The sequence below is a fragment of the Pseudomonas frederiksbergensis genome (assembly GCF_003732275.1).
In the GTDB taxonomy this organism is placed as follows: Bacteria; Pseudomonadota; Gammaproteobacteria; order Pseudomonadales; family Pseudomonadaceae; genus Aquipseudomonas; species Aquipseudomonas frederiksbergensis_H.
Genome location: NZ_MOBM01000021.1, coordinates 170858 through 212398, shown reverse-complemented (window position 1 = coordinate 212398; position 41541 = coordinate 170858). Strand labels below are relative to the sequence as shown.

At 58.9% G+C, this 41541-nt stretch carries 42 protein-coding genes and 1 pseudogene (1 of these 43 running past the window's edge); 20 read left to right on the top strand and 23 right to left on the bottom strand.

The window, feature by feature from the left end:
• The coding region (locus tag BK662_RS17935; RefSeq protein WP_123359149.1) for a carbon starvation CstA family protein at positions 1-1436 on the bottom strand (1436 nt) is incomplete at its 3' end.
• A gap of 156 nt (positions 1437-1592) precedes the next feature.
• Between BK662_RS17935 and BK662_RS17930 the strand changes: the two genes are divergently transcribed.
• Positions 1593-1961, top strand: a complete 369-nt coding sequence (locus BK662_RS17930) for a PilZ domain-containing protein (RefSeq protein ID WP_123359148.1) — start codon at positions 1593-1595, stop codon at positions 1959-1961.
• A 130-nt stretch (positions 1962-2091) separates the two neighbouring features.
• On the opposite strand, the gene radA is transcribed toward BK662_RS17930, so the two are convergent.
• The 3 genes from radA to katB are packed head-to-tail and all read right to left on the bottom strand — an operon-like array spanning position 2092 to position 5658.
• The gene (radA, locus tag BK662_RS17925; protein ID WP_007937264.1) at positions 2092-3459 is read right to left on the bottom strand and encodes a DNA repair protein RadA; all 1368 of its coding nucleotides are present in this window, start codon (positions 3457-3459) and stop codon (positions 2092-2094) included.
• A gap of 45 nt (positions 3460-3504) precedes the next feature.
• The gene (locus BK662_RS17920; RefSeq protein WP_123359147.1) at positions 3505-4059 is read right to left on the bottom strand and encodes an ankyrin repeat domain-containing protein; all 555 of its coding nucleotides are present in this window, start codon (positions 4057-4059) and stop codon (positions 3505-3507) included.
• 57 nt (positions 4060-4116) lie between these two features.
• The gene (katB, locus tag BK662_RS17915; protein ID WP_123359146.1) at positions 4117-5658 is read right to left on the bottom strand and encodes a catalase KatB; all 1542 of its coding nucleotides are present in this window, start codon (positions 5656-5658) and stop codon (positions 4117-4119) included.
• Between the two features lie 286 nt (positions 5659-5944).
• Between katB and mscL the strand changes: the two genes are divergently transcribed.
• Positions 5945-6358, top strand: coding sequence for a large-conductance mechanosensitive channel protein MscL (gene mscL, locus BK662_RS17910; RefSeq protein ID WP_007895273.1), 414 nt, complete (start codon positions 5945-5947; stop codon positions 6356-6358).
• A gap of 42 nt (positions 6359-6400) precedes the next feature.
• Here mscL and BK662_RS17905 read toward each other — a convergent pair whose 3' ends face one another.
• Positions 6401-7177, bottom strand: a complete 777-nt coding sequence (locus tag BK662_RS17905; RefSeq protein WP_123359145.1) for a ferredoxin--NADP reductase — start codon at positions 7175-7177, stop codon at positions 6401-6403.
• Between the two features lie 293 nt (positions 7178-7470).
• On the opposite strand from BK662_RS17905, the gene BK662_RS17900 reads away from it, so the two are divergent.
• On the top strand, positions 7471-8178 hold the full coding sequence (locus BK662_RS17900; RefSeq protein WP_123359144.1) for an autoinducer binding domain-containing protein: 708 nt from the start codon (positions 7471-7473) through the stop codon (positions 8176-8178).
• Between the two features lie 188 nt (positions 8179-8366).
• A complete protein-coding gene (locus tag BK662_RS17895) occupies positions 8367-9491 on the top strand; it encodes a methyltransferase (RefSeq protein ID WP_123359143.1) in 1125 nt (374 codons plus the stop codon).
• Between the two features lie 71 nt (positions 9492-9562).
• Here the strand turns inward: BK662_RS17895 and BK662_RS17890 are convergent, their stop codons facing one another.
• From BK662_RS17890 to BK662_RS17880, 3 genes are all read right to left on the bottom strand, one after another.
• Positions 9563-9730 (bottom strand): DUF2474 domain-containing protein, encoded by a 168-nt coding sequence (locus tag BK662_RS17890; protein ID WP_123359151.1) that lies wholly within the window; start codon positions 9728-9730, stop codon positions 9563-9565.
• Between the two features lie 325 nt (positions 9731-10055).
• Positions 10056-11063: a cytochrome d ubiquinol oxidase subunit II gene (gene cydB / locus BK662_RS17885; protein WP_123359142.1), complete on the bottom strand. Its 1008-nt coding sequence runs from the start codon at positions 11061-11063 to the stop codon at positions 10056-10058.
• Between the two features lie 3 nt (positions 11064-11066).
• The gene (locus BK662_RS17880) at positions 11067-12509 is read right to left on the bottom strand and encodes a cytochrome ubiquinol oxidase subunit I (RefSeq protein WP_123359141.1); all 1443 of its coding nucleotides are present in this window, start codon (positions 12507-12509) and stop codon (positions 11067-11069) included.
• Between the two features lie 543 nt (positions 12510-13052).
• Between BK662_RS17880 and BK662_RS17875 the strand changes: the two genes are divergently transcribed.
• The 3 genes and pseudogenes from BK662_RS17875 (at position 13053) to BK662_RS17865 (ending at position 15003) form a co-directional block, all read left to right on the top strand.
• Positions 13053-14291, top strand: coding sequence for an MFS transporter (locus BK662_RS17875; RefSeq protein WP_123359140.1), 1239 nt, complete (start codon positions 13053-13055; stop codon positions 14289-14291).
• Positions 14292-14422: 131 nt separating this feature from the next.
• Positions 14423-14701 (top strand): annotated as a pseudogene (locus tag BK662_RS17870) (type II toxin-antitoxin system RelE/ParE family toxin).
• A 14-nt stretch (positions 14702-14715) separates the two neighbouring features.
• Positions 14716-15003, top strand: coding sequence for a HigA family addiction module antitoxin (locus BK662_RS17865; RefSeq protein ID WP_038981447.1), 288 nt, complete (start codon positions 14716-14718; stop codon positions 15001-15003).
• A 6-nt stretch (positions 15004-15009) separates the two neighbouring features.
• Here the strand turns inward: BK662_RS17865 and BK662_RS17860 are convergent, their stop codons facing one another.
• Together BK662_RS17860 and BK662_RS17855 are read right to left on the bottom strand one after the other, a co-directional pair.
• Positions 15010-15561, bottom strand: a complete 552-nt coding sequence (locus BK662_RS17860) for a DJ-1 family glyoxalase III (RefSeq protein WP_123359139.1) — start codon at positions 15559-15561, stop codon at positions 15010-15012.
• Between the two features lie 67 nt (positions 15562-15628).
• A complete protein-coding gene (locus BK662_RS17855) occupies positions 15629-16084 on the bottom strand; it encodes a DUF4879 domain-containing protein (RefSeq protein ID WP_123359138.1) in 456 nt (151 codons plus the stop codon).
• 225 nt (positions 16085-16309) lie between these two features.
• On the opposite strand from BK662_RS17855, the gene BK662_RS17850 reads away from it, so the two are divergent.
• The 5 genes from BK662_RS17850 to BK662_RS17830 all read left to right on the top strand — a co-directional run bounded on the left by BK662_RS17850 (position 16310) and on the right by BK662_RS17830 (position 21205).
• Complete coding sequence (locus BK662_RS17850; protein WP_123359137.1) at positions 16310-17605, top strand: NCS2 family permease; 1296 nt, start codon at positions 16310-16312, stop codon at positions 17603-17605.
• Entirely contained in the window at positions 17602-18681 is a 1080-nt protein-coding gene (gene trmA / locus BK662_RS17845) for a tRNA (uridine(54)-C5)-methyltransferase TrmA (RefSeq protein WP_123359136.1), read from the top strand. Before BK662_RS17850 ends, trmA begins: the two co-directional genes overlap by 4 nt.
• A 134-nt stretch (positions 18682-18815) precedes the next feature.
• Positions 18816-19727: a LysR family transcriptional regulator gene (locus tag BK662_RS17840; protein WP_123359135.1), complete on the top strand. Its 912-nt coding sequence runs from the start codon at positions 18816-18818 to the stop codon at positions 19725-19727.
• 177 nt (positions 19728-19904) lie between these two features.
• Positions 19905-20345 (top strand): type II 3-dehydroquinate dehydratase, encoded by a 441-nt coding sequence (gene aroQ / locus BK662_RS17835; protein WP_030129491.1) that lies wholly within the window; start codon positions 19905-19907, stop codon positions 20343-20345.
• A gap of 5 nt (positions 20346-20350) precedes the next feature.
• Positions 20351-21205 carry a shikimate dehydrogenase gene (locus BK662_RS17830; protein WP_123359134.1) on the top strand — a complete coding sequence of 285 codons (855 nt, stop codon included), beginning with the start codon at positions 20351-20353 and terminating at the stop codon, positions 21203-21205.
• Positions 21206-21308: 103 nt separating this feature from the next.
• Here BK662_RS17830 and BK662_RS17825 read toward each other — a convergent pair whose 3' ends face one another.
• From BK662_RS17825 to BK662_RS17815, 3 genes are all read right to left on the bottom strand, one after another.
• Positions 21309-21986 carry a TetR/AcrR family transcriptional regulator gene (locus BK662_RS17825; protein ID WP_123359133.1) on the bottom strand — a complete coding sequence of 226 codons (678 nt, stop codon included), beginning with the start codon at positions 21984-21986 and terminating at the stop codon, positions 21309-21311.
• 103 nt (positions 21987-22089) lie between these two features.
• Positions 22090-23991: a 3-dehydroshikimate dehydratase QuiC gene (quiC, locus tag BK662_RS17820; RefSeq protein ID WP_123359132.1), complete on the bottom strand. Its 1902-nt coding sequence runs from the start codon at positions 23989-23991 to the stop codon at positions 22090-22092.
• A gap of 211 nt (positions 23992-24202) precedes the next feature.
• A complete protein-coding gene (locus BK662_RS17815; RefSeq protein ID WP_123359131.1) occupies positions 24203-24430 on the bottom strand; it encodes a hypothetical protein in 228 nt (75 codons plus the stop codon).
• Between the two features lie 177 nt (positions 24431-24607).
• Between BK662_RS17815 and BK662_RS17810 the strand changes: the two genes are divergently transcribed.
• The gene (locus BK662_RS17810; protein ID WP_123359130.1) at positions 24608-25945 is read left to right on the top strand and encodes an MFS transporter; all 1338 of its coding nucleotides are present in this window, start codon (positions 24608-24610) and stop codon (positions 25943-25945) included.
• Between the two features lie 37 nt (positions 25946-25982).
• Here the strand turns inward: BK662_RS17810 and BK662_RS17805 are convergent, their stop codons facing one another.
• Entirely contained in the window at positions 25983-26870 is an 888-nt protein-coding gene (locus BK662_RS17805; protein WP_123359129.1) for a DMT family transporter, read from the bottom strand.
• A gap of 373 nt (positions 26871-27243) precedes the next feature.
• Positions 27244-28020 (bottom strand): IclR family transcriptional regulator, encoded by a 777-nt coding sequence (locus BK662_RS17800; RefSeq protein ID WP_123359128.1) that lies wholly within the window; start codon positions 28018-28020, stop codon positions 27244-27246.
• Positions 28021-28298: 278 nt separating this feature from the next.
• Here BK662_RS17800 and ypfJ point away from each other — a divergent pair, with 278 nt between their 5' ends.
• Both ypfJ and BK662_RS17790 read left to right on the top strand, forming a co-directional pair.
• The gene (gene ypfJ / locus BK662_RS17795; RefSeq protein ID WP_123359127.1) at positions 28299-29192 is read left to right on the top strand and encodes a KPN_02809 family neutral zinc metallopeptidase; all 894 of its coding nucleotides are present in this window, start codon (positions 28299-28301) and stop codon (positions 29190-29192) included.
• Positions 29192-30151 (top strand): alpha/beta fold hydrolase, encoded by a 960-nt coding sequence (locus BK662_RS17790; protein ID WP_123359126.1) that lies wholly within the window; start codon positions 29192-29194, stop codon positions 30149-30151. The genes ypfJ and BK662_RS17790 overlap by 1 nt, the downstream gene beginning before the upstream one ends.
• Before the next feature lie 126 nt (positions 30152-30277).
• On the opposite strand, the gene BK662_RS17785 is transcribed toward BK662_RS17790, so the two are convergent.
• The 3 genes from BK662_RS17785 to BK662_RS17775 all read right to left on the bottom strand — a co-directional run bounded on the left by BK662_RS17785 (position 30278) and on the right by BK662_RS17775 (position 32413).
• Positions 30278-30871 (bottom strand): HAD family hydrolase, encoded by a 594-nt coding sequence (locus tag BK662_RS17785; RefSeq protein ID WP_123359125.1) that lies wholly within the window; start codon positions 30869-30871, stop codon positions 30278-30280.
• Positions 30868-31737 (bottom strand): acyl-CoA thioesterase II, encoded by an 870-nt coding sequence (tesB, locus tag BK662_RS17780; RefSeq protein WP_123359124.1) that lies wholly within the window; start codon positions 31735-31737, stop codon positions 30868-30870. The genes BK662_RS17785 and tesB overlap by 4 nt, the downstream gene beginning before the upstream one ends.
• A 106-nt stretch (positions 31738-31843) precedes the next feature.
• Positions 31844-32413: a GNAT family N-acetyltransferase gene (locus BK662_RS17775; protein WP_123359123.1), complete on the bottom strand. Its 570-nt coding sequence runs from the start codon at positions 32411-32413 to the stop codon at positions 31844-31846.
• An 85-nt stretch (positions 32414-32498) separates the two neighbouring features.
• Here BK662_RS17775 and BK662_RS17770 point away from each other — a divergent pair, with 85 nt between their 5' ends.
• Together BK662_RS17770 and BK662_RS17760 are read left to right on the top strand one after the other, a co-directional pair.
• A complete protein-coding gene (locus BK662_RS17770; RefSeq protein ID WP_038981422.1) occupies positions 32499-33419 on the top strand; it encodes a histone deacetylase family protein in 921 nt (306 codons plus the stop codon).
• 280 nt (positions 33420-33699) lie between these two features.
• Positions 33700-34941, top strand: coding sequence for a TIGR03862 family flavoprotein (locus BK662_RS17760; protein WP_185047151.1), 1242 nt, complete (start codon positions 33700-33702; stop codon positions 34939-34941).
• A 138-nt stretch (positions 34942-35079) separates the two neighbouring features.
• Here the strand turns inward: BK662_RS17760 and rhlE1 are convergent, their stop codons facing one another.
• Both rhlE1 and yedA read right to left on the bottom strand, forming a co-directional pair.
• Positions 35080-36414, bottom strand: a complete 1335-nt coding sequence (rhlE1, locus tag BK662_RS17755) for an RNA helicase RhlE1 (protein WP_038981420.1) — start codon at positions 36412-36414, stop codon at positions 35080-35082.
• A gap of 65 nt (positions 36415-36479) precedes the next feature.
• Positions 36480-37406 (bottom strand): drug/metabolite exporter YedA, encoded by a 927-nt coding sequence (gene yedA / locus BK662_RS17750; RefSeq protein ID WP_123359121.1) that lies wholly within the window; start codon positions 37404-37406, stop codon positions 36480-36482.
• A 162-nt stretch (positions 37407-37568) separates the two neighbouring features.
• Between yedA and BK662_RS17745 the strand changes: the two genes are divergently transcribed.
• Positions 37569-38021, top strand: a complete 453-nt coding sequence (locus BK662_RS17745) for an Lrp/AsnC family transcriptional regulator (RefSeq protein ID WP_123359120.1) — start codon at positions 37569-37571, stop codon at positions 38019-38021.
• A 120-nt stretch (positions 38022-38141) separates the two neighbouring features.
• Here the strand turns inward: BK662_RS17745 and BK662_RS17740 are convergent, their stop codons facing one another.
• The 3 genes from BK662_RS17740 to BK662_RS17730 all read right to left on the bottom strand — a co-directional run bounded on the left by BK662_RS17740 (position 38142) and on the right by BK662_RS17730 (position 40176).
• Positions 38142-38753 carry a 3'-5' exonuclease gene (locus BK662_RS17740; protein WP_123359119.1) on the bottom strand — a complete coding sequence of 204 codons (612 nt, stop codon included), beginning with the start codon at positions 38751-38753 and terminating at the stop codon, positions 38142-38144.
• Positions 38754-38775: 22 nt separating this feature from the next.
• The gene (locus BK662_RS17735; protein WP_030129509.1) at positions 38776-39255 is read right to left on the bottom strand and encodes a LabA-like NYN domain-containing protein; all 480 of its coding nucleotides are present in this window, start codon (positions 39253-39255) and stop codon (positions 38776-38778) included.
• A 141-nt stretch (positions 39256-39396) separates the two neighbouring features.
• Positions 39397-40176 (bottom strand): DUF2076 domain-containing protein, encoded by a 780-nt coding sequence (locus BK662_RS17730; RefSeq protein ID WP_123359118.1) that lies wholly within the window; start codon positions 40174-40176, stop codon positions 39397-39399.
• A gap of 177 nt (positions 40177-40353) precedes the next feature.
• Here BK662_RS17730 and BK662_RS17725 point away from each other — a divergent pair, with 177 nt between their 5' ends.
• Both BK662_RS17725 and BK662_RS17720 read left to right on the top strand, forming a co-directional pair.
• Positions 40354-41028 carry a YciC family protein gene (locus BK662_RS17725; protein ID WP_123359117.1) on the top strand — a complete coding sequence of 225 codons (675 nt, stop codon included), beginning with the start codon at positions 40354-40356 and terminating at the stop codon, positions 41026-41028.
• 74 nt (positions 41029-41102) lie between these two features.
• Positions 41103-41541, top strand: partial view of an endonuclease/exonuclease/phosphatase family protein gene (locus tag BK662_RS17720; protein WP_123359116.1) — the 5' end (the start) only. It continues 644 nt past the right edge of the window; 439 of the gene's 1083 nt are visible here — the first part of the coding sequence; it begins with the start codon at positions 41103-41105; its stop codon lies beyond the right edge, outside the window.

Here is a 41541-nt window from a genome sequence, read left to right as displayed (position 1 = left end):
AGCGCTTCGAACAGGATTGCGAAGTGGTACCAGAACGCCATGGTGTTTTCACCCGGCAGCACACTGTGCAGGATCTGCGCGATACCGACCGCCAGGGTCGGCGCACCACCGGCACGAGCCAGGATGGTGGTTTCACCAATGTCCTTGGCCACCGCTTGCAGCGCTTCCGGGGTTATTGCGAAACCCCAGCCGCTGACAGCTTGTGCGACAGCCACCACGTCACCGCCGACGACCGCCGCCGGGCTGTTCATGGCGAAGTACACGCCTGGCTCGATCACCGAAGCGGCAACCATCGCCATGATCGCCACGAAGGACTCCATCAGCATGCCGCCGTAACCGATGTAACGGGCGTTCACCTCGTTATCCAGCAACTTCGGCGTGGTGCCGGAGGCAATCAGTGCGTGGAAACCCGACACCGCGCCACAGGCAATGGTGATGAACAGGAACGGGAACAACCCACCCTTCCACACCGGCCCGGTGCCGTCGATGAACTGGGTCAATGCCGGCATTTTCAGCTCGGGCATGGTGATCAGAATGCCGATCGCCAGCGCAACGATGGTGCCGATTTTAAGGAAGGTCGACAGGTAGTCACGCGGCGCCAGGATCAGCCACACCGGCAGGACTGCCGCGACAAAACCGTAGCCGATCAGCATCCAGGTGATCTGGAGCCCGGTGAAGCTGAACGCCTTGGCCCAGAATGGATCAGCGGCAATCTGCCCGCCCAGCCAGATCGAACCCAGCAGCAACGCCACGCCGATCACCGAGATTTCACCGATGCGACCCGGGCGGATGTAGCGCATGTAAATGCCCATGAACATCGCGATCGGGATGGTTGCCATCACCGTGAAAATGCCCCAAGGGCTTTCGGCCAGGGCCTTGACCACGATCAGCGCCAGCACCGCGAGGATGATGATCATGATCAGGAAGCAGCCAAACAGCGCGATGGTCCCCGGGATGCGGCCCATTTCTTCACGGACCATATCGCCCAGGGAACGACCGTTGCGGCGGGTGGACATGAACAGGACCATGAAGTCCTGAACCGCACCGGCCAGCACCACGCCGGCAATCAGCCACAGCGTACCAGGCAGATAGCCCATCTGCGCCGCCAAGACCGGACCGACCAGAGGCCCTGCGCCAGCGATGGCTGCGAAGTGGTGGCCGAAGAGAATGTGTTTGTTGGTCGGCACATAGTCCAGACCGTCATTGTTGAGCACGGCAGGTGTAGCCCGACGCGGATCGAGTTGCATCACATTGTTAGCGATGAACAGGCTGTAGTAGCGGTACGCGACCAGATAAATGGCCACGGCGGCGACCACAATCCACAAGGCGTTGATCGCCTCGCCTCGGCGCAATGCCACTACCCCCAGGGCGCACGCTCCCAGGATTGCCAGCAGCAGCCAGGGTAAGTGGCGTAGCAGGCTATTATTATTTTTCATTTTATGATTCCAGCCAGAGTGGACAAGAAAGACAGCCATCCCGAGTTTAGCGCTACTGGCCTCAAAGACCACCCCCAACATTGATCTGGCCCCTGTCTTGCTGGCAGACTTTAACAATGCGGGTCTATAGTCAGCGGACATTCAGAGGATTGCGCCATGAGTGACTACCCTGCTGATCGTCGCCGCTTCAAACGTATTGCGTTCGATGCCCGAACCGAGCTGTGCCAAGGGGAATTCATCTGGCCGGTGAAGTTGATTGACCTGTCACTCAAGGGCCTGCTTATCGAGAAGCCCGAGCCGTGGCTGGGTAATCCAGACTGGCATTTCCTGGTTGATATCCACCTTAACGAAGACGTCGAGATCAAGATGGATGTGATGTTGACCCACGATGACCATGGTCAACTCGGGTTTGTCTGCAAACACATCAGCCTGGAATCGATTGAACGCCTGCGGCGGTTGATCGAGTTCAACCTGGGCGATCCGCAAGAGCTGGAGCGTGAACTGGGCGCACTCATCGAAATCTGAAGGCCAATCCCATTCTAATGTGGGAGCGAGCCTGCTCGCGAATGCGGTCTAACATTCAACATTTAAGTCGACTGACATACCGCTATCGCGAGCAGGCTCGCTCCCACAGGGTTCGTGTCTGGTTTACCAGTTATTCAAACAGTGCGTCGAGCGCCTGTTCCAGACGCGTCACAGCAATAATCTGCAATCCCGGCGGCGCCTCTTTCGGCGCGTTACCCTTGGGCACGATTGCGCGCTTGAAGCCGTGCTTGGCCGCCTCTTTCAAGCGTTCCTGCCCACTCGGCACCGGGCGCACTTCACCCGACAAACCGACTTCGCCGAACACCAGCAGATCATGGGGCAGCGGTCGGTTGCGCAAACTGGACATGACCGCCGCCATCAGGGCCAGGTCAGATGCTGTTTCCAGCACCTTCACCCCACCGACCACGTTGAGGAACACGTCCTGATCGTGAGTCGGAATACCGCCATGGCGATGCAAAACCGCCAACAACATGGCCAAACGATTCTGATCCAGACCGAGCGTTACCCGGCGTGGATTGGCCAGATGGCTGTCGTCCACCAACGCCTGGACTTCCACCAGCATCGGCCGGGTACCTTCCCACGTGGCCATGACCACACTGCCCGGGACTTCTTCCTGGGCGCGGGTCAGAAAAATCGCCGAAGGGTTAGAGACTTCTTTCAGGCCCTTGTCGGTCATGCCGAACACGCCCAACTCATTCACCGCGCCAAAACGGTTTTTCACCGCCCGCAACAGACGCAGGCGCCCATCGGATTCGCCTTCGAAGTACAGAACGGTGTCGACCATATGTTCCAGTACTCGAGGGCCAGCCAGCGCGCCTTCTTTGGTGACATGGCCCACGAGGAAAATCGCCGTGCCGCTTTGTTTGGCGTAACGCACCAGCAACGCTGCACTTTCGCGCACCTGGGAGACGCCACCCGGTGCCGATTGCAGTTGCTCGGTGAAAATAGTCTGAATCGAGTCGATCACCATTACCTTGGGCTTTTCCTGCCGGGCGGTGGCGATGATGGTTTCGATGCAGGTTTCGGTCATCACCCGCAGCTGATCCTGAGGCAAGCCCAAGCGCCGGGCGCGCATGGCCACTTGTTGCTGGGACTCTTCGCCGGTGACATACAGCGCCGGCATGCTCTTGGCGAGGTTGCACAAGGTTTGCAACAAAATGGTCGACTTGCCGATGCCGGGATCACCACCGATCAACACCACTGAGCCATCCACCAAGCCGCCGCCCAGAACGCGATCCAGCTCGCTGGACGCCGTGGAGAAACGCGGAATCTCTTCAACGCTGACTTCGGCCAGGGTCTTGATCTGCGCCTGCTGGCCGGTCCAACCGGTGCGACCACTGGGGGCTGCGGCGCCGCCGCTCTCGACCATGGTTTCGGTCAGCGTGTTCCAGGCCCCGCATTCACCGCACTGGCCGGCCCACTTGGGGAAGGTTGAACCACACTCGGTGCAGCCGTACATGCGCTTGGCCTTGGCCATCTGAACTCCCGGCAAAAACCGCGATGATAGCTCAGCTGGCGCGGATCAGCGCGGCGCCGCTGTGCGGATTTCTCCGCTGGCCAGACGCGCGGCACTGTTGCCCAGCGGATCTTCGGCGTTCATGTCCGCCCCTTGGGCTTTGAGTGCATCCAGCAACTCGACGCGCTTGAACAAGCCGGCGTACATCGCGGCAGTCTGCCCCGCGCCATTGCGTTGGTCGGGACTGCAATGGGCGGCCAGCAAGGTCGTGGCGATTTGTACTTCGCCTTTGAAAATCGCGCCCATCAACGCCGTGTTGCCACGTTGATCCTGAGCACAGGCGTCTGCCCCGGCAGCAAGCAAGCGCTCCACTGCGGCGCTCTGGCCGTGATAGGCGGCCAGAATCAGTGCGGTATAACCCTTGCTGTCGCGGGTATCGAGGGAATAGCCGGCCTCGATGAAGGTATCGAGCATGGGCACATCACCGCGTCGAGCGGCATCGAAATAGTAATCCTGCAATTGGGCTTTCAGCGCCTGGGGGTTCTTCGAAGCTTGCACATCAGGCCCCGCGAACACACTGAGCGACCAGCACGCCAGAAACACAGAAAGATAAAAACGCATGGCGGAACTCCTTGATCAGACGGGACCTCACATGAGGCCCCGCTTCAGGCGGATGGATCAGTCGACCAGTTTGGCCGCCAGCGCCTTGACCCGAGCCAGATCACCCTTGGCTACTTTGGCCACCCCGGTCCCGTATTCCGGATCGGCCTTGTAAAGGAAGGACAGGATGATGTGCTTGCTCTCATCATCGGTGGTGGCCAGGGAGCCACCGAAGCTGTCGATCAGGTCCTGACGTTCCTTTTGGTTGAACGAGCGATACAGATCGCCGGCCTGCTTGAAGTTCTGCTCACGTTGAATCTTCACCTGCTGCGTGCTGCCCGACAGGGCCGACTGGCTGTAACGCGCGGTTTGCGGCTCTTCACGTGGCAGCAGACGACTCGGCTGGTAATTCACGCCCGTATTGCTGGCGCCGGTATTCATTGCGCCATCCTGATTACCGTTGTTCACGGCAACCTTCGGTGCGTTGATCGGCAACTGCAAAGCGTTGGCCCCCAGGCGATACAGTTGAGTATCGGCATACGAGAACACTCGTCCTTGCAATAAGCGATCTTCCGAAGGTTCGATACCCGGCACTAAATTGGCCGGAGCCATGGCCACTTGTTCGGTTTCCTGGAAAACATTCGCCGGATTACGGTTCAACACCATTTGTCCAACTTTCCGCTCTGGCACACCTGGCCAGATTTTGGTCGCGTCCAATGGATCGAAATCAAACTTGGACAAGTCTTGTGGATTTAGAACCTGGATGTACAAGTCCCATTTCGGAAAGTCACCCTTGTTAATATGTGAAACCAAGTCGTTAGTCATGTGACTGTAGTCTTGACCTTGAACACGAGTAACTTCTTTGGGCTCGAGATTCTTTACCCCCTGCAAACTTTTCCAGTGAAACTTTACATAATGCACATCGCCGTTGGCGTTAACTAACTTGTAGGCATGCACACCATTGCCATCCATCTCCCGATAACTGGCTGGCGTACCGGAGTTGGAATACAACTCGGTCAAAGTACGAATGGCTTCCGGAACATGGGAGAAAAAGTCGAAGCGACGGGAATCGTCGTCAAGGTTGGTGCGCGGGTCCGGCTTGAAGGCGTGGACCATGTCTGGAAACTTGATCGCGTCACGGATGAAGAAGGTCGGAAAATTATTGCCGACCAGGTCCCAGTTGCCGTCTGCGGTGTAGAACTTGGTGGCGAACCCCCGCGGATCACGCAAGGTTTCCGGCGAATGGTTGCCATGGACCACAGCGGAAAAACGCACAAATACCGGCGTGCTCTGGCCGCCGGCAAATACCTTGGCCTTGGTCAGGTCACTGAGGTCGTCGGTCACGGTGAACGTGCCATGGGCGCCGGTGCCACGGGCATGCACCACGCGTTCGGGGATGCGTTCACGGTCAAAACGCTGGAGTTTCTGGATCAGTTGTACGTCTTGCAACAGCACCGGCCCGGTCGCGCCAGCGGTTTGCGAGTTCTGGTTGTCGCCGACGGCGGCGCCGTTATCGCGGGTCAACATCGCCGCGCTGACGGAGAAGGACAGCAGGCTGGCGGTCAGAACGCCAAACGTACGACGAAAGGGAAAAGCCCCGAGGCCGAGGGGAGTTGTCATGGAAGTTTCCTCTGATTTTATAAGGCGCATCCAGGTGCGCCCCTCAGAGGCTAGTGACCCAACGGCCAAAACATAAATAGAAATCCCGTACCGAGCCGATAGCGAAAAGGTTCTGGAAAGCCCGGTCTAGAGCGGGTAATCGCGCGCGACTGGTGGCACTTGGCAAACTAATTGCCGGAAGATGTGTCGATAAGAGCGAGCATTGTAAGGACGGTGTTTCGAGCATGAGCCGTTTTGCTGATTTACACTGCGTTCACCAACCTCATCTGTAACAAGGAAATAACCTATGGGCGTGATAAGTGAGTTCAAGGCCTTCGCGGTCAAAGGTAATGTGGTCGACATGGCCGTGGGTATCATCATCGGCGCGGCCTTCGGCAAAATCGTTTCGTCGTTTGTCGGCGACGTGGTGATGCCGCCAATCGGCTTGCTGATCGGAGGGGTGGACTTCAGTGACCTGGCCATTACGCTCAAGGCTGCCAACGGTGATGTCCCCGCGGTGATGCTGGCCTACGGTAAGTTCATCCAGAGCTTGATCGACTTCATCATCGTCGCCTTCGCGATCTTCATGGGCGTCAAGGCCATCAACCGTTTGAAACGCGAAGAGGCCGTTGCGCCAACCCTGCCGCCGGTTCCGACCAAGGAAGAAGAGCTGCTGGAAGAGATTCGCGATCTGCTCAAGGCTCAGAACAACCAGCCCTGATAACTGATTGCCCCAAGAAACGGCGCCTTTGGCGCCGTTTGTTTACCAGTAGTTTTCCACTGCCACCTGGCCGGGTCGTCGACTGAGGCTCAGGTGCATGTCCCGTTGTTTGAGCAACTTGCGCGTGTCATCGATCATCTGTGGATTACCGCAGAGCATTACCCGCGAATGCTCGGCTGTCAGCGCTACACCGGCCGTCCGCTCCAGCTCGCCACTTTCCATGAGTGTCGTGATCCGCCCATTCAGGGCACCCGGATGCTGCTCGCGGGTGACGGTGGCGATGAACTGCAGCTTGTGCGCGTACTCAGCCAGATAATCGCGCTGTGCCAGCCCTGCAATCAGCTCCTGATACGCCAGCTCCTGCGCTTCGCGCACGCTGTAGACCAGGAGGATTCGTTCGAATTTTTCCCAAACCTCGAAGTCCTGCAAGATCGACAGAAACGGCGCCAGCCCCGTGCCTGTGGATAACAACCAGAGGTCACGGCCATCGACGAAGCGATCCAGCGTCAGATAGCCAAAGGCCTGCCGGTCGACCAGCAAGGTATCGCCGACTTCCAGCCGACTCAGTTCACTGGTGAACTCCCCTCCCGGCACGACAATGGAGAAGAACTCAAGGAACTCGTCATAGGGTGACGAGACCATGGAATAAGCCCGCCACACTGTACTGCCGTCCGCCTTGGTCACGCCTAGGCGGGCGAATTGCCCTGCGCGAAAACGAAAGCCCGGATCCCTGGTGGTTCGCAGGGTGAACAGGTTTGGAGTCAACGTCTGGACGTCAAGCAGCGTCTGGCGCGTGAATTTCTCTGCACTGGCAGTCATGGGTCGCTCCATTCAACAGATAACGCCAGTGTCCCGCAAAGCAGGCGGCGTAAACACCGGTGATTTGTAATGGCTTTCGTTCCGACTCACTAACAATGCAAATACAAATATTACAATGCAGCCATTGATCCTGCTGTCCTGTGGCAGAAGATCTAAGAACCGGTTATTCAGTTAGAGGCTATTTCAAGAACGAAAAAATCCAGCATGCAAGTAAGAATTCTCCTACACTCGTGGCGTGCCGGGTCTTGGATCCAATCGACGCCAACTCAAGTAAGTCCGCATGGAGTTACCCAATGAAAGTGTGGAAGGAGTCACAGTTAACGCAGCTTTCTTACGCTCAGAAAATAGAGACCGCGTATGAGATTTCTCTTAATCTCGTTAAAAATCTTGGCTTTAATTTCTGTGCATTTTCAATAACATCCCAAACAAGGGGAATACACCGCCATACGATCAATCTGAATAATTACCCCACCGAATGGAACACGAAATATGAGCAGGAATACTTCAGTGAAGTCGACCCGATACTAGCCCATTGCAATCATTCCGAATTACCGATTCTTTGGCAGGAAGAGGTCTTCTCCAAGACACCGATGCTGTGGCAAGCACAAAAAAAGCAAGGCTTGCACTATGGCTGGTCTCAATCCGTTCATGATCAGAACGGGCTTTGCAGCATACTGAGCCTGGCCAGAAGCCACTGCCCGATTACTACGCATGATCTGTATAAGAATCTGGGCTATGCAATGTTCATCAGCCGTCACCTGCACCAGCTTGTCGCGAAGGATCTACCTGCGCCCTCTAAACCGGGCACAGTGCATTTATCATCCCGAGAAATAGAGGTGTTGAAATATTCAGCCGACGGCAAGACGGCAGGCGAGATCGCGATCATCCTCAGCCTGAGTGAAAGCACGGTACAGTTCCATATCCGCGGCGCCATCCGAAAACTCGGCGTAAACAACAAGATTGCGGCGGTGATCAGAGCCGCGAGAGTGGGTGTCATCTGAATCTGTTTGAATCCGGTAATCCCTGCGAGTAATCCAGACGAAAAAACCGTACCATCTGCGATCCATCCTGAGTGATGCCGTGTGAAATTCCACGACGCAGTCCATTCGGATGGTTCGCCCGCTACAAGCCCCTGAGCGGCGGGCCACTCGTTGATTATCCTCCGTTGACTACCCAGAGCCCCCGCCTCATGCCTCTGCTCGAAACCCCCTTCGCTCAACTCGATCTGATCCGCCAGCCAGAACAGCAGAATGAACCGTTGCAAGCATTTGATGCCGCAGACGAATACCTGCTCAACCATCTGGCCGAGCAACAACCAGCAGCCGATACCCGGGTGCTGGTGCTCAACGACAGCTTCGGTGCTTTGGCCGCCAGCCTGGTGGGCAAGGTTCAGGTGATCAGCAGCGGCGATTCGTTTCTGGCTTTTCAGGGGTTGGAAAAAAACTTGATACGCAACGGCCAGGCGTTTGATGCCGTGCCAAAGGTGCCTGCCAGCGAAGCGTTCATCGGGCCGTTCGACCGGGTATTGATCCGGGTACCGAAAACCCTGGCCCTGCTGGAAGAGCAACTGATCCGGCTGCAAGGGCAACTGGTTCCCGGCGCTCAAGTGGTTGCAGCCGCGATGGTGAAGCATTTGCCACGCGCTGCGGGCGATCTGCTGGAGCGTTACATCGGCCCGGTGCAAGCCTCGCTGGCGGTGAAGAAGGCTCGATTGCTGATCGCCACAGCCGAAGCCAAAGCCCCGGCTGTCTCCCCCTACCCGACCCGCTATCGACTCGACGCCCCTGCAATCGAACTGCTCAATCACGCCAACGTGTTCTGCCGCGAAGGGCTGGACATCGGTACGCGGGCCTTTTTGCCGCACTTGCCGAAGAACCTCGGCGCAGCGCGGGTTGCCGACCTCGGATGTGGCAACGGCGTATTGGCGATTGCCAGTGCCCTGCAAAACCCTGAGGCCCACTACACCTTGGTGGACGAATCGTTCATGGCCGTACAATCGGCTGCTGAAAACTGGCGCGCGGCGCTGGGTGATCGTGACGTGATCGTGCGGGCCGGCGATGGTCTGGCTGAGCAGGAACCTCAATCCCTGGATGTAGTGCTGTGCAATCCGCCGTTTCACCAACAGCAAGTAGTCGGCGATTTCCTGGCCTGGCGGATGTTCCAGCAGGCGCGTGAATCGTTGGTGGTGGGCGGCGCGCTGTACATCGTCGGCAACCGTCATCTGGGCTATCACAGCAAGCTGGCGCGGTTGTTCCGTGGCGTCGAACAAGTAGCAGCCACCCCCAAGTTCGTCATTCTCAAAGCACGCAAATAAACACGGGTAAAAAAAACCCTCCATCGCGGGAGGGTTATAAGTCCGTGCCGCAAGGCAACGGGATGGGAATTTCAGTGGGTGCTCAAACCGGCGGCATTCATGAACATGCGCATCAGCGAAGCCACAATGAACAGTGCCACGACACTGCCGGTCCAGATCATCGCCAGCCAGCCGATTCGCTGCCAAAGCGGCTTTTTTTCGGCAGCTTCGATTTCCTGCAACGTAGGTTTGCCAGCCATCATCGCTTTCTCCTCTGGAATGGCGCCGGTATCAATCCAGCGCCGTAGTCGTGTGGCTAGGGGGCGTTCTCAGTTAATTTTCCCCGCCGCGTTGTCGCCTTAAAGCGGGCCAGGCAAGGCGCAGGCCGCTGGGAATGGTTGTTCCCTTTCCAAGGCCTGCAACGCAGCCTGGCCCGCTTTAAGGCACAACCCGAAGGGCCGGGCCTGCTGTTGTGCAGGGCTGCGTTGCTCGAAGCTTATTTGGAATGACCAAACCACGCTTCTCGCGCCTTGCCCTGCACAACAGCAGACCCGGCGCGGCGGGGAAATTAATTGAGAACGCCCCCTAGTGGTAACCATCTTCGTGGGTGACCTTGCCGCGGAATACGTAGTAGCTCCAGAAGGTGTAACCCAGGATGAACGGGATGATGAACAACGTGCCCACCAGCATGAAGCCCTGGCTTTGCGGCGGTGCGGCGGCGTCCCAGATCGAGATCGACGGCGGCACGATGTTCGGCCACAGGCTGATACCCAGACCGCTGTAGCCGAGGAAGATCAGCACCAGGGTCAGCAGGAATGGCGTGTAATGCGCATTGCGGGCCACCGCGCGAATCAGACCGTACATGGTCACCAGCACCAGAATCGGCACTGGCAAGAACCAGAACAGGTTCGGCAAGGTAAACCAGCGTGCGGCGATCTCGGCGTGGGCCAAGGGTGTCCAGATGCTGACGATGCCAATCACCGCCAGCACCACGAAAGCCAATGGCCGCGCCAAATCATGCATCTGTTCCTGCAGCTTGCCTTCGGTCTTCATGATCAACCAGGTGCAACCGAGCAGCGCGTAAGCCACCACCAGCGCCGCGCCGCAGAACATCGTGAACGGTGTCAGCCAGTCAAGTGAACCGCCGGCAAACTGACGATTGACTACCGGTAGCCCATCGATGAAGGCACCCAATGCCACGCCCTGGAAGAAGGTAGCGGCGATCGAGCCACCGATGAATGCCTTGTCCCAGAGGTGGCGCTTGTCGTCCTTGGCCTTGAAGCGGAACTCGAAGGCCACACCGCGGAAAATCAGCCCGATCAGCATAAAAATCAACGGCAGGTACAACGCCGAGAGCACCACCGAATAGGCCAGCGGGAAGGCGCCGAACAAGGCCGCGCCGCCCAATACCAGCCAGGTTTCGTTGCCATCCCAGACCGGGGCGACGGTGTTCATCATGACGTCACGGTCGCTCTTGCCCTTGATGAACGGGAAGAGAATTCCGATTCCCAGGTCGAAGCCGTCCATGACCACGTACATCATGATGCCGAAGATGATGATCACGGCCCAGATCAGCGGAAGATCAATACCCATGATTCAAATCTCCTTGTTCAGGCTGCGGCTGTGTTCGCCTTCACCATTGTCGTCGTCAGCTGCGGACAGCGGACGGGCCGGTGTGCGTTGCTGGCCAGGACCACCTTCGTTGGTTTCCTTGCCTTCATCGATCTTCGGCCCTTTGCGCACCAGACGCATCATGTAGCCAAGACCGGCACCGAACAGCGCGAAATACACCACAACGAACATGATCAAGGTGATGCTCATTTGCACGAAGCTGTGCCCGGAGGACGCGTCCGCCGTGCGCATCAAGCCGTAGACCACCCATGGCTGACGGCCGACTTCAGTGGTGAACCAGCCAGCCAGGATCGCGATCAGGCCGGACGGACCCATCCACAGCGCCAGGTACAGGAATGGACGTGAGGTATACAGCCTGTCGCGCTTGCGCAGCCACAGACTCCACAATCCAGTGAAGATCATCAGCACGCCCAGGCCGACCATCGTCCGGAACGACCAGAAGACGATGGTCGAATTCGGCCGGTCTTCAGGCGCGAACTCCTTGAGTGCCGGTACTTGCTTGTCCAGGGTGTGGGTCAGGATCAGGCTGCCCAGGTAGGGAATTTCCACGGCGAATCTGGTTTTCTCGGCTTTCATGTCCGGCCAGCCGAACAGGATCAACGGGGTCGGCTCATCGCCGACGTTTTCCCAGTGGCCTTCGATCGCGGCGATTTTCGCCGGTTGATGCTTGAGCGTATTAACGCCGTGGAAGTCGCCGATAACCGCCTGAATCGGAGCAACGATCAGCGCCATCCACATCGCCATCGAGAGCATGGTGCGGATCGCCGGGTTGTCCTTGCCGCGCAGCAAGTGCCAGGCCGCCGACGAACCGACGAAGAAGGCGGTCGCAACGAATGCCGCCGTGGCCATGTGCATCAGGCGGTAGGGGAACGACGGGTTGAAAATAATCGCCAGCCAGTCCACCGGAATGACCTGGCCGTTGACGATTTCGTAACCTTGCGGGGTCTGCATCCAGCTGTTGGAGGCCAGAATCCAGAAGGTCGAAATAAGCGTGCCGATGGCCACCATGACGGTAGCGAAGAAGTGCAGCTTGCGCCCGACCTTGTTCCAGCCGAACAGCATGACGCCGAGGAAACCGGCCTCGAGGAAGAAGGCAGTGAGCACTTCATAGGTCAGCAATGGCCCGGTCACCGAACCGGCGAAGTCCGAGAAACGGCTCCAGTTGGTGCCGAACTGATAGGCCATGACCAAACCGGAAACCACGCCCATGCCGAAGTTGACGGCAAAGATCTTCGACCAAAAATGGTACAGATCGCGGTAAGTGTCGTTGTGCGTCTTCAGCCACAGGCCTTCGAGCACCGCCAGGTAACTCGCCAGGCCAATGGTGATGGCCGGGAACAGGATGTGGAACGAAATGGTGAATGCGAACTGAATCCGGGCGAGATCAAGTGCCTCCAAACCGAACATAAGTCTTCCTCTGTCAGGTAATACCGGCTGAAGGCTTGCGGCCTACACCCACTGCCCCCACGGATATGGAGTGTGGCGAATTCGAATTCGTTCTTTTTGTACCATCATCACAAACGTAGGGAGTCTGGCCATCTGGCCGCCGGATCATTTCCACGAAGGGTCTTGATCTGGATCAAGCAACGTTGAAAGAGTAGTCGCATTTTTGCCGATGGACGGTGTGGTCTTTTGCCGCGTGACAGGTTGCCTCATGGGTTTGGTCATGGGCTGCAATACATTTTTATGGGTGGACTAACTGTGGCGAGGGGGCTTGCCCCCGTTCGGCTGCGCAGCAGTCGTAAATCCGGTTACTGCGGTGTACTTGGCAGAAATGAGTTGCCTAGGTCTGGGGCCGCTTCGCAGCCCAACGGGGGCAAGCCCCCACGCCACAGGGATTTCGTATATTCCATAGATCGGTGTCTAGCTAACTAAATGTCCTAGCCTTGCAACTTCTGGTTACGGGTTGGTGATAATCTCGCCCTTCCCCTCGCCCAGACCTGCCTTCAGATGCCCAACCAAGCGCCCCTGCTGTTACGTCATCACCGCCCGTTTATCGCGTTCTGGCTGGCTCGGGTGTTCACCGCCAGCGGTTTTCAGATGTTGACCGTGGCCATTGGCTGGAATCTGTATCAACTGACGGGCAATGTGCTCGATCTGGGCCTGGTGGGGCTGGTGGAATTTGCCCCTCGAGTGTTGTTCATGTTGCACACCGGGCATGTCGCGGACCGCTATGACCGGCGCAAGGTCGCGGCGATCTGTCAGTCCCTGCAAGCGCTGATCGCCTTGTCACTGGCCATCGGCAGCGCAACCGATCATGTCACCCGAGAGATGATCTTCATCCTCGCGTTCCTGCTCGGCGCCGCCCGCTCCTTCGAAATGCCGACCACCCAGGCCTTGCTGCCGAGCATCGTGCCCAGCGCGTTATTCCCCCGTGCCGTTGCCGCCGCGCAATCTGCGCAACAATCAGCAACCATCGTCGCCCCGGCGCTGGGCGGTTTGCTCTACGCCTTCGGCAGCGTCTGGGTGTATGGCCCGACGGTGATCCTCTACCTCATCGCCTGTGCGCTGATGCTCAACCTTCCAGCCCGGCAAACGCCGCTGAACAAGGGCAAGGCGACCCTGGACTCGCTGCTGGCGGGCATCCGCTTCATTCGCAGCCGTCCGGATATTCTCGGGGCGATTTCCCTGGATCTGTTTGCTGTCCTGCTGGGTGGCGCGACCGCGCTGCTGCCGGTGTTCGCCAAAGATATTCTGCTGACCGGCCCGTGGGGTCTGGGCCTGCTGCGTTCGGCCCCTGCGGTCGGTGCGCTGCTGATGTCGCTGTTTCTGGCGCGATTTGCCGTGGAGCGCAACGTCGGGCGGGTCATGTTCACGGCCGTGGGTGTATTCGGCGTGGCGACCATCGCTTTCGGCCTGTCGACTTCGTTCTGGTTCTCTCTCGCCGTGCTGGTGGTATTGGGCGCCGCGGACATGATCAGCATGGTGATCCGCGCCTCATTCGTGCAACTGGAAACCCCCGACGAAATGCGCGGTCGGGTCAGCGCGGTGAATGGCTTGTTCATCGGCGCTTCGAATCAGCTCGGCGAGTTCGAGTCCGGCCTGACGGCCCACTGGTTCGGCACCGTGCCGGCAGTAGTCATGGGCGGCGTCGGCACGCTGATGGTGACCGGGGCCTGGATCAAACTGTTCCCGACCCTGGCCAACCGCGACCGTATGCATGTGCCGGTGGAAGAGGTAAGAGCCTGACGTAGCTCAGGATACGGAGGTCCCGTACCTGCTTCCATAAGACTGGAAATCAGCACAAAGCATAAATTCTCCGACCAAGTGCAATACATGGATAGTGCATCAAGTGTAATGTATCGCCTTACACTTCGAGCATGATCAAATCCTTTTAGCACAAAGGCCTTCGTGGCTTCTACGAAACAGGTTCGACTCGTGGGATTCGAGCAGATCATGCGAAACGTCTGGCTCGCATGCTGCAGTTCATGGATCGCGCAGTGGCCCCCGACGACCTCGACCTTCCGGGATGGCGATTACACCCGCTCAAGGGTGATCTGATCGAATATTGGTCACTCAGCGTCTCGGGGAACTGGCGGGTTATTTTTCGTTTTATTGGTTCGGATATCGAACTGGTCGACTATCTGGATTACCACTGACAGGAGGCAGGACCATGCCCATGCACAACCCGCCACACCCTGGCGAAACACTCTTGATGGATGTACTGCCCGAGCTTGGTATCAGCGTCACCGAACTGGCCAGGCACCTTGGATTCGCCCGCCCGCATCTTTCGCGAGTGCTGCACGGCCATGCGCCCATCAGTCCGGACCTGGCGGTACGTCTGGAGCGGGCTGGAATCGGTAAGGCCCGGATGTGGTTAGGGGTTCAGACCGACTACGATCTCTGGCAAGCGGAGCAGCGTGAGCAACCCTTCATCGAACCGATTGCTATCCACGCCTGATATTCACTAAACCACCAACTCCCCCGCCACCGTCGACCGCGTGGCTTTGCCGCAGAGTTGCTCCACCAGCGTCAGGGCAAACTCCAACGCGGCGCCTGAACCCTGGGCGGTGATGCAGTTGCCATCGACCACCACTGGTTGATCGACGAAGTTACAGCCCGACAGTTGATTGCTGACCGTGGGCAGGCAAGTCATGCGTCGCTGACGCAAAACGCCAAAGGTTTGCAGCGCCAGCGCCGGAGATTCGGCAATACCGGCGAACTGGCGCCCGGCGGCGGACTGGTCCTTGATCAATTGTTGCAGGGGTTGGTGGGCCGCCAAATGCTGCGCCCCTACGGCACCGCCAGGCAGCACGATCAAGTCAAAGGGTTGAGCAAGCAAATCCACCAACATCGCATCGGCGGTCAAGCGGGTGCCGCGAGCGCAGGTGAGCATGCGCCGTGCCTCGATGCTGGCCACCACCACTTCAACCTTGGCGCGGCGCAGCACATCGATCAGGGTCACGGTTTGCAGGTCGTCGATGCCCTCGGCGAGGGTAATCAGGGCTCTAAAGGTCATGGGCGCGATCCACAGGATGATCCTTAAAGCGTAGTCAGCTTTCCTGACCCTTGTTCGAGCCCAGCCGTTACTTGATGTAAAGCTGCGTCGACATCGTATTGCCGGGTGCGTTGATCGAGGTGTTGCTGAACGTGAAGGTGCCGTCCTGCTTGCCTGCCAGGTTAAAGATATACAGATAGCCGACGGTTTTTTTCCCGGCGGAGCACTCGGTCAGATTGCCGGTATCAAAAGCACAGACAGGGGTTCGAGAGCCGTCCACTTCGAAACCGTCCAGTGCGACATGGGCTGCACGGCCGTAGCCGACTTCCAGCACGTACACCTTGATGTTTGGCCCTTTGTGGTCGCAACGGGTTTGCGCTTGGCCGTCCGCGATATTTTCAAAGCCGCAGCCTGGCGATTCGACCTTGAGCACCTTTACCTGGCTCAACGGTGGCGCCATGGCCGCAGAGGCTGTTTGCGCGCCGATGAAACAGGTGAGCAGCAACCCAAATGCCGCCATCACACGCTTATTAATGCAATACATAGCTACCCCCTCCCTCCCCCAAAAAAACAGCGCGCAGTATGGCGCAGTTCCCTTTTTTGCAAAACATCGACGACGATCGCAGCCATAAGCAGCCATAGCCCCACGCTGCTGGTATGATGCGCGGCTTTTTCCGACCCACAGAAATACCCAGGCGCCTGCAGCGGTCTGTGCTTTGCTGTTGAGGTCGATACATTCACGGCGCCGGGCGCGCCACGGGGAGCAGACATGCTGGAAAGGCTGTTTCAACTCAAGGCACACAACACCAACGTGCAGACCGAGATTCTGGCGGGCGTCACGACCTTTTTGGCCATGGCCTACATTCTGTTCGTCAACCCGAGCATCCTCGGCGAGACCGGCATGGACAAGGGCGCGGTGTTTGTCGCCACCTGTCTGGCAGCCGCCATCGGCTCGACGACCATGGGCCTGATCGCCAACTACCCGATCGCCCTCGCGCCGGGCATGGGCCTGAACGCCTTCTTCACTTACACCGTGGTCCTGCACATGGGCCACACCTGGCAAGTGGCGCTGGGCGCGGTGTTCATCTCGGCGGTGATGTTTTTCCTGCTGTCGATCTTCCGCATCCGCGAATGGATCATCAACAGCATCCCGCTGGCGCTACGCTCGGCGATTGCCGCCGGTATCGGCCTGTTCCTGGCCCTGATCGCCCTGCACAACGCCGGCATCGTGGTCAGCAACCCGGCGACCATGGTCGGCCTCGGCGACTTGAAGCAACCGGCGCCGATTCTCGCGACCCTCGGTTTCGCCCTGATCGTTGCTCTCGAAGCCCTGAAAGTACGCGGTGCAGTCCTGATCGGTATTCTGGCAGTGACCATCGTTTCGATCCTGATGGGCTTCACCCCGTTCGGCGGCGTGATGTCGATGCCGCCGTCGCTGGCACCGACCTTCCTGCAACTGGACATCAAAGGCGCACTGGACATCGGTCTGGTCAGCGTGATCTTCGCGTTCCTGTTCGTCGACCTGTTCGACAACTCCGGCACGCTGATCGGCGTCGCCAAGCGCGCCGGCCTGATGGGCAAGGACGGCCACATGCCGAAAATGGGCCGCGCCCTGATCGCCGACAGCACCGCGGCCATGGCCGGTTCTTTGCTGGGCACCTCGACCACCACCAGCTACATCGAATCCGCAGCCGGCGTGAGTGCCGGTGGTCGCACCGGCCTGACTGCCGTCGTGGTCGCGATTCTGTTCCTGCTGGCGCTATTCTTCTCGCCATTGGCGGCCAGCGTTCCAGCCTTTGCCACCGCGCCTGCATTGCTGTTCGTCGCCGTACTGATGACATCCGGCCTGGCCGAAATAGACTGGGATGACATCACCGTCGCCGCACCGGTCGTGGTCACCGCCCTGGCCATGCCATTCACTTATTCCATCGCCAACGGCATCGCCTTCGGTTTCATCTCCTGGACTGCCATCAAGTTGTTGTCCGGTCGCGGCCGTGAGTTGAATTCGGCGCTGGTGATTCTGTCGATTCTGTTCGTGATCAAGTTGGGTTGGTTCAACGCATGACTTTTGATTCCCAGGCTTACGCCGTTCAGCTCGAAGAAAAGGTCACGCGCCTGCGTGATCTACTGGCCCCGTTCGGTGCGCCCGAACCTGCAGTATTCGATTCGCCGCTGAAAAACTTCCGCCTGCGTGCCGAATTCCGCCTGTGGCGCGAAGCCGGCGAGCGCCACTACGCGATGTTTTCCCAGGAAGACAAACGCACGCCGATCCTGATCGAAGAGTTCCCGATCGCAAGCAGGCGCATCAACCAATTGATGCCGCAGCTCAAGGCGGCGTGGCAAGCGAGTGCGGCGCTGAGCCACAAGCTGTTTCAGGTAGAGTTCCTCACCACCCTGGCTGGCGATGCGATGATCACCCTGTGCTATCACCTCCCGCTGGACGAGCACTGGCACACGGCCGCGTCGAAACTGGCAGCCGACCTGAACGTCAGCATCATCGGTCGCTCGAAGGGCAAACGCGAAGTGATCGGTCACGATTACGTGGTCGAGAAGCTCGAAGTTGGCGGCCGCACCTTCAGCTATCGCCAGCCGGAAGGCGCGTTCACCCAACCCAACGGCACGGTGAACCAGAAGATGCTCAACTGGGCGTATGACGCCCTCGGCGATCGTTCCGACGATTTGCTGGAGCTGTATTGCGGCAACGGCAACTTCACCCTGCCGCTTGCGACCCGCGTGCGCAAAGTGCTGGCCACCGAAATCAGCAAGACCTCGGTCAATGCAGCGCTCAGCAACCTGAGTGAAAACGCGGTGGATAACGTCACGCTGGTGCGTTTGTCTGCCGAAGAACTGACCGAAGCCCTGAACGAAGTTCGCCCGTTCCGCCGCCTGCACGGTATCGACCTCAAGAGCTACGAATTCGGTAGCGTGTTCGTCGACCCGCCGCGCGCCGGCATGGACCCGGACACTTGCGAACTGACCCGGCGCTTCGACAACATCCTCTACATTTCCTGCAACCCGGAAACCCTCGCGGCCAACATCGCCCAACTGCACGATACCCACCGCATTACTCAATGCGCGATGTTCGACCAGTTTCCGTGGACCCATCACATGGAATCCGGGGTGTTGTTGACCCGTCGTTGATCGCAGGCTCCACCTAAAAATCAGCCGTCCACTGGACGGCTTTTTTGTGGGCGATTGAAACGCCCTGTATTTGTGCGCTCTTATTTGATAAATACAGACTCAGACACTTCATTTGATTCCCGGTGTAATCAATCATGCAGCGACATTTCGATGATCTTCAGCTGGGCAGCATCGAACTGTTTTGCCTGGCCGCCGAAGCCGGCAGCTTTACCGCAGCAGCACTTGTAGCGGGCGTAACCCCGGCCGCCGTCAGCCGCTCGGTGTCGCGGATGGAAGAACGTTTGGGTGTACGGCTTTTTGCGCGCACCACTCGTAGCGTCAAGCTGACCGACAGTGGCCGGCGTTATTTCGAAGAGTGTCGTGAGGCTCTCGCGCAACTGGTCGAGGCCCAGCGCGAGGTGATGGGGCAGCAGCAAGAACCCTCCGGCACGTTGCGCATCAGCATTCCCACGACCTATGCCCATCATCGAATCCTGCCCTTGCTGCCTGCGTTTCGGGCGCGCTTTCCCTCCGTGAAAGTCGAGGCCCACATCAGCAATCGCAACATCGATTTCGTCGGCGAAGGCTATGACATGGCAATCCGCGTGCGGGCCATTCCCGACTCCGGGCTGATTGCACGGCCGTTGGAGGATGCCGAGCTGGTGATGATTGCCAGCCCTGATTACCTGAAGCGTGCCGGCACTCCGCAGACCCTGGATGACGTGGCTCAGCACGAATGCATTCAGTACGAACTGCCCAGCAGCGGCCGGCGGATTGCCTGGCTGTTCAACGACAACGGTGTGCCGCTGGAGATTCTTGCCGAGGGCAACTACTGCTGCTCCGATGACGTATTGGGCGGCGTGACGCTGGCGAAACACGGCGCAGGGCTGTTTCAAACCTATCGCTTCATCGTCGAAAACGAATTGGCGGACGGTTCGCTGGTGGAGGTGCTCAAGCCTTATGGCGGACGCTCTCGCCCTTTCACTCTGCTGTACCCGCAAAGCCGCCATGTGCCGTTGCGGTTAAGAGCGTTTATCGATTTTCTGGTTGAGCATCTGCCGCGCTGAAAAGATCGCACCTGTAAGCGCTGCCGAAGGCTGCGATCTTTTGCATCTGTCCGATCACCGCACAAATAATCCAGACCTGACGCCCTCTTCAATTGACCTTATTAACCAGTTAGTACAATTTCTCCCCACAGGCTGAAACCCTCGGCCAATGCCAAAAATAATATGTGGAGAGACCCGATGTCCCCTATCGTTCTGGTGCTCAACGGCCCGAACCTGAACCTGCTGGGCACCCGTGAACCGGCGACTTACGGCCATGAAACCCTGGCGGACATTTCAGCGCTGTGCGGTCGCGCTGCCGAAGAGTTCGGCCTGACCGTAGAATTTCGCCAGACCAACCATGAAGGCGAATTGCTCGACTGGATTCACGCCGCCCGTGGCCGTTGCGCCGGGATAGTCATCAACCCGGCCGCGTGGACTCACACCTCGGTCGCCATTCGCGATGCCTTGGTCGCCAGCGAACTGCCAGTGATTGAAGTCCATCTGTCCAACGTCCATGCCCGCGAACCCTTCCGGCATCACTCCTTTGTTTCGTCCATCGCCACCGCGGTCATGTGCGGTTTCGGCAGCCACGGCTATCGTTTGGCGCTGGAGCATTTCAGCCAACGTTTGGAAGGTTAAGCGTCATGACACAGAACACCGTGGTATTGGCCGGGCTGATCGGTGCCGGCATTCAAGCTTCCCGGACCCCCGCGCTGCACGAGCATGAAGGCGATGCGCAGGGTTTGCGATACCTGTATCGGCTGATCGATCTGGATCAATTGAAACTCGACAGCAGTGCCCTGCCCGACCTGCTGATGGCCGCCGAACGGATGAATTTCACCGGGCTGAACATCACCTTCCCGTGCAAACAGACGATCATCCCGTTGCTTGACGAATTGTCGCCGGAGGCCAGTGGCATTGGCGCGGTGAATACGGTGGTGCTCAAGGACGGCAAACGCATCGGCCACAACACCGATTGCCTGGGTTTTGCCGAAGGGTTTCGCCGTGGCTTGCAGGGCGTTGCCCTTGAGCGCGTCGTACAAATGGGCGCCGGTGGCGCAGGCGCGGCAGTGGCCCACGCGCTATTGAGCGAAGGCGTACAGCTGCTGAGCATTTTCGATGTGGATCAAAGTCGCGCGCAGTCGTTGGCGAACAATCTCAATCAGCATTTTGGTTTCGGTCGAGCTGTGGCCGGGCATGATTTGCCAGGCACGTTAGGCCAGGCTGACGGGCTGGTGAATACCACGCCGATGGGCATGAAAAAACTGCCGGGCATGCCAGTGCCGGTGGAGTTGCTTCGGGCGCAGTTATGGGTCGCGGAGATCGTTTACTTCCCGCTGGAAACCGAACTGCTGCGCAACGCTCGCGCGCTGGGTTGCCGAACCCTGGATGGCGGCAACATGGCGGTATTTCAGGCGGTGAAGGCGTTTGAACTGTTCAGCGGCGTGGTGCCGGATGCTCAGCGGATGCTGGCGCATTTTCAAAGCATGAATGGTTGAAGATCAAAAGATCGCAGCCTGCGGCAGCTCCTACAGGATCGATTAAACGCCGATTACTCTGTAGGAGCTGCCGCAGGCTGCGATCTTTTAAGGGACCTACACATCAGGCCTGCAGATATCGCAAAACCGACTCGCAAATCATCTCCCGATGACGCTGCTTGATGCTTTCGTCCGGCAAGTCGATCTGAAAGATCTCACCGAAGGTATGACGGTTCGACACGCGATAGAAGCAAAACGAGCTGATCAACAAATGCACATCCAGCGGATCGAGGTCGGTGCGGAATACACCCTCTGCAGCCCCGCGCCGCAAGATCTCGCCCAGTGAATCGAGGATGGTGTTGTTCATCGCCTTGATCGCATCGGAGCGCTTCACATACTCGGCGTTGTGAATGTTCTCGATGCTGACGATACGCACGAAATCGACGTTGCGATCATGGTGATCGAAGGTGAATTCCACCAACCGCCGAATCGCTTCCACCGGCGCCAGTTCGGCCAGGTGCAGACGGTTCTCGGTGCTGCGGATATCCCCGTAGAGTTTTTCCAGCACCTCGACATAGAGCTGTTCCTTACTGCCGAAGTAGTAATAGATCATGCGTTTGGAGGTGTGGATGCGTTCGGCGATTGCATCGACGCGCGCACCGGAAAGCCCCTGCTGAACGAACTCGACAATGGCCTCTTGAAGGATGTTCTCGCGGGTCTTTTCCGGATTGTTCTTGCGACTCTTGCGAGGCTCGGCAATTGGCTTTTCGGGCGCTACGGAGAGTTCTGTAATTATTGTCATTGCGGGCTCACGGCCATCACTGCACAAGCAGGCGATTATGGGCTGCCGCGCGCAGTGAAGGAAGCCGCGCGGCAGCGGTTTTGTACCCGTGTTTACGATTTTCCTACAACTTTGCCTGACGTACGCCACCACTTCGCGATTTAGCCATGGCCGCCAGTCGCACTGCCACGTTGGCCGCGCCGTAACCCGCGTAGCCGTTTTTGCGCTGGATGATTTCAAAGAAGAACCGCCCTTCGAACGGCTCGGTGTACACATGAAACAGCTCGCCGCCCTGAGCATCGCGATCGTAGAGCACGTTGAAATAGGCCAGCTCGCTAAGGAACTCATCGTCGAAATCGAACCGCGCGGCGAGGTCATCGTAGTAGTTGAGCGGGATATCCAGCAGCGGCACGCCCGCTTCCTTGGCTCGGCTGACTTCGGCAAAGATGTCGTCGCAATCGAAAGCGATGTGGTGCACGCCGGAACCGCGATAACTCGACAGTGCGTGTGAGATGGCGGTGTTGCGGTTCTCGGAAATATTCAGCGGCAGGCGGATCGAACTGCATCGGCTGCGCAATGCGCGGCTCTTCACCAAACCATACGGGTCGGGTAGCACCACTTCATCGTCGGCTTCGAAATCCAGCAGGCTTTTATAGAACAGCACCCAACTGTCGAGGCTGTCGGCCGGCAGCGCCATCGCCATGTGGTCGATACGCTTGAGGCCACCGCTGGCCACGGCCGTCGGTTGCAGATTGAAGTCGGTGCCGTAGACATCGGCGTTCTTGTCCACCAGGTAAATCAGGCTGCCGTCCGGCGCACGCACCGCTGCCAGTTCAAGCTCATTGGGGCCAACGAGTCCGCGATAGGGCTGGCCCTTGTACGCAACGGCGCGGGCCAGCGCACTGGCGCTGTCCTTGACCCGCACGGCGGTGGCGCACAGCGATGGGCCGTGCGCCTCGAAAAAACTGTGGGCGAAGGAATAAGGTTCAGAGTTGAGGATCAGGTTGATATCACCCTGACGCAACAGGCTGACACTCTTGGAACGGTGTTGTCCGGCCTTGACGAAACCCAGCCGCTCCAGCCAATGAGACAGCTTGGCACCGAGGCTTTCGTCCACTGCGAATTCAAGAAACTCGATGCCGTTGTATTCGCTGGCGCTAGGGGTGTCGAACAGAATGTCGCGATTGGCTGCGGGCGTGGCTTCCTGTTCCAGACGTTGACGGGTTTTCTCTTCCAGATACAGCAACGAACGCAAACCATCGGCGGCGTTGGCCCGTGGCGGTGCGGCGCGGAAGCCGTCGTTGAAGATCTCCAGCGACAGCGGCCCGGTGTAGCCACTCTTGATGATCGGTGCAAGAAAGCCCGGCAGATCAAATTCGCCCTGGCCCGGGAAACAGCGGAAGTGTCGGCTCCACTCCAGCACATCCATGGCCAGGATCGGTGCGTCGGCCATTTGCACGAAGAAAATCTTGTCGCCGGGAATCTCGGCGATGGCGCTCGGGTCGCCCTTGAGCGACAGCGTATGAAAACTGTCCAGCAATACGCCGAGGTTTGGATGATCGGCCTGGCGAACGATGTTCCACACCTGTTGATACGTGTTCACATGCCGGCCCCAGGCCAGCGCTTCATAGCCGATCCGCAGGCCACGAATGCGGGCCCGCTCTGCGAGCTGGTGCAAATCATCAATCAGAATCTGTTCATCACCGATCGAATCGGCCGAGGCGTTGCTGCACACCAGCACCAGGTCGGTGCCCAGTTCCTGCATCAAATCGAACTTGCGCTCGGCCCGTTCCAGATTGCGTGGCAGACGATCGCGGCGGCAACCTTCGAAATCCCGAAAGGGTTGAAACAGCGTGATGGAGATCCCGAGATCGGCGCACATCTGTCTGATTTCCCGCGGGCTGCCGTCGTAGTAGAGCAGGTCATTCTCGAAAATCTCCACCCCGTCAAAACCGGCGGCGGCGATGGCTTCGAGTTTTTCCGGCAGGGTGCCGCTCAAGGAAACGGTGGCAATGGAACGCTGCATGTATGGACTCCCGGTGGTAGGGAAATTTCTTGTCAGGGCGTAGGAGCTGCCGAAGGCTGCGATCTTTTGACTTTGCCTTCAGCAATAGGTCAGGCGTCAGAATCAAGATCAAAAGATCGCAGCCTTCGGCAGCTCCTACAGGGGTAGCGTTTGTCTTGGGCAAATTATTGGCTTGACGAATCCACACAGCAATTCAAAGTGTACTACCCGGTTAGTTTTGCGGGCGATTATCGAACACAATGGCGGTTGGCGAATTGACGATTTTTCGTCCACTGCGCAACATCGACACCACATTGAGTCCGGTCACGACCCCCATGGACTCGGTTACCAAAGACCCTGAACACCACATAAAAATTTCAAAAAACGGGTACACGCTCATGCACTCATTCAACGCCTTGTTTGCTTGCTCCACCGCCCTCACGCCGTGCCTGGCGTCCATCCGAACCTTGCGCCCTCTCGGCCGAACCGTGCCGCTCGCTGAATAACCCGTTGTCGTCAGTCCGACGAAAACACCTCAGCCGATCAATCACACCCGCGCCTGGCGCCGTCGATTGATCACGCGCCCTTGAAGTCCCGACAAGCCTCGCTTGTCAGTCATTGAACGGATGGCACATACATGTTTCCTTCTCAAAGCTCTCGCGTGGCTCCGGCCATGGGCGTCGCCACTGGCGGTATCGGCGACAAAATCCGCGGCGCCATGGCGGTTGGCAAAACCCGTTGGGGGATGCTGGCGCTGGTGTTTTTCGCCACCACTCTGAACTACATCGACCGCGCCGCTCTGGGCGTCATGCAGCCGATCCTGGCCAAGGAAATGAGCTGGACGGCGATGGACTACGCCAACATCAACTTCTGGTTTCAGGTCGGCTACGCCATCGGCTTCGTGTTGCAGGGCCGGTTGATCGACCGGGTCGGCGTTAAACGCGTGTTCTTCTGCGCGGTGCTGCTCTGGAGCCTGGCCACCGGTGCTCACGGCCTGGCCACTTCGGCGGTGGGCTTCATGGTCTGCCGGTTCATTCTCGGTTTGACCGAAGCGGCGAATTATCCGGCCTGTGTGAAAACCACCCGGTTGTGGTTCCCCGCCGGCGAGCGTGCCGTGGCCACCGGCATCTTCAACGCCGGGACCAACGTCGGCGCGATGTTCACCCCGATGCTGTTGCCGCTGATCCTCCACGTCTGGGGCTGGCAAGCCGCGTTCCTGTGCATGTCGGCACTGGGTGGCATCTGGTTGCTGTTCTGGGGTCTGAAGTACTTCAACCCGGAAGATCACCCGAGCGTCAAACAATCGGAACTGGACTACATCCAGAAGGAAGTCGAGCCGGAACAGACCCGCGTACCGTTCTCGCGAATCCTGCGCATGCGTGGCACCTGGGCTTTCGCCCTGGCCTACTCGATGACCGCGCCGGTGTTCTGGTTCTACCTGTACTGGCTGCCGCCGTTCCTCAATCAGCAATACAACCTGGGGATCAACGTGACCCAGATGGGTATCCCGCTGATCATCATCTACCTGACGGCTGACTTCGGCAGTGTCGGCGGCGGCATCCTGTCCTCGTTCCTGATCGGTCGCGGGATCAACCCGATCAAGGCGCGACTGATGTCCATGTTCCTGTTCGCCTGCTGCATCATCGGCGTGATCATGGCGGCCGGCTCGAGCAGCCTGTGGGTCGCGGTGTTTGCCATCTCCCTGGCCATCGGTGCTCACCAGGCCTGGACCGCGAACATCTGGAGCCTGGTGATGGACTACACGCCCAAGCACATGATGAGTACGGTGTTCGGTTTCGGCGGGATGTGCGCGGCAATCGGCGGGATGTTCATGACCCAGTTGGTCGGCCACATTCTGACGATCACCAACAACAACTACACCGTGCTGTTCACCATGATTCCGGCGATGTACTTCATCGCGCTGACCTGGATGTACTTCATGGCGCCGCGCAAGATTCCTACCGTCACCGAGTAAACCCCCTTCCTCCGGCAGGCCTGATTCCAGGCCTGCCTCACCCTTCTTGTCGACGCCGTTGTTGCCACGCCGCTGCCAGTCCGCTGCAACAAATCACCGCGATCCCGACCACTGTGGTCAGGGTCGGCGTGTGAGAAAACAGCAACCAGCCCAGCAAACCGGCAAAGACAATCTGGCAATAGCCGAACGGCGCCAACAACGCGGGCGCGGCGTGACGGAAGGCCTGAGTCAGAAACAGATGCGCCGTCATCCCGCACGCCCCCAGCGCCACCATCAAAAACCCATGCCCCAGGCTGGGCACCTGCCAGAAGAACGGCACCAGGGCACTCATCACCAACGTATTGCAGAGCCCGGCGAAAAAATTACTGGTGGTCGGGCTGTCGATTTCGCTGAGCTTGCGGGTGAGCAGCTGATAGAAGCAGAAAAACAGCGCCGAGCAGAACGGCAGCAACACCGCAGGCGTGAACAGTTCGCCGCCGGGATGGACGATGACCAACACCCCGATGAACCCGCAAATTACCGCCAGCCATTGGCCGCGCGTCACCTGTTCACCGAGCAGTGGCACCGACAGCGCCGTCACCAATACCGGTGCGAGAAAATTGACCGCCGTGGCTTCGGCCAACGGAATAAACAGCAAACCGGTCGTGAACAGCAAACTGGTCCCCAGCAGGCACAACGCCCGCAACAGTTGCAGCAATGGCCGTTTGGTCCGTAGGACACGCAACCCGGACTGCGGCAGAAAAATCCCCGCCATCAGTAACGTGTGAACCACATAGCGGGCCCAGACCACCATGATCACCGGATAGAACCCCGAGAGGTATTTCGACAAAGCGTCGTGACTGGAAAACAGAAAGGTGGCAACGACGATCAGCAGAATCCCTTTGAAGGGCTGATTGACACCGGAAAGCGGAGTGCTGAGGGTCATGGGGTATCCCTTGGTGTCTTGAGATCAGAAGCGGCGATAACTCCAGCACCGTCAGCCATGGATTGCAGATGCTGGTAATGCTGCTGGCCCATTGTTGTCAGCACCGATCAGGGCAATGCGAAGGGACTGAAGTCAAGGCGCGGTCTCTTGTGATTTATTGTTGCCGGGATGGGTTCAAATAATTTAGAACCTGGTTCCAGATTCTCACAGGAGTAACGGCAAATTGTGTTCGATCAGCGCACAGATTCGCATAGTTCACACCAGTGGGAGCGAGCCTGCTCGCGATAACGGGCTGACATTCAACATCTGTATTGGCTGAAAGTTCGCTATCGCGAGCAGGCTCGCTCCCACACTGTTTTTCTGTGCAGGCTGATTAGACGAACAACTCCGACGCCAGACTCGCCGCCGACAGCTCCTCGGCAAACTTCAGCAACAGCGGCGCCAGTTCATGCAACCGCGCGCCCGGCATCCGCGCACTCGGCCCGGCAATGCTGAGTACGCCGATTACCCGACCGTGCCCAGGATGGCGCACCACCGCTGCAATCGCCGATGTGCCTACCGCCGAACTTTCCTCGACCCACGCATAGCCTTGCTCCCTTGCCAGACGCAGGCGTTCGAGTAATTCGATGTTGGAGCGCGGTGCATTCGGCCCGAGGTCCTTGGGCCGGTCAAAGCCCTGGCGTTCCACCAGCGACAACGCCTCGGCATCGCTCATGCACGCCAGCCACGCATGCCCCGACGCGGTGTAAAACAACGGTGCATCGCGGCCCATGTCCGGGTCATAACGCAAGCCGGATCGGGCGCCCTGGGACTTGGCGATCCAGATCTGCCTCTCCCCTTCGATCACTCCAAGGCGCACCAGCTCACCGGTTTCATGGGCGAGGCGATCAAGCACCGGTTGAACGATATCCGCGCCGCTACTCGACAGGTAGCGGAAACCCAGCGCCACCAACTTGGTCGACAGGTGATACCGCAAATTCTCTGGATTCTGCCGCACATAGCCCAGCCGAATCAGCTCGGCGAGCAAGCGATGGGTCGCGCTTTTGGGGATATCCAGTTGCTCTGCCAGCGTCTGCATCGGCAGGCCACGAGGTTCACTGGTGAGGCTTTCCAATACGCTGAAAACACGTTCGATCTGACTGCCGGCCATGGGAAGTTCCACATGAAATTTGCCCGATTCTAGAAGACAACTCGCTGAATGCGAAATCTGGAACCCAGGGGTCCGATAGCCGCCCTCTTTGTCGAATACATACTTCGAGACAGCATCGCCCATTCGATAAAAACCTGACGTCTGAAGGAATTCACTGGACTATCCGCGTTCAATACAAGTCTGAAATATTCCGTGCGTAGCAAAAGACGGACGACCGGACTGGCGCCACGCCTACTCACCAGCAACACTCATCACCATGTTCAACGAGGATTCCCCCCATGCTTTGGAAAAAAGGCCGGCGCAGCGACAACGTGGTTGATGCTCGTGGCGATGATGTCGGTGGGGGCGGCGGTGGGATGCGCTTCGGTGGAGGCAAGGGCCTGAGCCTGACGGCAATCCTGTTGATCGTCGGGATCGGCTGGATCACCGGCCAGGACCCGCTGCAGATCCTCGGCCAACTGACCGGGCAGATGAGCGAGCAATCGGCTCCGGCCCCCACCGAAACCCGCAAGGCGCCACCGGCCAATGATGAAGGGGCCGAATTCGTGCGCTCGATCCTTGGCGATACCGAAGACACCTGGCGCCAGATTTTCCAGCAGGCCGATCGGCAATATAAAGATCCGACTCTGGTGCTGTTCAGCAATCGCGTCAATTCGGCCTGCGGCCTGGCGACTTCGGCAACCGGCCCCTTCTATTGCCCCGCTGACCAGAAGGTCTACCTCGACATGAGTTTCTTCCAAGAGATGTCTCAACGTTTTTCCGCTGCGGGAGACTTCGCCCAGGCCTACGTGATCGCTCACGAAATCGGACACCATGTGCAGACCTTGCTCGGTGTTTCAGCGAAGATTGAGACCGCTCGCCAACAGGGCCGGCAGATGGAAGGCGACAATGGTTTGCTGGTGCGCCAGGAATTGCAGGCCGATTGCCTGGCCGGCGTCTGGGCCAACAATGCGCAAAAACGTCTGAACTGGCTGGAACCCGGTGACATCGAAGAAGCCTTGAACGCCGCCAACGCCATCGGCGACGACCGCTTGCAACAGCAAGGTCAGGGCCGCGTGGTGCCGGACTCCTTCACCCACGGCACTTCGGCCCAGCGAGTACGCTGGTTCAAGGCCGGATTCGCACAAGGCCAGGTTGGCCAGTGCGACACCTTTGCCGCGAAGAATCTGTGATGCGTAAGTGGCTGCTGGTTCTGTTAATCACCTGCGCAAGCACCCAGGCTGCCGAGCAGGGCGTCAAGGCGATCAGTTCCGGGCGCTTGCTGCTGAGCGCCGGGGAAATCGCTGTGAGCATTGGCCCGACGCCGGCGAAAATCGAACGCGTACTGATCATCGTCCATGGTCGATTACGCAATGCGGAAACCTACCGCAAAAGCGCCGAACACGCAGCCGAGCAGGCCGGGCAAAGCGCGAACACGTTGGTACTCGCCCCGCAGTTTCTCAACGAAACCGACATTGCGAGCCAACCGGTGTCTGACAGCGTTTTACGCTGGCAAGGCAATGACTGGATGGCCGGCGGCTTATCCACTGCGCCGTTTACACTGAGTTCCTATGCGGCGCTCGACGAAATCATCGCTCGGCTGGGTGATCGGCGACAGTTTCCGGACGTTAAGCAAATCGTCATCGCCGGTCACTCCGGCGGCGCTCAGGTGGTTCAGCGTTATGCCTTGCTGGGTCACCCTCAGCCAGCCCTCGACACGGAGGGCGTGAAAGTGCGCTATGTGATCGCCAACCCTTCGTCATACGCCTACTTCAATGAGCAACGGCCAGTGGCGTTCAGTCACGCGGGGTGTCCGAACTTCAATCGCTGGAAGTACGGGCTGGCGGATCTGCCCGCTTATGCCAATGGGCAAACACCTGCGCAACTCGAAGAAAGCTACGTCAAACGGGACATCGTTTATTTACTCGGGCAGCAGGACATCGACCCGAATCATCCGGCGCTGGATAAAAGTTGTGAGGCCAAAGCCCAGGGTGCTTCTCGATTGATTCGTGGACGCAACTATTTCAATTATCTGAAGCGACGCCATTCTCAAGGATTGAGTCAGCAGCTGATCGAAGTGCCCGGGGTTGGGCACAATGGGGACGGGATGTTTACATCGCCTGAGGGGCAGAAGGTGTTGTTTGGTCTGTGAGTTTTTGTGGTGCCTGATCTGACGCCTTCGCGAGCAGGCTCGCTCCCACAGTAGATCTGCGCCGGATGCAAATTTGCATTTCATGGAGATTAAAGTGTGGGAGCGAGCCTGCTCGCGATGGGGCCTTCAAGCCAGCAACATTTCTCGCAACGCCACGCAATCGGCAGCATGCCAATCAGTCAATTCCGGCCACGGATTATCCGGCAGATTCACCAGCACCGTCCGCGTCCCCGCCGCCCGGCCGCAATCCAGATCGAAGCGGTAATCACCAACCATCACCATTTCGCGCGCCGGCACTTTCCAGGCTTTGGCCAGTTTCAGCAACCCACCAGGATGCGGCTTGGGCGGTGCTTCATCGCGGCCCAGTACATCCTCCACCGCAAAGCAGTCGGCCAGGCCGATGGCCTCCAGCGTGACATGCGCCAGCTCGCGAGCATTGCGCGTGAGAATGCCCAGACGATAACCGCGCCCGGCCAACTCACGCACCAGTTCCACCGCGCCCGGCGCCGGCTTCGAACCCAACGCCAGATCCCGCTCGTGCTCCAGCAGCCACGCGTGTTTGGCCGCGGCTTCATCAGCCGGCAGTGCCGCGAGGTGGGTCAGGATGTCGTCTTCGGCGGGAATCGCCAACGCCACGCGAATCGCCGCGAAGTCATGCACGGCCACCGTCAGGGTGCCGTCCATGTCGAACACCCAGTGCCGCACCTCAGCCAGGCTCATGCCCAATCCTTGCGATGACGAATCAGGCCTTCCTGAGTGACCGAAGCCACCAGTTGCCCGGCACGGTTGAACACGCTACCGCGGGAGAATCCGCGCGAATTGCCGGCCCACGGGCTGTCCATGGCATACAGCAACCAGTCATCGGCGCGCAGGTCGGCGTGGAACCACAATGCGTGATCAAGGCTGGCGACCTGCATGTCTTTCTGCCAGACCGATTTGCCGTGGGGCAGCATCGAGGTGGTCAGCAGACCGAAGTCCGACGCGTAGGCCAGCAGGTATTTGTGCAGCGCCGGAGTGTCGGCCAAGACACCGTCGGCGCGGAACCAGACGTATTTGATGGGATCGGCAGGTTGAGGGTTGTAGGGGTCTTTTTCGGTCACCGGCCGGACTTCGATCGGTTTCGGGCACAGCAGTTTTTCACGCATGTGCTCAGGGATCAGGTGCGCGCGCTGCTGGGTGAGTTCCAGCTCCGACGGCAGGTTTTCCGGGCCGACCACTTGCGGCATCTCAGTCTGGTGCTCAAAGCCTTCTTCGTCGTACTGGAACGAGGCGCTGCAGGTGAAAATCGGATTGCCCTTCTGGATCGCCGTCACCCGGCGCGTGCTGAAACTGCCGCCATCACGCACCCGATCGACCTGATACACCACCGGCAATTTGGCATCGCCCGGGCGCAGGAAATAGCCGTGCATCGAATGCACGTGGCGCGCCGGCTCGACGGTCTGACTGGCCGCCGACAAGGACTGGCCGAGTACCTGGCCGCCGAACAACTGACGAAAACCCAGGTCCTGGCTGCGGCCACGGAACAGGTTTTCTTCAATCGGTTCCAGGGTCAGCAGGTCTACCAGATCTTCCAACACTTGGCTCATTCAGACTCTCCTCACACAACGCAATGCCGCGCAGTCTTGGCTGCGGCGGTCGATTCAGTTTATGGCCCGGTTCAACATGAGGGCCATTGTAAACGTCCGCGCCTGCTTATCCATGCAAGGTTTGCAGCCATTGCTCACGGGTGATGCGGTACAACACGTGCGGGCGCAGCGGATGATCGGCTGCAAGCCGCGGGTGCTCGAAGTCATCAAAGGGGGCATGGTGCATGCCGATCGCTTGCATGACTTTCTCGGATGGCAGATTGGTCTTGGTGGTGAAGGCGACGACCTCTTGCAGCGCTAACCGATCAAACCCGCAGCGCAGAGCGGTCCACGCCGCTTCACCGGCATAACCCAGCCCCCAGTGTTCACGCGCCAGGCGCCAACCGATTTCGATGGCCGGCGTGAATGGCGCATCGAAGCCGACCACGCCGAGGCCGGTAAAGCCGATGAACGCCCCGGTGTCCTTGCGCTCCAGTGCCCAGAGGCCGAAACCATGCTCGGCAAAATGCCCGCGAATCCGCCCGATCAACGAGGCACTTTCCAGTCGACTCAAGGGTGCCGGAAAATAACGCATCACTTGTGGATCGGCGCACATCGCCGCAAACGCCGGCAAATCCTCGTCACGCCACTGCCGTAACAACAGTCGTGCGCTTTCGAGTTCCAGTATCTGCTCCATCTCGTCCCCCTTTCCCATCCCGCAAGTCTACATCGCTGGTAGGATCCTTCACTCATTCCTACATGCCTTCCTGTATAAATCAGCCATGCCCCTGCCATTGATCTACCACGAAGACTACAGTCCCGAGTTCCCGGCGGATCACCGCTTCCCCATGGACAAGTTTCGCCTGCTGCGCGATCACTTGGTGGACAGTGGCCTGACCCGCGACACCGACTTGCTGCGCCCGGACCTCTGCCCGCCAGAGATTCTCGCCCTCGCCCATGACCCTGCGTATATCGAGCGCTACATGGGCGGCGAATTGTCCCGCGAAGACCAGCGACGCCTCGGCCTGCCCTGGAGCGAAGCGCTGGCCCGGCGCACGGTGCGAGCGGTCGGTGGCTCGCTGCTGGCGGCCGAACAGGCCCTGGAGCATGGTTTGGCCTGTCACTTGGCTGGTGGCACTCACCATGCGCATTACGACCATCCCGCCGGGTTCTGCATCTTCAACGACCTGGCGGTGATCAGCCATTACCTGCTGGAAAGTGGCCGAGTGAATCGCGTGCTGATCTTCGACTGCGATGTGCATCAGGGCGACGGTACTGCACGGATTCTGCACAACACCCCAGAGGCAGTGACCGTTTCCCTGCACTGCGAAAAGAATTTTCCCGCACGCAAAGCCGAAAGTGATTGGGACATTCCGTTGCCGATGGGCATGGGCGATGCCGATTACCTGAAGGTAGTGGACGACGCGCTCAACTATTTGCTGCCGCTCTACCAACCGGACCTGGTGCTGTACGACGCTGGCGTCGATGTACATAAGGACGACGCACTGGGTTATCTGAAGCTGACAGACGAAGGCGTCGCTGCTCGTGATGAAAGCGTGATGCGCCATTGCCTGGGCCGGGATATCCCGGTGGTCGGCGTGATCGGCGGCGGCTACAGCAAGGACCGCAAGGCCTTGGCGCGTCGTCATGGAATCCTCCATCACAGCGCCCAACGGGTCTGGCAGTCATCAGGTTGTCATTGATCTATGGGTCTTTACCCACAATGCCTGTGGAACCGCCTGTGGATAACCTGAGTGAAAGGGTCTGCAGGCCATGCTGCCTATAGCGTGCAACGGAGTGGTTGTTTTTTGATCAGCTCTTGAACACACCAATGACTCCTGTGGGAGCGAGCCTGCTCGCGATGAGGCCTTCACAGTCGATATCGATGTCGACTGATCCATCGCTATCGCGAGCAGGCTCGCTCCCACAAGGGACAGGGCTGGTAGAATGCTCACCCTATCCCGCCAGACCGCAGCGCATTCCATGACCCAGCCCTCGCCCCCCCTCCCCCCTCACGTCGCCATCATCGGCGGCGGCCCCGCCGGTTTGATGGCGGCTGAAGTGCTGAGCCAGGCGGGGATCAAAGTCGACCTGTACGACGGCATGCCTTCAGTGGGGCGAAAATTCCTCCTCGCCGGGGTCGGCGGCATGAACATCACCCATTCCGAGGCCTACCCGGCGTTTCTCTCACGCTATGCCGAACGGGCGCCGCAGATTGCGCCGTTGTTACGGTCCTTCGGCGCCGACGCCTTGTGCCAATGGATTCATGACCTGGGCATCGAAACCTTTGTCGGCAGCTCCGGCCGGGTGTTTCCCACCGACATGAAAGCCGCGCCCCTGTTGCGGGCCTGGCTCAAACGCCTGCGCGATGCCGGCGTAGTTATCCACACCCGCCATCGCTGGCTCGGTTGGGATGGCAACGGTGACTTGCGCATCGACAGTCCCGAAGGCGAAAAACACGTTCAAGTGGATGCGACCTTACTGGCCCTCGGCGGCGGGAGTTGGTCGCGTCTCGGTTCGGACGGTGCCTGGATGCTGCCGCTGGAACAGCGCGGTGTAGGACTGGCGCCGTTGCAACCGAGCAATTGTGGCTTCGAGGTGCAGGCCTGGAGCGAATTGATGGTCAGCAAATTCGCAGGCAGTCCGCTGAAAAACATCGCCATTGGCCTCAATGACGATGTGCCGCGACTCGGTGAATGTGTGATCACTGCCACGGGGATTGAAGGCAGTTTGATCTATGCCCTGTCGGCACCGATCCGTGAATCGATCAATCAACATGGCTCGGCAACCATTCACCTCGATCTGTTGCCGGGCAAACCTGTGGATAAAATTCAGGCAGCGCTGAGCAAACCCCGCGGTTCACGCTCCATGTCCAAACACTTGCACAGTCAGCTTGGCCTTGATGGCGTGAAAGCGGCGTTGCTGCGCGAACTGACACCGGCCGACTACTTTACCGATCCGGCATTGCTGGCCAAGGCGATCAAGGCATTGCCGCTGACGCTGGTGAAAACCCGGCCATTGGACGAGGCCATCAGCAGCGCAGGGGGCGTGATGTTCGAGTCGATGGATAAACGTTTGATGCTCAAGCAGCTGCCCGGCGTGTTCTGCGCGGGTGAAATGCTCGATTGGGAAGCGCCGACCGGCGGCTATCTGCTGACCGCGTGTTTCGCCAGTGGGCGAGCGGCTGGGTTGGGGGTGGTGGAGTGGTTGAAGCACAAGGATTGAGACCGAGGCGCGTCCTTCGCGAGCAAGCCCGCTCCCACATTCGATCGAGTTCTTTCAGGAAGAATGCGATTAATGTGGGAGCGGCGGTGCGACGATTCGACTTGCTCGCGAAAGCGGTCTAACCGGCGCAGCGTTTAATCAAGGCTTACGTTTACGCGGCCCGGTGTTAAACACCGGCACTTTACGCACAGGCTTGATCGAAGGCTCCGGCGCCGAGGCATCACCGCTCTCGACCCATTTACCCAGGTTGCGCTTGCCGCCACTGGAGGTTTTGGGCTTCTTCGGTTTTTTCGGCTTCTTGACAACCTGACCGCTGGCATCGGTATCCGGCACGCGGTGCTCAGGCTCGAAATCCTGTTCCATCTGACGAGTCAACGTCTGACGGGTCAACATCTCGATGGCTGACAGCTGATTCACTTCATCGGCACACACCAGCGAAATAGCCTGCCCGGTTGCGCCTGCACGACCAGTACGACCGATGCGGTGGATGTAGTCCTCCGCCACGATCGGCAGGTCGAAATTGACCACCAATGGCAAATCTTCGATATCCAGACCACGGGCGGCAACGTCAGTGGCGACAAGGATCTGCACTTCACTGGCCTTGAAACGATCCAGTGCCCGCTGACGGGTCGCCTGAGGTTTGTCGCCGTGGATGCCGTCGGCATTGATGCCCAGGCCCTGGAGTTTTTCCACCAGCGCGTCTACGCCGTTGCGAGTCTTGGCGAACACCAGCACCTGCTTCCACTTGCCCTTGCGCATCAAGTGAACGAACAGCTCCGACTTGCGCTTCTTGTCCACCGTCACCACCCATTGCTTGACGGTGTTGGCGGCGACGTTACGCGGGCTGACTTCGATGCTCAGCGGGTCGTTGAGCATTTGCCCGGCCAGCGTGCGGATGGCATCGGAAAAGGTCGCAGAGAACAACAGCGTCTGACGTTTCTTCGGCAGGGCTTTATAGATATTCCCCAGCTCTTCGGAAAAACCCAGATCAAGCATGCGATCGGCTTCGTCCAGCACCAGGGTTTGCAACTGGTTGAACTTGAGCGCGTTCTGGCGGAACAGGTCGAGCAAGCGGCCCGGAGTCGCCACCAACAGGTCGACGCCTTTGCGCAGCTTCATCATTTGCGGGTTGATGCTGACGCCGCCGTACACCGCGTACGTGCTCAACGGCAGGTTCTCGGCGTACTGACGCACGCTTTCGTGAACCTGCTCGGCCAGTTCGCGGGTCGGCACCAGGATCAGTGCGCGCACGGAGTTGGCGCTGACTTTCGGCCCTTCCATGGCCAGCAATTGCAGCAGCGGCAAGGCGAAGCCGGCGGTCTTGCCGGTGCCGGTCTGGGCTGCTGCCATCAGGTCACGACCGGCCAGCACCGCCGGAATCGCTTGTGTCTGCACCGGCGTAGGGGTCTGGTAGCCGAGCGTCTCGAGAGCGCGCAGCAAGGGTTCGATCAGGCCAAGGGTGGCGAAAGTCATGGGAGTACCGTAGGAAAATTCAGCGCGGTTGTGCAAAACGAGTGTGCAATGGCGCGCAGTTTACCCTAATTCGCGCGGGATTCTGTCGGCACCACTACCGCAGGCCGATCGACACCTCGGCGCCACTGCGGCAATCCGATCAACACCACGGCACTGATGATCACTGTCATGGCCAGCGCTTCTTCAATACCAATGGTCTCGCCAACAAATACGATACCCAGCAACACCGCTACCGCCGGGTTGACGTAGGCGTAACTGGTGGCCGCCGCCGGACGCACATGTTTCAACAGGTACATGTAGGCGTTGAAGGCGATGATCGAACCGAAGACGGTCAGGTACGCCAGCGCCGCCCAGCCTTCGATCGGCGGCATGGCCTCAAGATGCTCACCGCTCACCGCGCTGCCGATCAACAACACCACGCCGCCCACCAGCATTTCCACGGCACTGGCCATCGCGCCCTGTGGCAACGGCAAGTGTTTGCTCCACACCGAACCGAAAGCCCAGGATGCGGCCGCGAATACCAGCAACGCCGCACCCAACGGGCTCGATTGCAGATTGGAGCCGAGGTTGAGCATGGCGATACCGATCAACCCGAGCACAATCCCGGCCCATTCGAGACGGGTATTACGCGCGCCCCAGAAATATCCGCAGAGCAAGGTAAACAGTGGCACCGTCGCCACCGCCAACGCGGCAACGCCGGAGGCGACACCGGTGTGTTCAGCCACGCTCACTGCACCGTTACCGCACGTCAGCAGCAAAATCCCGATGATCCCCGCCGCTTTCCATTGCGCCCACGTCGGTGCAGGTGCCCCGCGCCAGCGCAGGAACGCGTACATCAATGTACCGGCGATCACGAAGCGAATACCGGCGAGCAACAACGGCGGCCAGTACTGCACGCCGATTCGAATCACCAGGTAGGTCGATCCCCAAATCACGTACAGCGCGAAGAAAGCAGCGATCAGCGGTAAGGAAAAACGGCGTATGCCAGGCATGGGCAGCTCGAGAACAAGACAAAGAGAGCAGCTATTCTAGAAAGGCCAACGGCGGAAAATAAGTTACAAAACCTGTTTATCGCACCGGTACACTTTTCAAAACACGGAGTTCAGCGCTATAAACCGTGCTTTCGAAAGTCAGTCTTTTTCAGGAATGCCATGATGGACAAATACGACCGCATGCTCCTCAGCGCCCTGTTGGAAAACGGTCGTGCGTCCTACGCCGAACTGGCGCGCAAGGTGAACCTGTCCGCTCCGGCGGTGGCCGAACGCGTGGCCAAACTTGAAGCCTGCGGAGTGATCACCGGCTACCAGGCGAAAGTCGACATGGCCAAACTCGGCCTGCCGATCCAGTGCGTCATCGAACTGCGCCTGAACCAGCACGGCAACCAGAAAACCTACGACGAACTGATCAAAATCCCACAACTCACCGAATGCCATCGCGTCACCGGCGACCCGTGCGTGATCATGCAAGCGGCGGTGGGCTCGATGCCGGAGCTGGAAGAGTTGATCAACCGGATCGCCACGTTCGGGTTCAGCAAGACCTCGATCGTGCTGTCCAGCGCCATCGAGAAGCGTGTGCCGTTGGGGCAGCTGGAAGGAAATGGGAAGTAGTTCTCCCGTAGGAGCTGTGAGTGAAACGAGGCTGCGATCTTTTGATCTTGATCTTAAAAGTCAAAAGATCGCAGCCTCGTTTCACTCGACAGCTCCTACAGGGGTTCAGTGGTGTTTCCGTCAGAACCCGCGATACCGCTTCAAATGCTCATTGATCTTCGCCGCCGGCACTTTCTGCAAACTGACGAGCAGTTCATGGGACAACTCCCGCAATCCATGCTTGCGCCGCAACTCTTCAGCCAAGTGCGCCGTCAGGTTGGCCGCCATTTCGGCATCGGCCATGGCCCGGTGAGCCTTTCCGGTATTGGGCAGGCTGGCGAAAGTGGTGAGGGTGCCGAGTTTGTGGTCCGGCGCGGCGGGCATCAGGCGGCGGGCGAGTAACAGCGAGCAGGCAAAATTCTGCAGGCGTGTACGCTTGATTCGCCCAAGTTCAAAGTCCCAGAACTTCTGGTCGAACGCAGCGTTATGCGCCAGCAGTGGTGTGATGCCAACGAATTCATTGACCTCGTTCATCACCTGCTCGGCCGAGGGCGCGGTGCGCAGCATGGCGTTGCTGATGCCGGTGAGTTGTTCGATGAAGGCCGGCACCCGCACGCCGGCGTTCATCAGGCTTTGGTAACGCTCGACGATGCGCCCCTGTTCCAGAATCACCACGGCAATTTCCGTGGCCCGGCAGCTGCTGCTCGGGGAGAGCCCGGTGGTTTCAAAGTCGATGACTGCTATGCGTTCCAAACCTGTTTCAACTCCGTAAAAATCAATTCTTGAGCAGCAACGCGCCTTCGATCGGCACGTAACGGCTGGCAGCGCGGATCAGCGAATTGGCCGTGAGACCGGGCACACCATAGGCCACCGCTTGCACGCCGTGCTTGCTGATGATGCGTTCCAGCAACATGTCGAAATCACCATCACCGGAGGCCAGCACCACTTCGTCGACATGGTCGGCGGCGTCCATGATGTCGAGGGTGATGCCCACGTCCCAGTCACCTTTGGCCGAACCGTCGCTGCGCTGGATGTAGGGCTTGAGCTTCACGATGAAACCGAGATTGCGCAGGATCTGCTGAAACTGCTGCTGCTTGCTGTCGCCACGATCGATCGCATAGGCATAGGCCTCGACGATCTGCCCTTCTTTACTGACGTCAGCCCACAGCGCGGCGTAGTTGAAGTGGCAACCATAAGCCTGACGCACGGTGTAATAGAGGTTCTGGACATCGGCGAACACTGCGATTTTTTTCACCGTACATCCTCATTAGCGTGCCGAAGCGCGGGCAGGATCAGGCACCAGGCCCGAAAAGTTGCCCAGTATGCCAGCCCGAAGGATTGTTCCGCGAATAATCGGCCATATGGCGAGGGAGCAAGCCCCCTCGCCATAGATGTATCAGATGAAGGAATCGTCGTCGCCACCGAAGAACGATGAGCTGTCATCGCTATAGTCGGCGTCGGCGAATCCGCCTTGATCGCTGGAACTGTCAGCCACGCGCTGATCGTCGCCCCAGCCATTGCCGCTGCCGCTCTGATCGTTGACCTGAGCCGGTTCTTCCTTGATGACTTCAACCACTTCCGGCTGCTGATGGTGCTGGAACAGGCTGCTGATGCCCTGCGCCAGCATCACGCCACCGGCCACACCCGCTGCAGTTTTCAACGCACCACCGAGGAAACCGCTGCCGGCAGGCTGTTGCGGTGCGTAATTTTGCGCAGGCGGCGTTCCGAAACTCTGCTGAGCAGCCGGCGCACCGAAGTTTTGCTGTGGCGGTTGCGAGTTGAACGACGGCCGCCCCGGCTCACGCCAGCCGCCATTCGACGGAGCGGCGCTTTGAGTCGGCGCAGGCTGCGGATCACGGGAGCCACCACCGAAGATGCTCGACAAAAAGCCGCCGTTGCTCGGCGCCGGAGCCGCGGTCTGCGCCTTGGCCGATTGCAGTTCAGCCTGCAATTGCTGGACTTGTTGGGTGAGTTGCTTGTTCTGTTCGTCGAGGCTCTTGATGGCTGCCTCTTGCACCAGAATAGCCTGGGTCATGAAATAGCCCGCCGCTGGCTGGCGAGTCAGGTGTTCCTTGATCCGCGCTTCAGCCTGGGCGTCGCGCGGGGCTGAATCCGTTTCGGCCTGTTGCAGCCGGGAAAACAGTCCATCGATCAGGGTTTGTTCTTCGCTGTTCATGGCGACCTCATAGATTGCCGGGAATATCGTCGCCCTCATCCACCGTGGATAAGGTGCTCACCAGTAATGGGGCTGATACAGGATGTTTCAATGACCTTTACCGAACGTTTACGTTTGCGCCCCAAAGGGTTTGATCGGTTAAAGTGAGGCACTGCTTTCAACCTGCGATACCGACTGATGAATTCGTTCGATGTGCTGCGTGACTCTCTGTATTTCTTCAAGCGCAATCTGAGCCAGATCGTGCAGCTGTGCCTGCCGCTGGTGATTTTCGAGGCATTGCTGCAACAACTGGTCGATCACTCCACGGAACCGGACAGCTTCCCCGGCATCAGTGTGATTGTCGGCTTGCTTGTGTATCCGCTGTACACCGCCGCGCTGATCCTGTTTCTCGATGCCCGCAGCCGTGGTGAATCACCGCGCATCCGCGACCTGCTGGCGACCTCCGCAACCTTGTGGCCGCGTTTCGCCGTGCTGACCGCCCTCAATACCCTGCTGATCCTGATTGGCCTGTCGCTGTATTTCCTGCCGGGCATCTGGCTGATGGTGACGCTCGCATTCGCTGAATACCTGCTGGTGCTGCGCGGCCTGGCACCGCTGGCGGCAATGAAGGAAAGCCTGCGCCTGACTCGCGGGCATTTCCTGCGCATTCTGGTGTGCATTCTCTGCGTGATGGGCCCGCTGTGGGTGCTCAAGGGGGCGACACTGGCGGTTTACCCCGACCCGCAGAACCCGGTGATCTCACTGCTGATCGACAGCGCCCACAGCTTTCTGCAACTGTTCACCAGTGTGGTGGTGTTCCGTTTGTTCATGCTGATCGCCGATGCGCCCGAGAAAGCTGACGGAGCGCTCTGAGCGCTCTACCCTTGGGCTTGGGCGCTGCTCTCGGTTATGCTCGGGGTCAATTTTGTAACGCTATAAGCCGAGCCATGACCCGTCTACTGCGCTACACCCTGCTGGGCCTGCTGATTGCCATTGGCCTGATTGCATTGCTGATCTACAGCCTGACCTGGCGCCCCCAGGCCAAGGAAGTGCTGCCGGTCAGTTGCAACGCCCAGGCGCCGACATTGGCGCCCGGCCAGGCGCTGAAGGTGATGACCTGGAACGTCCAGTACCTGGCAGGCAAGCGCTACGTGTTCTGGAACGACCTGGCTGCAGGAAACGACGAGAGCCCTACGCCTGAAGACATGGCCTTCAGCCTCGACGAAGTGGCGCGGGTGATTCGCGACGAGCAACCGGACATCGTGCTGTTGCAGGAACTCGATGACGGCGCCAAGGCCAGCGACTATCAGAACCAGCTCAAGCTGCTTCAGGATCGAGTTACCGACCTGTATCCATGCACCGTGCAGGCCTTCGACTGGAAAGCCG

Excerpts from the sequence above, each read along its gene's own strand:
- BK662_RS17730 (WP_123359118.1), bottom strand. The coding sequence starts at position 40,176 with ATGAACAGCGAAGAACAAACCCTGATCGATGGACTGTTTTCCCGGCTG.
- mscL (WP_007895273.1), top strand. The coding sequence starts at position 5,945 with ATGGGCGTGATAAGTGAGTTCAAGGCCTTCGCGGTCAAAGGTAATGTG.
- trmA (WP_123359136.1), top strand. The coding sequence starts at position 17,602 with ATGACTTTTGATTCCCAGGCTTACGCCGTTCAGCTCGAAGAAAAGGTC.
- BK662_RS17900 (WP_123359144.1), top strand. The coding sequence starts at position 7,471 with ATGAAAGTGTGGAAGGAGTCACAGTTAACGCAGCTTTCTTACGCTCAG.
- BK662_RS17760 (WP_185047151.1), top strand. The coding sequence starts at position 33,700 with ATGACCCAGCCCTCGCCCCCCCTCCCCCCTCACGTCGCCATCATCGGC.
- BK662_RS17930 (WP_123359148.1), top strand. The coding sequence starts at position 1,593 with ATGAGTGACTACCCTGCTGATCGTCGCCGCTTCAAACGTATTGCGTTC.
- BK662_RS17855 (WP_123359138.1), bottom strand. The coding sequence starts at position 16,084 with ATGTATTGCATTAATAAGCGTGTGATGGCGGCATTTGGGTTGCTGCTC.
- ypfJ (WP_123359127.1), top strand. The coding sequence starts at position 28,299 with ATGCTTTGGAAAAAAGGCCGGCGCAGCGACAACGTGGTTGATGCTCGT.
- BK662_RS17725 (WP_123359117.1), top strand. The coding sequence starts at position 40,354 with ATGAATTCGTTCGATGTGCTGCGTGACTCTCTGTATTTCTTCAAGCGC.
- BK662_RS17920 (WP_123359147.1), bottom strand. The coding sequence starts at position 4,059 with ATGCGTTTTTATCTTTCTGTGTTTCTGGCGTGCTGGTCGCTCAGTGTG.
- BK662_RS17805 (WP_123359129.1), bottom strand. The coding sequence starts at position 26,870 with ATGACCCTCAGCACTCCGCTTTCCGGTGTCAATCAGCCCTTCAAAGGG.
- BK662_RS17770 (WP_038981422.1), top strand. The coding sequence starts at position 32,499 with ATGCCCCTGCCATTGATCTACCACGAAGACTACAGTCCCGAGTTCCCG.
- BK662_RS17890 (WP_123359151.1), bottom strand. The coding sequence starts at position 9,730 with ATGGCTGGCAAACCTACGTTGCAGGAAATCGAAGCTGCCGAAAAAAAG.
- BK662_RS17880 (WP_123359141.1), bottom strand. The coding sequence starts at position 12,509 with ATGTTCGGTTTGGAGGCACTTGATCTCGCCCGGATTCAGTTCGCATTC.
- BK662_RS17895 (WP_123359143.1), top strand. The coding sequence starts at position 8,367 with ATGCCTCTGCTCGAAACCCCCTTCGCTCAACTCGATCTGATCCGCCAG.
- BK662_RS17800 (WP_123359128.1), bottom strand. The coding sequence starts at position 28,020 with ATGGCCGGCAGTCAGATCGAACGTGTTTTCAGCGTATTGGAAAGCCTC.
- BK662_RS17850 (WP_123359137.1), top strand. The coding sequence starts at position 16,310 with ATGCTGGAAAGGCTGTTTCAACTCAAGGCACACAACACCAACGTGCAG.
- katB (WP_123359146.1), bottom strand. The coding sequence starts at position 5,658 with ATGACAACTCCCCTCGGCCTCGGGGCTTTTCCCTTTCGTCGTACGTTT.
- BK662_RS17790 (WP_123359126.1), top strand. The coding sequence starts at position 29,192 with ATGCGTAAGTGGCTGCTGGTTCTGTTAATCACCTGCGCAAGCACCCAG.
- BK662_RS17825 (WP_123359133.1), bottom strand. The coding sequence starts at position 21,986 with ATGACAATAATTACAGAACTCTCCGTAGCGCCCGAAAAGCCAATTGCC.
- cydB (WP_123359142.1), bottom strand. The coding sequence starts at position 11,063 with ATGGGTATTGATCTTCCGCTGATCTGGGCCGTGATCATCATCTTCGGC.
- BK662_RS17840 (WP_123359135.1), top strand. The coding sequence starts at position 18,816 with ATGCAGCGACATTTCGATGATCTTCAGCTGGGCAGCATCGAACTGTTT.
- BK662_RS17865 (WP_038981447.1), top strand. The coding sequence starts at position 14,716 with ATGCCCATGCACAACCCGCCACACCCTGGCGAAACACTCTTGATGGAT.
- rhlE1 (WP_038981420.1), bottom strand. The coding sequence starts at position 36,414 with ATGACTTTCGCCACCCTTGGCCTGATCGAACCCTTGCTGCGCGCTCTC.
- BK662_RS17745 (WP_123359120.1), top strand. The coding sequence starts at position 37,569 with ATGGACAAATACGACCGCATGCTCCTCAGCGCCCTGTTGGAAAACGGT.
- aroQ (WP_030129491.1), top strand. The coding sequence starts at position 19,905 with ATGTCCCCTATCGTTCTGGTGCTCAACGGCCCGAACCTGAACCTGCTG.
- BK662_RS17785 (WP_123359125.1), bottom strand. The coding sequence starts at position 30,871 with ATGAGCCTGGCTGAGGTGCGGCACTGGGTGTTCGACATGGACGGCACC.
- BK662_RS17860 (WP_123359139.1), bottom strand. The coding sequence starts at position 15,561 with ATGACCTTTAGAGCCCTGATTACCCTCGCCGAGGGCATCGACGACCTG.
- BK662_RS17905 (WP_123359145.1), bottom strand. The coding sequence starts at position 7,177 with ATGACTGCCAGTGCAGAGAAATTCACGCGCCAGACGCTGCTTGACGTC.
- radA (WP_007937264.1), bottom strand. The coding sequence starts at position 3,459 with ATGGCCAAGGCCAAGCGCATGTACGGCTGCACCGAGTGTGGTTCAACC.
- yedA (WP_123359121.1), bottom strand. The coding sequence starts at position 37,406 with ATGCCTGGCATACGCCGTTTTTCCTTACCGCTGATCGCTGCTTTCTTC.
- quiC (WP_123359132.1), bottom strand. The coding sequence starts at position 23,991 with ATGCAGCGTTCCATTGCCACCGTTTCCTTGAGCGGCACCCTGCCGGAA.
- BK662_RS17830 (WP_123359134.1), top strand. The coding sequence starts at position 20,351 with ATGACACAGAACACCGTGGTATTGGCCGGGCTGATCGGTGCCGGCATT.
- BK662_RS17810 (WP_123359130.1), top strand. The coding sequence starts at position 24,608 with ATGTTTCCTTCTCAAAGCTCTCGCGTGGCTCCGGCCATGGGCGTCGCC.
- BK662_RS17875 (WP_123359140.1), top strand. The coding sequence starts at position 13,053 with ATGCCCAACCAAGCGCCCCTGCTGTTACGTCATCACCGCCCGTTTATC.
- BK662_RS17775 (WP_123359123.1), bottom strand. The coding sequence starts at position 32,413 with ATGGAGCAGATACTGGAACTCGAAAGCGCACGACTGTTGTTACGGCAG.
- tesB (WP_123359124.1), bottom strand. The coding sequence starts at position 31,737 with ATGAGCCAAGTGTTGGAAGATCTGGTAGACCTGCTGACCCTGGAACCG.
- BK662_RS17815 (WP_123359131.1), bottom strand. The coding sequence starts at position 24,430 with ATGGACGCCAGGCACGGCGTGAGGGCGGTGGAGCAAGCAAACAAGGCG.